The 57,671-nt window shown below is 71.0% G+C and carries 51 protein-coding genes and 1 pseudogene (1 of these 52 running past the window's edge); 36 read left to right on the top strand and 16 right to left on the bottom strand.

The window, feature by feature from the left end:
- Window positions 1–834, bottom strand: the 5' portion of a protein-coding gene (locus ABZU53_RS18045; protein WP_355066793.1) for an AMP-binding protein. The gene continues 795 nt to the left of window position 1, outside the view; 834 of the gene's 1,629 nt are visible here — the first part of the coding sequence; its start codon is at window positions 832–834; its stop codon lies off the left edge, out of view.
- Window positions 835–1,008: 174 nt separating this feature from the next.
- Here ABZU53_RS18045 and ABZU53_RS18040 point away from each other — a divergent pair, with 174 nt between their 5' ends.
- From ABZU53_RS18040 to ABZU53_RS18010, 7 genes are all read left to right on the top strand, one after another.
- Complete coding sequence (locus ABZU53_RS18040) at window positions 1,009–4,515, top strand: BTAD domain-containing putative transcriptional regulator (RefSeq protein WP_355066792.1); 3,507 nt, start codon at window positions 1,009–1,011, stop codon at window positions 4,513–4,515.
- A gap of 429 nt (window positions 4,516–4,944) precedes the next feature.
- Window positions 4,945–6,099 carry a glycosyltransferase family 39 protein gene (locus ABZU53_RS18035; protein WP_355066791.1) on the top strand — a complete coding sequence of 385 codons (1,155 nt, stop codon included), beginning with the start codon at window positions 4,945–4,947 and terminating at the stop codon, window positions 6,097–6,099.
- A 109-nt stretch (window positions 6,100–6,208) separates the two neighbouring features.
- Window positions 6,209–8,107, top strand: a complete 1,899-nt coding sequence (locus tag ABZU53_RS18030; RefSeq protein WP_355066790.1) for a glycosyltransferase family 2 protein — start codon at window positions 6,209–6,211, stop codon at window positions 8,105–8,107.
- Complete coding sequence (locus tag ABZU53_RS18025; RefSeq protein WP_355066789.1) at window positions 8,095–9,252, top strand: glycosyl hydrolase; 1,158 nt, start codon at window positions 8,095–8,097, stop codon at window positions 9,250–9,252. Before ABZU53_RS18030 ends, ABZU53_RS18025 begins: the two co-directional genes overlap by 13 nt.
- 112 nt (window positions 9,253–9,364) lie before the next feature.
- Window positions 9,365–10,813 (top strand): glycosyltransferase family 39 protein, encoded by a 1,449-nt coding sequence (locus ABZU53_RS18020; protein ID WP_355066788.1) that lies wholly within the window; start codon window positions 9,365–9,367, stop codon window positions 10,811–10,813.
- A 581-nt stretch (window positions 10,814–11,394) separates the two neighbouring features.
- Window positions 11,395–11,802, top strand: coding sequence for a hypothetical protein (locus ABZU53_RS18015; protein ID WP_354857575.1), 408 nt, complete (start codon window positions 11,395–11,397; stop codon window positions 11,800–11,802).
- 394 nt (window positions 11,803–12,196) lie between these two features.
- Window positions 12,197–14,044, top strand: coding sequence for a hypothetical protein (locus ABZU53_RS18010; protein WP_355066787.1), 1,848 nt, complete (start codon window positions 12,197–12,199; stop codon window positions 14,042–14,044).
- Window positions 14,045–14,202: 158 nt separating this feature from the next.
- Here ABZU53_RS18010 and ABZU53_RS18005 read toward each other — a convergent pair.
- Window positions 14,203–14,383 (bottom strand): annotated as a pseudogene (locus tag ABZU53_RS18005) (transposase); the annotation flags it as partial.
- 657 nt (window positions 14,384–15,040) lie between these two features.
- On the opposite strand from ABZU53_RS18005, the gene ABZU53_RS18000 reads away from it, so the two are divergent.
- The 3 genes from ABZU53_RS18000 to ABZU53_RS17990 all read left to right on the top strand — a co-directional run bounded on the left by ABZU53_RS18000 (window position 15,041) and on the right by ABZU53_RS17990 (window position 18,362).
- Window positions 15,041–17,350, top strand: a complete 2,310-nt coding sequence (locus tag ABZU53_RS18000) for a tetratricopeptide repeat protein (RefSeq protein ID WP_355066786.1) — start codon at window positions 15,041–15,043, stop codon at window positions 17,348–17,350.
- Window positions 17,351–17,900: 550 nt separating this feature from the next.
- On the top strand, window positions 17,901–18,203 hold the full coding sequence (locus ABZU53_RS17995; protein WP_355066785.1) for a hypothetical protein: 303 nt from the start codon (window positions 17,901–17,903) through the stop codon (window positions 18,201–18,203).
- 21 nt (window positions 18,204–18,224) lie between these two features.
- The gene (locus ABZU53_RS17990; protein ID WP_355066784.1) at window positions 18,225–18,362 is read left to right on the top strand and encodes a hypothetical protein; all 138 of its coding nucleotides are present in this window, start codon (window positions 18,225–18,227) and stop codon (window positions 18,360–18,362) included.
- On the opposite strand, the gene ABZU53_RS17985 is transcribed toward ABZU53_RS17990, so the two are convergent.
- Window positions 18,363–18,509: a hypothetical protein gene (locus tag ABZU53_RS17985; RefSeq protein WP_355066783.1), complete on the bottom strand. Its 147-nt coding sequence runs from the start codon at window positions 18,507–18,509 to the stop codon at window positions 18,363–18,365. It lies immediately after the preceding gene.
- Between the two features lie 173 nt (window positions 18,510–18,682).
- On the opposite strand from ABZU53_RS17985, the gene ABZU53_RS17980 reads away from it, so the two are divergent.
- From ABZU53_RS17980 to ABZU53_RS17945, 8 genes are all read left to right on the top strand, one after another.
- Entirely contained in the window at window positions 18,683–19,726 is a 1,044-nt protein-coding gene (locus tag ABZU53_RS17980) for an aromatic ring-hydroxylating dioxygenase subunit alpha (protein ID WP_354857564.1), read from the top strand.
- Entirely contained in the window at window positions 19,723–19,941 is a 219-nt protein-coding gene (locus tag ABZU53_RS17975; protein WP_354857562.1) for a hypothetical protein, read from the top strand. The genes ABZU53_RS17980 and ABZU53_RS17975 overlap by 4 nt, the downstream gene beginning before the upstream one ends.
- A complete protein-coding gene (locus tag ABZU53_RS17970) occupies window positions 19,938–20,891 on the top strand; it encodes a PDR/VanB family oxidoreductase (protein ID WP_355066782.1) in 954 nt (317 codons plus the stop codon). The genes ABZU53_RS17975 and ABZU53_RS17970 overlap by 4 nt, the downstream gene beginning before the upstream one ends.
- A 30-nt stretch (window positions 20,892–20,921) precedes the next feature.
- Window positions 20,922–21,683 carry an IclR family transcriptional regulator gene (locus ABZU53_RS17965; protein WP_355066781.1) on the top strand — a complete coding sequence of 254 codons (762 nt, stop codon included), beginning with the start codon at window positions 20,922–20,924 and terminating at the stop codon, window positions 21,681–21,683.
- A 100-nt stretch (window positions 21,684–21,783) separates the two neighbouring features.
- Window positions 21,784–22,710 carry an SDR family NAD(P)-dependent oxidoreductase gene (locus tag ABZU53_RS17960; RefSeq protein ID WP_355066780.1) on the top strand — a complete coding sequence of 309 codons (927 nt, stop codon included), beginning with the start codon at window positions 21,784–21,786 and terminating at the stop codon, window positions 22,708–22,710.
- 50 nt (window positions 22,711–22,760) lie between these two features.
- The gene (locus ABZU53_RS17955) at window positions 22,761–23,642 is read left to right on the top strand and encodes an amidohydrolase family protein (protein ID WP_355066779.1); all 882 of its coding nucleotides are present in this window, start codon (window positions 22,761–22,763) and stop codon (window positions 23,640–23,642) included.
- Window positions 23,643–23,659: 17 nt separating this feature from the next.
- Window positions 23,660–24,112 carry a MaoC family dehydratase gene (locus ABZU53_RS17950; RefSeq protein WP_355066778.1) on the top strand — a complete coding sequence of 151 codons (453 nt, stop codon included), beginning with the start codon at window positions 23,660–23,662 and terminating at the stop codon, window positions 24,110–24,112.
- Between the two features lie 56 nt (window positions 24,113–24,168).
- Entirely contained in the window at window positions 24,169–25,698 is a 1,530-nt protein-coding gene (locus tag ABZU53_RS17945) for a long-chain fatty acid--CoA ligase (RefSeq protein WP_355066777.1), read from the top strand.
- On the opposite strand, the gene ABZU53_RS17940 is transcribed toward ABZU53_RS17945, so the two are convergent.
- The 7 genes from ABZU53_RS17940 to ABZU53_RS17910 form a co-directional block, all read right to left on the bottom strand.
- On the bottom strand, window positions 25,622–26,506 hold the full coding sequence (locus ABZU53_RS17940; RefSeq protein WP_355066776.1) for a PaaX family transcriptional regulator C-terminal domain-containing protein: 885 nt from the start codon (window positions 26,504–26,506) through the stop codon (window positions 25,622–25,624). The genes ABZU53_RS17945 and ABZU53_RS17940 overlap by 77 nt on opposite strands.
- A gap of 39 nt (window positions 26,507–26,545) precedes the next feature.
- Window positions 26,546–27,358: an ABC transporter ATP-binding protein gene (locus tag ABZU53_RS17935; protein WP_355066775.1), complete on the bottom strand. Its 813-nt coding sequence runs from the start codon at window positions 27,356–27,358 to the stop codon at window positions 26,546–26,548.
- Window positions 27,351–28,175: an ABC transporter permease gene (locus ABZU53_RS17930; protein WP_355066774.1), complete on the bottom strand. Its 825-nt coding sequence runs from the start codon at window positions 28,173–28,175 to the stop codon at window positions 27,351–27,353. The genes ABZU53_RS17935 and ABZU53_RS17930 overlap by 8 nt, the downstream gene beginning before the upstream one ends.
- Window positions 28,172–28,972 carry an ABC transporter permease gene (locus ABZU53_RS17925; protein ID WP_355066773.1) on the bottom strand — a complete coding sequence of 267 codons (801 nt, stop codon included), beginning with the start codon at window positions 28,970–28,972 and terminating at the stop codon, window positions 28,172–28,174. Before ABZU53_RS17925 ends, ABZU53_RS17930 begins: the two co-directional genes overlap by 4 nt.
- A 72-nt stretch (window positions 28,973–29,044) precedes the next feature.
- Window positions 29,045–30,019 (bottom strand): ABC transporter substrate-binding protein, encoded by a 975-nt coding sequence (locus tag ABZU53_RS17920; protein ID WP_355066772.1) that lies wholly within the window; start codon window positions 30,017–30,019, stop codon window positions 29,045–29,047.
- A 208-nt stretch (window positions 30,020–30,227) separates the two neighbouring features.
- Window positions 30,228–31,409 carry a 4-hydroxybenzoate 3-monooxygenase gene (pobA, locus tag ABZU53_RS17915; RefSeq protein ID WP_355066771.1) on the bottom strand — a complete coding sequence of 394 codons (1,182 nt, stop codon included), beginning with the start codon at window positions 31,407–31,409 and terminating at the stop codon, window positions 30,228–30,230.
- An 18-nt stretch (window positions 31,410–31,427) separates the two neighbouring features.
- Window positions 31,428–32,888, bottom strand: a complete 1,461-nt coding sequence (locus tag ABZU53_RS17910) for a benzaldehyde dehydrogenase (protein WP_355066770.1) — start codon at window positions 32,886–32,888, stop codon at window positions 31,428–31,430.
- A gap of 295 nt (window positions 32,889–33,183) precedes the next feature.
- On the opposite strand from ABZU53_RS17910, the gene ABZU53_RS17905 reads away from it, so the two are divergent.
- From ABZU53_RS17905 to ABZU53_RS17870, 8 genes are read left to right on the top strand one after another with little or no spacing between them, the layout of a single operon-like run.
- The gene (locus ABZU53_RS17905; RefSeq protein WP_354857529.1) at window positions 33,184–34,002 is read left to right on the top strand and encodes a CoA transferase subunit A; all 819 of its coding nucleotides are present in this window, start codon (window positions 33,184–33,186) and stop codon (window positions 34,000–34,002) included.
- A 26-nt stretch (window positions 34,003–34,028) separates the two neighbouring features.
- On the top strand, window positions 34,029–34,799 hold the full coding sequence (locus ABZU53_RS17900) for a CoA-transferase (RefSeq protein ID WP_355066819.1): 771 nt from the start codon (window positions 34,029–34,031) through the stop codon (window positions 34,797–34,799).
- Window positions 34,796–35,545, top strand: a complete 750-nt coding sequence (gene pcaH, locus ABZU53_RS17895) for a protocatechuate 3,4-dioxygenase subunit beta (protein ID WP_354857525.1) — start codon at window positions 34,796–34,798, stop codon at window positions 35,543–35,545. The genes ABZU53_RS17900 and pcaH overlap by 4 nt, the downstream gene beginning before the upstream one ends.
- On the top strand, window positions 35,538–36,110 hold the full coding sequence (pcaG, locus tag ABZU53_RS17890) for a protocatechuate 3,4-dioxygenase subunit alpha (protein ID WP_355066769.1): 573 nt from the start codon (window positions 35,538–35,540) through the stop codon (window positions 36,108–36,110). The genes pcaH and pcaG overlap by 8 nt, the downstream gene beginning before the upstream one ends.
- Window positions 36,085–37,425 carry a 3-carboxy-cis,cis-muconate cycloisomerase gene (gene pcaB / locus ABZU53_RS17885; protein ID WP_354857520.1) on the top strand — a complete coding sequence of 447 codons (1,341 nt, stop codon included), beginning with the start codon at window positions 36,085–36,087 and terminating at the stop codon, window positions 37,423–37,425. Before pcaG ends, pcaB begins: the two co-directional genes overlap by 26 nt.
- Window positions 37,422–38,201: a 3-oxoadipate enol-lactonase gene (gene pcaD / locus ABZU53_RS17880; protein ID WP_355066768.1), complete on the top strand. Its 780-nt coding sequence runs from the start codon at window positions 37,422–37,424 to the stop codon at window positions 38,199–38,201. The genes pcaB and pcaD overlap by 4 nt, the downstream gene beginning before the upstream one ends.
- A complete protein-coding gene (pcaC, locus tag ABZU53_RS17875) occupies window positions 38,198–38,578 on the top strand; it encodes a 4-carboxymuconolactone decarboxylase (RefSeq protein ID WP_355066767.1) in 381 nt (126 codons plus the stop codon). Before pcaD ends, pcaC begins: the two co-directional genes overlap by 4 nt.
- On the top strand, window positions 38,575–39,402 hold the full coding sequence (locus ABZU53_RS17870) for an IclR family transcriptional regulator (protein ID WP_355066766.1): 828 nt from the start codon (window positions 38,575–38,577) through the stop codon (window positions 39,400–39,402). Before pcaC ends, ABZU53_RS17870 begins: the two co-directional genes overlap by 4 nt.
- Here ABZU53_RS17870 and ABZU53_RS17865 read toward each other — a convergent pair.
- The 6 genes from ABZU53_RS17865 to ABZU53_RS17840 all read right to left on the bottom strand — a co-directional run bounded on the left by ABZU53_RS17865 (window position 39,389) and on the right by ABZU53_RS17840 (window position 46,273).
- A complete protein-coding gene (locus ABZU53_RS17865) occupies window positions 39,389–40,033 on the bottom strand; it encodes a DUF2306 domain-containing protein (RefSeq protein WP_355066765.1) in 645 nt (214 codons plus the stop codon). The two genes, ABZU53_RS17870 and ABZU53_RS17865, sit on opposite strands and share 14 nt — an antisense overlap.
- 98 nt (window positions 40,034–40,131) lie before the next feature.
- On the bottom strand, window positions 40,132–40,794 hold the full coding sequence (locus tag ABZU53_RS17860) for a response regulator transcription factor (protein ID WP_354857511.1): 663 nt from the start codon (window positions 40,792–40,794) through the stop codon (window positions 40,132–40,134).
- On the bottom strand, window positions 40,791–41,930 hold the full coding sequence (locus ABZU53_RS17855) for a sensor histidine kinase (protein WP_355066764.1): 1,140 nt from the start codon (window positions 41,928–41,930) through the stop codon (window positions 40,791–40,793). The genes ABZU53_RS17860 and ABZU53_RS17855 overlap by 4 nt, the downstream gene beginning before the upstream one ends.
- A gap of 256 nt (window positions 41,931–42,186) precedes the next feature.
- Window positions 42,187–43,665 (bottom strand): mannitol dehydrogenase family protein, encoded by a 1,479-nt coding sequence (locus tag ABZU53_RS17850; RefSeq protein WP_355066763.1) that lies wholly within the window; start codon window positions 43,663–43,665, stop codon window positions 42,187–42,189.
- Window positions 43,662–45,074 carry a glucuronate isomerase gene (gene uxaC / locus ABZU53_RS17845; RefSeq protein WP_355066762.1) on the bottom strand — a complete coding sequence of 471 codons (1,413 nt, stop codon included), beginning with the start codon at window positions 45,072–45,074 and terminating at the stop codon, window positions 43,662–43,664. Before uxaC ends, ABZU53_RS17850 begins: the two co-directional genes overlap by 4 nt.
- Before the next feature lie 38 nt (window positions 45,075–45,112).
- Window positions 45,113–46,273 carry a Xaa-Pro peptidase family protein gene (locus tag ABZU53_RS17840; RefSeq protein ID WP_355066761.1) on the bottom strand — a complete coding sequence of 387 codons (1,161 nt, stop codon included), beginning with the start codon at window positions 46,271–46,273 and terminating at the stop codon, window positions 45,113–45,115.
- A gap of 605 nt (window positions 46,274–46,878) precedes the next feature.
- Here ABZU53_RS17840 and ABZU53_RS17835 point away from each other — a divergent pair.
- From ABZU53_RS17835 to ABZU53_RS17790, 10 genes are all read left to right on the top strand, one after another.
- Window positions 46,879–48,408 (top strand): sugar ABC transporter ATP-binding protein, encoded by a 1,530-nt coding sequence (locus tag ABZU53_RS17835; RefSeq protein ID WP_354857503.1) that lies wholly within the window; start codon window positions 46,879–46,881, stop codon window positions 48,406–48,408.
- On the top strand, window positions 48,405–49,469 hold the full coding sequence (locus tag ABZU53_RS17830) for an ABC transporter permease (protein WP_354857500.1): 1,065 nt from the start codon (window positions 48,405–48,407) through the stop codon (window positions 49,467–49,469). Before ABZU53_RS17835 ends, ABZU53_RS17830 begins: the two co-directional genes overlap by 4 nt.
- Window positions 49,470–49,482: 13 nt before the next feature.
- Window positions 49,483–50,514: an ABC transporter permease gene (locus tag ABZU53_RS17825; protein WP_354857498.1), complete on the top strand. Its 1,032-nt coding sequence runs from the start codon at window positions 49,483–49,485 to the stop codon at window positions 50,512–50,514.
- 40 nt (window positions 50,515–50,554) lie between these two features.
- Window positions 50,555–51,715, top strand: coding sequence for a sugar ABC transporter substrate-binding protein (locus ABZU53_RS17820; protein WP_355066760.1), 1,161 nt, complete (start codon window positions 50,555–50,557; stop codon window positions 51,713–51,715).
- 9 nt (window positions 51,716–51,724) lie between these two features.
- Window positions 51,725–52,768, top strand: a complete 1,044-nt coding sequence (locus tag ABZU53_RS17815; protein ID WP_354857496.1) for an NAD(P)-dependent alcohol dehydrogenase — start codon at window positions 51,725–51,727, stop codon at window positions 52,766–52,768.
- Window positions 52,769–52,845: 77 nt separating this feature from the next.
- A complete protein-coding gene (locus tag ABZU53_RS17810) occupies window positions 52,846–53,733 on the top strand; it encodes an SMP-30/gluconolactonase/LRE family protein (RefSeq protein ID WP_354857494.1) in 888 nt (295 codons plus the stop codon).
- A gap of 29 nt (window positions 53,734–53,762) precedes the next feature.
- Window positions 53,763–54,053 carry a putative quinol monooxygenase gene (locus ABZU53_RS17805; protein WP_354857492.1) on the top strand — a complete coding sequence of 97 codons (291 nt, stop codon included), beginning with the start codon at window positions 53,763–53,765 and terminating at the stop codon, window positions 54,051–54,053.
- 45 nt (window positions 54,054–54,098) lie between these two features.
- Window positions 54,099–55,103: a LacI family DNA-binding transcriptional regulator gene (locus ABZU53_RS17800; protein WP_354857490.1), complete on the top strand. Its 1,005-nt coding sequence runs from the start codon at window positions 54,099–54,101 to the stop codon at window positions 55,101–55,103.
- Window positions 55,104–55,312: 209 nt separating this feature from the next.
- On the top strand, window positions 55,313–56,542 hold the full coding sequence (gene manD, locus ABZU53_RS17795) for a D-mannonate dehydratase ManD (RefSeq protein WP_355066759.1): 1,230 nt from the start codon (window positions 55,313–55,315) through the stop codon (window positions 56,540–56,542).
- Window positions 56,532–57,095 carry a gluconokinase gene (locus ABZU53_RS17790; protein WP_354857485.1) on the top strand — a complete coding sequence of 188 codons (564 nt, stop codon included), beginning with the start codon at window positions 56,532–56,534 and terminating at the stop codon, window positions 57,093–57,095. Before manD ends, ABZU53_RS17790 begins: the two co-directional genes overlap by 11 nt.
- Window positions 57,096–57,671: the final 576 nt, after the last annotated feature.

Below are 57,671 nucleotides of genomic sequence, written 5' to 3'. Positions count from 1 at the left end.
CAGCGCGGTCGCCATCGGCGGCGACACGATACTGACCGTCACCCGGTATTCCTCCATCGTCCGAAGGAAGGCTTCGAGGTCGAAGCGCGCCAGGGTGACGACGGTCGCGCCGGCCGCCAGACTGCACGGCAGCACGACGTTGAACCCCATGACGTGGAAGAACGGCGCCGCGGCGAGCACCACGTCGTCCTCGCGGAAACCCATCACCGCCTGGCTCTGGCGAACGTTCGTCACCACGCTCGAGTGGGTCAGCTCCACTCCCTTGGGCAGGCCGGTGGTGCCGCTGGAGTACGGCAGGGCGGCGAGTCCGCGATCGGGGTCGTCCGCGAGCGTCGCCGGCGGGTGGTGGTGGGCGATCAGTTCACGGAACGACGTTGCGCCGACCGCGTCCCCGAAGACCAGCACCTCCTCGACGCCCGCCCGCTCGGCGGCGGCCACCGCGCGGTCCAGGAACGGCGGCACGGTGACCAGCATCCGCGCCCCGGCGTCGGCGAGCTGACCGGCCAGCTCCTCGACGGCGAGCATCGGGTTGGCCCCGGTGATGATCCCGCCGGCTGCCATCGTCCCGTAGGCGGCCAGGGCGAACTCCGGCGAATTGGGGCTGTAGAGGGCCAGCACGTCACCCGGGGCGAAGCCTCGGGCGACCAGGCCGGCCGCGACCCGCTCCACACCGGTGGCGAGTTGCCGGTAGCTGATCGTGCGGCCGGTTGCGCCGTCGATCAGGGCCGGTTTGTCGCCGAGACGGGCGGCATGCCGCAGTACCAGCGATGGCACGGTGGTCCCGCCGACCTGGACGTCCGGCAGATCGCTGCGGGACGGATGAACAACGGCCATGGCTACTCCTTCACCGTTGACGCCGGCACCAACCTGGGCAGGTTGCCGCTGGTGGGCCCGGGTTCCGACACTCATGAGCCGACCGTAGGGAGCTGCCGTGTGCAGACCGTTTCCCGACCGTTTTCGCAGCGTGGAAAGCGATAGAGTTCTTTTCGGACGACGACGGTGGTGGCTATGCGGAACCAACAGTTGCGTGTCCGGGTGCTCGGCGGGGCCGAGCTGACGATGGATGGGCGTCCCCTGGTGGAGCTGGCCTCCGCCAAGGCGACGGCGCTCCTGTTCTACCTGGCGGTCACCGGCACCGCGCACTCACGCTCGGCGCTGGCCGGGTTGCTCTGGAGCGACCTTCCGGAGCCGACGGCCCGGGCCAATCTGCGGCTGGTGCTGACCAAGCTGCGCCGGGTCGTCCCGGAGCAGGTGGCAGTGAGCAGGCAGACCATAGCGCTGGCGGACAGCCGGCAGGTGTGGGTCGACGTCGCGGAGGTGAGCCGGGTGGCCGCCGCCCACCAGGACGACGACGAGCTGCTGGAGGCCGTCCGGCTCTGCCGAGGCGAGTTCCTCGAGGGTTTCGGCGTCCCGGGAGCGCCGCTTTTCGATGATTGGCTGACCGAGCGGCGCGCCGCTGTTCGGGCGGACATGCTCGCGCTCATGGACCGTGCCGTGCAGCGGGCCAGAGACCGGCGGGATGCTGCCGGCGGGATTGAGGTGACCCGCCGGCTGCTGCAGCTGGAGCGCCTGCACGAGGAGGCGCACCGTGCGTTGATGTGGTTCCTGGCCGTGGGCGGTCAGCGTAGCGCCGCGCTCGCCCAGTACGAGACCTGCCGCTATCTCCTTCGGGAGGAGTTGGGTATCGAGCCGGCGGCGGACACGCTTGCCCTCCGTGACGAGATCGCCGTCACCCGTGGGTTCACCGCGCTGGGTGTTGACCCGCTCGCGTCCGCCGCTCGGCAGGACGTGGCCCTGGCGGCCGGGTCGCCGCCGACCGATCTGCCTCGCCCGCTCACCGCGCTGGTCGGTCGGGAAAGGGAGCTGGCGCGCCTGCATGAGCTTCTCGATGATCCCACGTGCCGGCTCGTGACCCTGGTGGGTCCCGGCGGGATCGGAAAGACCCGGCTGGCGGTAGAGGTCGCCGCGTATCGGCAGGGGCGTCGTCGTGACGGGACGGTGTTCGTGTCGTTCGTTGGCACCAGCCCGGCCCGGCCGGCCGAGGCCGCCGATCTGGTCGTCGCCGGTCTCGCCCGCGCGCTCGAGATCGACCTGGCTGTGCCCCGCGAACCGCTGGACCTGCTCGCCGAGCAGTTGGCCGGCCGCGAGCTGCTTCTCGTGCTCGACAATCTGGAGCATCTCCGCGACAGCGCGGGGGTGCTCGCCGAACTCCTGAGGCGAGCACCCGGCGCGCAGCTGTTGGTGACGTCCCGGCGGCCGCTGGGGCTGGGTGTGGAGTGGCTGGTCGAGGTGCCAGGTCTGCCGTACCCACCGCCGGGCGCCGACGCGGACGCCGCCGGCTACGAGGCGGTGCAGCTCTTCCAGGAGCGGGCCCGGCTGCTGCGTCCCAACTCCCTCGCCATCGACGGCACCGCGGGGGCCGGCCGCGTGTGCCGGCTGGTCGCCGGTGTGCCGCTGGCCATCGAGCTGGCCGCCCGCTGGGTGCGCTCCGCCACCCCGGCCGCCATCGCCGATCGGCTCGCCAGCGGGCTCGAACTGCTCGAGACCACCGCACCCGACGTGGAGCGGCGACACCGCAGCCTCCGCTCCGTGATCGACTGGTCGTGGCAGCTGCTGACCGAGGAGGAACGCCGGACCCTACGGCGGTTGTCGGTGCTGCGCCGTAGCTTCGACCTCGCGGCCGCCGGCGCCGTGGCGGGCGCCGGACTGCCGATGCTGGCCAGCCTCGTCGACCAGTCGCTGATCGCGGTCGGCGAGGACGGCCGCTACGAGATGCACGAGCTGCTCCGGCAGTACGCGGCCGAGAGCCTGGCCGCGGACCCCGCGGAGGAGGCGCGGACCCGGTGGCGCCACGCCGAGCACCACGTCGCACTGCTGCCCGCGCCGGGCGAGGCCCGCACCGAGGGCGGGCCGAGTCTGGAAACGGAGCAGGAGAACCTGCGGGCCGCCACCGAATGGCTCATCCTCGGCGCCGACCCGATCACACTCGACGCTCACCTGGTCCGGCTGTGGGCGGTGTACCAGCGCCTGGGCTGGTTCCGGGAGGCTCAGGCCTTCTTCCGCGCGGCCCTGGAACGTCACGTCGCGCCCCTGCATCGGGCCCGCTGGCACCGCATGCTCGGCGAGACGCACCAGCAGATCGGGGAGGCGAACGCCGCTCGGTACCACCTGGAGCGGGCACTGGACCTCCTGGTCGGCCGCGTCCCGACGTCGACGTCGGGACGACTGGGGATGATCGCGTCACAGGTGATCCGCCGGACGCTTCACGGCCTGCGGCCGGGTGGTGTCGTGGCCCGGGGTGCGGACCGGCGTGAGGCGGCCCGCGAACGCGCTGCCGCCTGCTTCACGATCGCCGAGGTCTACTGGGTACTCGATGAGCACCTTCCGGTCCTCGCCGCGTCGATCTCGTCGCTGAACGCTGCCGAACGCGCCGGGGACCTCGATCTGATCGTGCGGGCGCAGGCTGGTCTCGGGATGATGATCGGCACCGTGGGGTTGCACCGGCTCGCGGGCCGCCACCTTCGTGCCGCGAGCAGCGCCGTCGAGCGCACCAACGATCCGCTCACCGCCTGCTGGGTCGGCATTGTGGGCGGGCTGCACTGGACCGGGGTCGGCGACTGGGCCGCCGTCGACCTCGGCGCGAACCGGGTCCTGAAACTCCGGCGCCGGACACCGATGCACCGGTGGGCCGACGAGGTGCTCCTGATCAGCGCATTCAGGCGGTACCTCACCGCCCGCTACGCGCAGGCGGCCGCAGCGGCCGCCGAGGCGATGGCCGCCGGCCGAGAACGCCGCGATCCCGTCGTACACCTCTGGGGTCTACTCGTCCTGATCGAGACGGCCCTGCGCGCCAACCCCGACGACCCGGCGCTGGCAGGCTGGTCCGAAGAGGCCGCACAGCTTTTGCCGGCAGCGGCCAGGATCGACGCGGCCCGCCTCCACGCCGCCGTGGCTCGCCAACACCTTGCCAGCGGGCAGCCGTTGGACGCGTGGCAGGCGATCCGCACCGCCGACCACCTGATCGGCCCACATCCGTCGTTCGAGCAGTACGCCATCGAGGCGCACGCCGGCATTGCCGAGGTCTCTCTGGCGCTGCTCGAGCTGGCGGATCCGCATCGACGATCGGCGCGCGGAGCGGGCGAGCCTGACCCGGCCGAGCTGCGCGAAAGCACCGCAGTCGCCCTGCGCCGGTTACGCCGCTACGCCCGCACGTTTCCCATGGCCCGTCCGAGGGCGCTCATCTGCCTGGGCTGGTACCGATGGCTGGGCGGCCGGGCCGAGCCCGCCCGGCGGGCGTGGGTCCGGGCAGCCCGCGAAGCCGAGCGACGTCAGATGCCCTACGAGCTGGCACGCGCCCATTACGAACTCGGCCGTCACCTCGTCGCGGGACAGCGGTCAGCCCTCGGGCTCGACCGGGCTGAGCACCTTGAGCGAGCGATCGCCGAATTCGGCCTTGCCGGATGCCGAGCGGACCTGCGCCGAGTTCAGGCGCTCGCCCGGCGGACCGGCTCGTAGCCCGCATCGCAATACCACCGTTGACGTTCTCCGCCGGCACCGTGATCATCGCCGGGATCCTCGCCGGCGGTGACGCGGCTCCCCGCCATCGACGCCCCGCCCACTCTGCGGGTCGCCGCTGCGTTCACCGACTCGCCCAGGCGATCTGACCGCGGACCCGACCCGGGTTCAACACGTCCGCCGATCCGATTACGCAACGGCGCCACCTCAACGTCCGGGTGGTCACTGATTCGGGGCTTATGCCGCATCCGAGTTATCTGTCCGGTTCTGTTCCCTATGCTCCAGTTGACACCCGTACCCGATCCAGGAGTCCGGCCGGTCCTGCGCCGCGTGCTGCCCACGCCGCGCGTACGCCCGGCTCGCGTCGCCGTGGGGCGCGCCCCCGCCGCGGTGTGCACCGCCGGATCCGACAGAGATGCGTGAGACACGATGAAGGACGCGGACACAATAGTCCTGCCCCGGCTGGCGTCGACGGAGGTCGACGTCGAGGACCCCTGGGGTGAGGACCACGCGATGGTCACCCAGGCGACGACCGACACCGGCCGGTGGCGGGTCACCGCCTGGCTGGTGCCGGCACTGTTGACGGTCGCGCTCTGCCTCCTGCGGGCCGGCGTGGCCACTCCGCCGGGCGGCGGCACCCCGGGCCTCGCCGGTTCGCCGCTGCTGCGCTTGTGGGCGGAGGTGCTCGGCGCGTCCGGCCCGGCGATACGGGTGGTGTCGACGGTGGCCGTCACCGCCGCCGCGGCCCTCGTCGGGCTCCTGGCGGCCCGACTCTTCACGCCGCGGGTGGGCCTGCTGGCCGGCGTGATCTTCGCGCTGCTGCCGACGTCGACCCGGTACGCGCAGGAGATCCAGCCGTACGCGCTGACGGTGTTCGCCGCCGTGCTCGCCACGCTGCTGCTCGTGCGGGCGGTTGACCGGCCGACGGTCGGACGCTTCGCCGGCTACGGCGCCGCGGTGCTGCTGCTGGGCCTTTCGCACGGTCTCGCGCTGCTGTTGCTCGCCGGGCACGGCTGGTCGATGTTCGTCTTCCGACGCGGGGTGGTCGGCCGGTGGTCGGCGGTCGCGATCCTCGGCGCGCTCCCCGCGGCTGTCGCGCTGGGGCTTCCCAGTGGCGTGGTCGGCGGCGGGATCGCGCGGGGGTCGGAGCCCACTCTGGACGTGCTGGCCGCGACGCCCCGGAACCTCTTCGGCGTCACCGCCCTGGGGGTCGTGCTGGCCGGGTTGGCGCTGTTCAGCCTGCCGCTGCGACGCTCCGCCGCCCTCTACACCGCCTGGGCGGTGGTGCCGCCGCTGGGTCTGCTGCTGGTCGCGCAGGCGACGCCGGTCTGGATGCCGGAGGTGCTGCTCTTCACGCTGCCCGCGTGGGCCACCCTCGGCGCGGTCGCGCTGGCGCGGGTGCGCGCCCGGTGGTGCGCGGTCGCCCTGGTGGCGATCGCGGTGCTCGGCGCCCCGGCGCAGCTGGCCCGGTCCACGCCCGGGGGGCGCGAGCGGGCGACCGGCGATCTCACGAGGGTCGTTCACTTGTGGACGCGACCCGCCGACGGTGCGACGGCACGCGAGGCGCACCCCGCCGGTGGCTGAGGAGAGCGCGGCTCATGGTCATTTACGTAACTAGCCCGCTTTAAGCAAATTGTCCGAATAGCATCAGCTCCGGTCGAGTTCGAGTCGGGCAGAAATCCATGGGGGCAATGTGGTCATCGCCAGCGATAGCCGGCGGTCTCCCGTCGCCGGGCAGGGCATCGCCGTCGCTCCGGCCCTGACCTCGATCGGAGGGTCGTCGGAGCCGCCCGACCGTCGGCAGCGCAACGTCCGGGCGCGCCGCGCCTACGCGGCGTGCGGTACGACGGCCGGACCGCTGATCGCGCCGGGGCACGTGGCGGCGCCGGTCCAGTTCCGGCCGGCCCTGTCGCCCGCGTCCCGGCTGATCCTGACGCTCCTGGTTCTCGTCAACAGTGCGGCCGGGCTGCTGTTCGTCGGGTGGCTGCTGCTCCCGGCGCACGTGCCGGGGTCCGGCGTGACCGGGATCGGCAGCTGGCAGACGACGGCGGCCCGGCTCGGCTTCTGCGTGGTCGTCGGCGTGGAGTTGATCCGCCTCGCGCAGAACGTCGTGATCTGGGTCTTCGCGTTCCATGCCAAGGATCCGGTCCCCGTCGATCCGCCCGTCGGCCTGCGGGTGGCGCTGCTCACCACCATCGTGCCCAGCAAGGAGCCGCTCGACGTCGCCGAGCGGACCCTGCGGCGGATGCGGCAGATTGTCTACTGCGGCCAGGTCGACGTCTGGATCCTCGACGAGGGGGACGACCCCGAGGTGAAGGAGATGGCCGCGCGGCTCGGGGTGCGGCACTTCAGCCGCAAGGGCCGGCCCGAGTACAACCAGCCGAGCGGCGAGTTCCGGGCCAGGACGAAGTCGGGAAACCACAACGCCTGGCGGGCCGAGCACGAGCACGGCTACGACGTGGTCGCCAACGTCGACCCGGACCACGTGCCGTTGCCCGGCTTCCTGGAACGGACCCTCGGCTACTTCCGCGACCCGGACGTCGCCTTCGTGGTGACCCCGCAGGTCTACGGCAACATGCACCAGAACTGGGTCGCGCACGGCGCGTCGGTGCAGCAGTACCTCTACAACGGACTCATCGCGCGCGGCGGCAACGGGCTGGACGCGCCACTGCTCACCGGCACCGGCCACCTCTACCGACCGGCGGCCTGGCGCAGCGTCGGGGGCTACCAGGACTCCATCATCGAGGACCACCTCACCAGCATCCGGGTCCACGCCGCCGTCAATCCGCACACCGGCAACCGGTGGAAGGGCGTCTACACCCCGGACGTGGTGGCCATCGGGGAGGGCCCCACCTCGTGGGCCGACTACTTCAACCAGCAAAAGCGGTGGGCGGCCGGCATCTGCGAGATCCTGGTCCGCCCCGAGCTGCGCGCACCGCGCGAGCTGGGCACACGGCGCCGCTGGCAGTACCGGCTGCTCCAGTTCTACTACCCGAGCGTCGCCGTCGGCCTCCTGCTGGGCAACCTCGCCACCGCCCTGTACCTGCTCACCGGCGTCGGCACGGCCCAGCTCGACGTGACCGTGTGGTCGGTGCTCTGGGCCGGCACCATCGGCACCTGGTTCGCGCTCTGGCTCTGGCTGCGCCGCTTCAACATCGCCCCGCACGAACGGGAGGAGATCGGTGTGGTCGGCATGGCGCTGGCCCTCTTCACCGGTCCCGTCTACGTGGCCGCCGCGGTCGGCGCGCTGCTGCGGCGCAAGCTCGCGTTCGTGGTGACGGCCAAGGGCAAGCTGCGCACCACCGAGTCGCTCGGCACCTTCCGGCTGCACTTCGGCTGGGCGGCCATCGCCGCTGCCGTGCTCGGCGCGAGCTTCCTGCTGGACCACGGCCTGACTCTGCTGTGGGTCTGGCCGGTGCTGACCCTCGTGACCGGCCTGGGCCCGCCGCTGATCGCCATCGTCTCCGGTGTGACGCGCCGTGGGCGACACCGCGACGACGCGGCCCGCGCCGCCGCGCGTACCCGTAGCGAGGACCGCCACCCGCCGAGGACGCGGGTGCCGGCGGAACGGAGTGTGCCATGGCGAGGCTGACCCTGCCGCGGAGCATGCTGGCGCTGATCACCGCGCTGCTGCTCACGTACGCCTTCGTGATCGCGCCGCGCACGGCGTCGGGAGCCCGGGGGGAGGCCGCGGCGACGGCCGCACCGAGCGCCCCGGCGACGGCCGCACCGAGCGCCCCGGCGACGCCCGCACCGCCGCCGCGCCCGGAGCCGGTGCTCTTTCCGCCGGCCGGGAAGACGTTCATCGGCGTCATGACGAACGAGGGTCCGTACGACTTCACGCCGGTGAATGCGTTCGCCGCCGCCGCGAAGCGTCAGCCGCAGGCGATGCTCTTCGGCGCGGGATGGGCGTCGGCGGCCTTCGACCGGGTGCTCTTCGACCGGATCCGCGACCGGGGCATGCTGCCGATGCTGGCGTGGGAACCGTGGGACTACCGGCTGGACGAGACCTCCCGCAAGAAGGGCTTCAGCGCCCGCAAGATCGACAGGATCCGCTCGGACCAGCCCCGGTACCGGCTGGCCCAGATCACGCGGGGGAGCTTCGACCCGTACCTGCGGTCGTGGGCGCAGGGCATCAAGGCCCTCGGGTACCCGGTGGCCATCCGGTTCGCCCACGAGATGAACGGCGACTGGTACCCGTGGTGCGAGACGGCCAACGGCAACCGGCCGGGTGACTACGTCAAGGCCTGGCGGCACGTCCACGCCGTGTTCGAGGCCGCCGGGGTGCAGAACGTCATCTGGACGTGGAGCCCGAACGTCAGGTGGGACGACTCCACCCCGAAACTCGCCACGCTCTATCCGGGCGACGACTACGTCGACTGGATCGGGCTCTCCGGCTACTACGGCACCGGGGCGCTCTCGACGTACCGGTCCTTCGACGCGATCTTCAGCCCGACGATCCGGGAGATCCGCGGCTTCACCCACAAGCCGCTGGTCGTCACCGAGACCGGCGCCTCCGACGGCAAGGGGCGCAAGGCCGAGTGGATCCGGCAGGCCTTCGAGCTACTGTCCGGCCACCGGGACATCATCGGCCTGATCTGGTTCGAGGCGCGCAAGGAGGTCGACTGGCGGATCGTCAGCTCGCCCGCCGTCGCCAAGGCCTTCGCCCGGGCCGTCGCCGCCCCCCGGTACGACGTCGGCTGGTCGCCGGCGATGGTGCCGCGTACCCGGGTCTAGGAATAGGCCGTCCGCCGCCGTGAGCGTGTCCCAGCCCGTCAGGTCGGACCGGCACCCCGCCGCGCCCGGCCGCGCGGCGCCGGCCGCGTCGGCGCGCCGGGCGGGCGCGCCGGTGTCGCGTACCCGCGTCGCCCTGCCCGTCAGTCTCGTCGCGTTCGCGGTCGCGGCCCTCGGCAGCGGCGGCCGCGAGATCTGGTTCGACGAGTCGGTCAGCTGGCTGACCACCACCCTCGCGTGGCCGGATCTGCGGCATCTGCTCGGCAACATGGACCTCACCCACGCCCTCTACTACCTGGCCCTGCGCGGGTGGACCGCGCTGGCCGGGGACTCCACCCTCGCCCTGCGGTTCCCGTCCATCGTCGGCACGGCGGTGGCCGCCGGCGCGCTCACCCTGCTCGGCGCGAAGCTGTACGACGGCACCGTCGGGGTCACCGCCGGCCTGCTCTTCGTCGCGATCCCGTCGGTGTCCCGGTACGGGCAGGAGGCCCGCTCGTACGCCTGGGTCGTCGCCCTCACCGTGCTGGCTACGCTCGCCCTGGTCGGGGCGCTGGACCGGCCCTCGTGGCCGCGGTGGGTCCGCTACGGCGGCTGCCTGCTGGCGTTGACCTGCCTGCACGCCGTCGCGGCGACGGTGCTGGCAGCCCACGCGCTGCTGGTCGGCTCGGCGGTCCGCCGCGGCGGTGCCCGGCGGGCCCGGCGGGCCTGGGCGCTCACCGTGCTGGTGGTCGCCGTGGCCGCGGCGCCCCTGCTGTACGCGGCGTCCCGGCAGGCCGACCAGGTCTCCTGGATCACCCGCGACCAGGCGGCGCTCGCCCGCTTCCCCCGGGAGCTGTTCGGCTCCCTCCCGGTCGCCGTGACGTTCGTCGGGACCGGCCTGGCCGGCGCCGCCGTGCTCTGGCGCCGGCGGCGCGCACTGCTCCTTCCGCTGCTGGTCTGGGCCGTGGCGCCGGCGGTGTGCTGCTACCTGAGCCACCCGCTGGTGCACCTCTTCCTGGCCCGGTTCGTGTTGTTCACGCTGCCCGCCTGGGCGCTGCTGGCGGCGGTCGGGATCGCCGCGCCGGTCGCCGCGCTGCGGCGCGCGCTGCCGGCGGGCGGGCCTGCGGCGGTGCTCGTCGCGGCCGTGCTGGCCGTCGCCGGGGTGGGCCTGCCGGGCCAGGTGGAGGCCCGACGCAGCCCGGTGCCGGGGGAGGCGGACTACCGCGCCGCCGCCGCCGTGATCGACCGGCGGTACGAGCCCGGTGACGGCATCGCCTACTCCGGTTGGCGCGGGTGGAGCGCCCCACTGCCGATGGCGTACCAGTTGCGCACGGCGCCGCGGGACGTTTTCCTCGCCGTGCCGCCCGGCCGGTCCGGCGGGTTCTGGGCGATCGACTGCGTCGATCCCGCTCCCTGCCTTGGCGACGTCCGGCGGATCTGGCTGGTCGTCGGCGGGGCGGGCGACCCGTACGAGGGCATCCCGCCCGCCCGGGCCGAGCTGCTCCGCCGCGAGTTCGCCGTCACCGGCACCGACCGGTTCGTCGGGGTGGCCTTGGTGCTGCTGGTCCGCCGTCCCGGTCCGTGACCACTGGGGCTACCTGTCCGGTTGTGGGTGTGACCCGTGGACGCCAAGCCCGTCGCGGTGACCGTGCAGGCCGACAAGCCGGACACGGGCCAGCTGATCCCGCACGGTGTGCAGGGCGCCCAGTCGCGCATCTTCGCGATGAAGGCGCTCGCGGCGCGTCCTGTTTCACCGTGGAGGCGAAGCGGGTCGGTCACATCGACGTGCCGCTCTGGGCCGTCCGTGCTCTGTGAGGCCATGACTAAATTCAGCCTCATTTGCCGTATTGACCTTGGGATTGACAAGCATCCTCACGAGCCGCGTATTCGGTCTTACAGCCCTCGGTCCTGGTTGCAGGCCGGGCGGTGGAAGATGAGGCTCCGACGTGGCGATCTCCCTGCCCTGCCTGAAGCTCACATTGCATCACGACCGCGACGCTCGTGGCTTGTTGGAGCGGCCGGGTCTCACCTGGACCCCGGCCGCCTGAGGAGAGAGGCAACGCTGTGCGAGCAATCCCGCTGTTCGTCGTGGCGCTGGTGCTCTGCGGGTGTACTGCACCAGTCCCGCCCGCCGCCGGCCCGGCCTCGCCGGCTGGGTCGGCGCCGGTGCCGTCTTCGCCGGCCGCGTCGCCGCCGGTGCCGGCCTTCCAGCAGAGCCTGCCCGGCAGCGCCCGACGCGAGTGCGTCGCGGTGCCCGGCGACGCCATGCTGGTGCGCTCGGGCGACTTCATCGCCGGGGACTTCGTGGAGTACCGCCGGCAATGGCACCCTGACCTCGGCCCCGACCTGGGCAAGCTGTTCTGGCTGCCGGCCCGCCCCCAGCTCAACGCCGCGCTCACCGTGACCGCGACCTCCGGCGGTCGCACCGAGACCTACAGCGCCGGCTCGCTGGCGACCAACGACGCCGGGCAGGCGATGTACCCCAGCGGCATCCCGTTGCCGGCCGCCGGAACGTGGAAGCTCGTCGCGCAGGCCGGCGACGGGTGGGGGTGCTTCGAGCTGACACTGCCCTGACCGGCGTTCGGCGCGCGCCCGAGCCTCCACTTCACCCAACCCTGGACGTACACCACCAACGCCGACGTCGACGTGATCTGCTTCGACAACGCCGGCGCGGTCACCCCGCACCGGTTCCTGGCCACCTTCACCTCCCGGCTCTGAGGCCGGGCCGCGTCGGCCGTGGCCGTCCTCACCTCGCCGCCACCGCGGCGAGGACGCCGGGGGCGGTGATCGACGCCGACGAGCCGACCGGCCACCCGCGACCCCGGCACGGTCCACATGCGCACCGATGTGGGCCGCACCAGGTAGGTCGCGCACCTGGTCGAACTGGGATGACCGCTGGCACGGTCGTCCGACATGGAATATCGCATTTCGGTCACAATCGGCCTAAAAGGTGCGTACGGTGCCGGACATGGTCTCTCGCACCTGGCGCAACCTGTTGGTCGCAGCTCTCGGGATGGGCGTGCTCGCCGGTGCCGGTCAGCTCGGCATCGCGTTCAGCTTCGGCATCGTCCAGCTCACCGGCGTCTCCACCGGAGCCACCGTCAACCAGTGGCCCGCCCAGCTCGCCTGGGTGGGCTGGTTCGCGGCACACGCCGCAGTAGCCGGCACCGTCGTCACCGCACGCCTGGCCCGCCGATACGGGGTGCTGGAAAGCACCGGCAGATTGGTGGCCATCGCCGCCGCTGCCGCGATGGGCGCCACCGTCATCGCGCCGCTCTGCGTCCGGCCGGCCCAGGCCGCCGATCGTTTCTCTGTGGACCCGATCTGGGCCCTCGGCATCTGCGCGATCGTCGGCGCGCTGGTCGGCGCGGGTGCCGCGATCGCCGTACTGCTGAAGCCGCCGCTGGGCTGGAACATGGCGGCGGTGGGCGGCGTGGTCTGGCTGCTGGCGCTCATCTCGGTCGTCCCGGCGCTCGCAACCGCCGGGCCGTTGCCCGCCGTACGGATCGGCGTGCTGGAGCAGGCCGGGCTCGACGCCGACGCGGCACACCGCCAGGCTCTCTTGACGCTGCCAGCGGTGGCCCTGCTCGTCGGCGCGGCGACCGGCGGGCTGGCCCGTTGGCGCAGGCATCCGCCTCTGGTCAACGGCGCGACCGGCGCGACCGGCGCGGTGCTGATCGCGTTCGCCTACCTGACCGCCGGTCCCGGCGGCGCCGTCGACCGGTACCAGATCACGCCGTATTACGGCGCGCTGCTCGCCGTCGCCGCCGGCGTGCTCGGTTCGGCCGCCGCCGCGTTGTTCCGCTGGCCGTTCCTGTCGCGCACCTCCGAAGAGCGGGTCGTCGAGCCGACCGACATCCTCCGACCGTTGTCCGACCCCGCCGTGCCGCGGGCCATGACGCCCGGCGCGGCCGACGAGCCGGAGCCCGTCGACCTGGCCGGCACGGGGAGGTTCGTCGGCGTGATGGCAGCGACGCACGCGACCGCGGCCGAACCGCTGGGCTACGGTGCGCCGGCCGACTCCGCGACGCGGACCGCCGCACCGACCGATACCGCCGCACCGGCCGCATCTGGCGACCTCGCCACACAGGCCGACTTCGCCACACAGTCCGACTTCGCCACGCCGGAGACATCGCAACCGGCGCCCGCGACGGCGGCCCACCTTCCCGCAGGACCCGGCGGGGACGGCTCTGGAACGGCGGGGGCCGACAACACCGAACCCGACGGGGCAACCGCCGCCCCGGGGACCGGCCGGATGTACCAGCCGCCGAAGATCGACCGGACTCGAGTTCAGGCAGTTCGGCCAGTCGTTCCGGCCCGGCGGGTGCCGTCCTCGACCGAGCCCGGTCCGGGTGCCGAGGCAACCCACTCGGCCGGCACGCAAGAGGGCGTCGAACCGGCTCTCCCACCTCGGCACCGGCCGCCCCTGCCCAACCTGGACCAGGCCGCGAACTGGGATGCCCTCGCGAACGCCCGGCGCGCCGGTATCCGGCCCACGGCCGATGCCGCGCAGGCCGGCCCCGTAGGGGCCGTTCCGGTCGCCGCAATCCCTGCGCCGGCCGCCCCGGCACCCGTTGTCAAGGCGCAACGGACCAGCGAGCGGGCTGGCGGCCGGCTGGGCCTGTTCCGGCGCAACAGATCCCGGGCCGACGCGGACGGCGCGGGCACCCGGCCGGACCGCGAGCCGCTGCCGAGGCAGGACGCGGAGTTCGTCGACTGGGTGAGCGGGCTGGGCAGGTCGGTGGTGGACAGCGAGCCGGCTCGGGAGAGTCCTCACGGGTCACTCCGCTCCGCCGGCCGCCACCACGGCGACTGACCGGCTAGGGCGTGTCCTGCCGATCATGGATCGGCAGTCCGCGTCATGACATGCTTCAGCCGTGTACCGGACCGAGGATCAACGGCGCTTTCAGCGTCTGGTCGAGGCGCTATCGGGACGGGCGGATCCCCAGGCTGAGGCCGAGATGGGCGCACCCCTGAATCCCCGGCTTGGTCGGCGATCAACACGTCGGGGCGTTTACGGGGCCGTCCGGGTCCAGGTTCGTGACCCGGATCGCGTCCAGTAGCGCCAGCAACTGCGGGTTGTCGCCGGCCTGGCCGAGGTGAGCAGGATCGACAGCGGCCGGCCGCGTCCGTCGACGGCGAGGTGGATCTTCGTACGCCAGCAGCGGCGCGATCACCGCCCACGCCTCGACAGCCAGTTCACCACGACGCACCACCGGCACATCGTCAACGATCAACCGCTACAAGATCGGCAGGACACGCCCCAGGCGGCTGGGCTGGCCGCCCGCCGAGTTCAGGCTGTCAGACGGTTCCGGTACGCGGTGGCTGAGGTGGGAAGCCTTTCGCGATGATCAGTCGATCAGCCTGCGCCGAGCTATTGCAGTTCCGTGATTTGCCCTGGGCAGGGTGCGACAGCCGCGGCACCAACGTACTCATCCGGGATCGCCGCCCCGCCGCCATGGCCGGAACATGTCGCCCACCGCACGAAGGATCGCCGCCTTCTCGCGGGGTGGGACGCCTTTCGTCACGATCAGTGCGACCACCGTCTTGGCAAGCACCGGTAGACCCACAGCGGCGGTCGCGACCCAAGGGCTGTACGTCACAAGTCGCTCAAGGTCCACTGGTCCCACCCCGCCGCTTCCCAGTCGCAGTTCCACCGGTTCTGACCACACCTTCGCGCTCACTCGGCGTGGTGGCGCTCTGCGGGACAGGCCGGGACATAATCGAGGTGGATCGCCTGGTAGGACAGGCTGCCATCGGAACGCCACAGAGAAACCGCAGACACCGCTGGGACGGATGCGAGGTTTACGGAGTGGACCGGGAACTGGCGGACGTGTCGACACCGGCCGCGCTCGGCGCGGCGCTGCAGTCGCTCAGGGAGACGGCTGGCCTCACGACGCGGGAGATGGACTCGAAGACGCGCCTCAGCGATGTGCGATTGACCCGTACGAAGATCAGCAAGGTTGAAGGAGGTGAGCTGCCGCGCCTGGACTGGCTCCGCGCGTACGTCAATCTCTGTGGAGTCGGCACTGGTACGCGTCGATACCGCGCCTGGGAGAACGCGTGGACGACGGCACACCAGCACGCCACGGCGGGAACGGTGACGCCTGACCCGGACGGCACGGTGCCACCCAGGCAGCTACCTATGGACACCAGCCCTTTCGTGGGCCGAACGGCCGAGCTCGACCAGCTCACCGCCCTGCACAGGAGGGCGGGCAACGGGGTAGCTGTCATATCCGCCGTGCACGGCACTGCGGGCATCGGTAAGACCACTCTCGCACTGAGGTGGGCGCACCAGAACGCAAGACGGTTCACCGAGGGACACCTGTACCTCAACCTGCGTGGTTTCAGCGCCGACCATCCGGTCGCGCCTGCCCATGCCGTCCGTGAGCTGCTGGACGGGCTCGGCGTGCCGGCCGAGAGAATACCGGCCAGGTTCGATGCTCAACTGAGCCTGTACCGCAGTGTGCTGTCCGGCAGACGCCTGCTGCTTGTGCTGGACAACGCCGCAACCGCCGAGCAGGTCCGTCCACTGCTGCCGGGCAGCTCATCGTGCTTCACCATCGTCACCAGCCGAAGCCAGCTCACCGGGCTCGTCGCCCGCGACAAGGCCGTCCCGCTCAAGCTGGACGTCCTCTCCCGGAAGCAGGCCAGGGAACTGCTCGATGATCGGATCGGCCGCGGGCGGCTGGACGAGTATCCAGAAGCGACGGACACGCTGCTGACCATGTGCGGCGGATTGCCGCTGGCGCTCGTCATCGCGGCGGCGAGGATCATGCTCGCGCCGGACCAACCACTGGACCGACTCGTCGCGGAGGCGACGGGCGGCGAACCCGTACTGCGCAACTTCGAGGTCGACGACTCGGAGTCGGACCTGCCCACCGTCTTCTCCTGGTCCTACCGAACCCTCGACCCGGACGCCGCGCGGCTGTTCCGGTACCTGGGTCTGGTACCCGGTCCCGACTTTACCGTCGCTGCCGCTGCCAGCCTGGTCGGCGCCGAAGCTGGCCTCACCGCCCGGTTGATGAGGAACCTGGCAGATCAACACCTGATTGAGGAGTACTGCCCGGGTCGTTACCGGCTCCACGATCTACTGCGCGCCTACGCGAACGATCTGAGCGAGGAGCACGAGACCAGCTCCGGACGAGCCGCCGCCCACACCCGAGTAATCGACTACTACCTACAGGCCGCCCTACATGGTGACCGGCTGCTGGATCCCCTTCGGGAGACCTTCCCGACGCCTTCTGCGGAACATGGAATCCAGCCGCCCAGTTTCGACTCGGCCGAGGGCGCGGCAGAGTGGTTCGAGCAGGAGCACGAGAGCCTGTCGGCGGCGGCTCGACTCGCAGCCGCACGCGGCCGGCACCGACCGGCGTTCCTCCTACCGTGGAGCATGACGACCTTCCTCCACCGCCGCGGATACTGGCGCGAGTACGCCGACCTCTACCGCCTCGCTGTCGAGGCCGCCGAGCCGATGGGCGACCCGCGTGCGCACGGTGTCGCACTGCGCAACCTCGCCAACGCGCTGACACAGCTCGGCGAATACGACCACGCCATGGCCCGCCATCGACTAGCGGTTGACTGCTTCCGGAAAGTCGGTGACATCCAAGGCCTTGCCCGGACCGAACGCGCCATGGGATACGCCAGCGAACAGCTGCGCGACTTCCCCGCAGCCGAGCAGCACGCCAGCACCGCCCTGGGTCTCTACCGGCAGATAGGCGACCGCACGGGCGAGGCGCAGGCGCTCAATGCGTTGGGTTGGTACCGAGCACTGCAGGGCGACTACGACAGCTCGCTCACGCACTGCTCACAAGCCTTGGCTCTGTTCGACGAGGTCGACGACCTCACGTACCGGGCCCATACGCTGGACAGCATCGGGTACAGCCTCCAACACCTGAAGCGGTACGCCGACGCGGCATACCACTACCAGGAGGCCATCGCCGTGTACAGGACCCTTGGTGACCGGTACTACGAGGCGGAGACCCTGCACCATCTCGGCGACAGCGAGGCTGCCGCAGGGAACGCGAGCGCTGCGCAAGCGGCGTGGCAGGACGCACTCACCCTTCTCGTTGCCATCGGGCATCCGAAGGCCGAGCAGGTACGCGCGAAGCTCGCACGCTGAACTCGGCCAATCTGCTGGCAATACGGCCGCACGCCCAGCAGCGGCTCGTGCCGGATCGATCGACCCGCACCGGCGCCTCGCCAGGTTGACTCCGCTCGGTCGGCCGTACGACCTGCGGAACACCGCCGCGGCTCGACGCCGCCGCGCCAGCAACCGAGGGAGCCGAGCGGCGGTAACTTACGCCTGCTCCCTGTTCCATCCCCGGCACTCCCCGGATCCGGCTGCCCTCAGCTCCACCGCCCTGCTGCGACAGGGTCAGCGGTGACCGGACAGCGACACGCGTCACCGCCTCGTCCAGGATGACCCGCCACCCAGCGGGTCTAGGGTGTGGCCCGCGGCCACCGCACGATCTTCGGTCGTCCGCACAAACCATCGATGGTCAACGCGGTGGCCGCCCGCATGCCCGCGCTTCTCTTCGCAGTGATTGACCGGCGCGGGCCTGTGCCTGGTCGCGCAGGCCCCTGCCGGGGCCCGATAGGAAGCGGCAATCGCGGTGATCTGTGCCGGCTACGGCGGCCGGTCCGGATGCGACAACGGAGAGAGGTGTGCCATGCGGTTCAGCGGCCGTTTGCTGGTGGCCCTGACTCTGGGGGGCGTCACGCTCGTGTCAGCGTGCGGCGGCCCGCCGCCGGAGAAGCGGTCGACCGAGGAGCTGCTCACCATCGGGCAGGCCCGTCTCGACGAGATTGCCATTCCGGCAGGCTGGCAACTCCGGGGCGGCAAGTCGGCGGACAGATCGCGGGGCAAGTTCCACTGGGACCGTGACTACCAGGTCAATACCAGTCCGGACGCGGCGGTTCGCGAACTGGACAAGCAGATCGCGGCTGCCCAGTGGAGGCGTAGGCCCAAGTAATCCTGCCTGAACAGTTCGGGAGTGGCGTGCTGGATGTACGACCGGGGCGGCCTGACCATCACGCAGACAGCGCTCGCCAGCACCACCTGCCCGGCGGGCCACCCGGTCTGTGCCGAGGTGAGCATCTCCATGCGGCAGAACTACAAAGAGCCGATCTGATCAGATCCAGCCATGGCGGACCGCCTCGGCACCCGCCTGGAAACGGCTGCTCACCCCGCGCTGGTCGGTAAGCTCGGCCACCACCCGACGCACGGTGCGCGCGCCCACACCCGGGACGCGCTTGCTGGTGGCCACCCGCCAGAACATCGAGCAGAACAGGTGACGGCCCGGTGTGGCTGCCGTGCGGTCGGCACGGCAGCCACCCCGTCAGGTGCGAATGCCCCGGCCTTTCATCCAGTGAAAGCTCCGGTTCCCCAGCGGGGACACCGCACGGGACGATCCGGCTCCATCGACGTCCGTCGGCATGGAGGTCCGATCGCATGGCATTCGCGCGTAACCAGTGGTACGTGGCCGCCTACGGCAGCGAGGTGGGGCGGAACCTGCTCGCCCGAACGGTGCTCGGTGAGCCGCTGGTGCTGTACCGCACCGGTGCCGGGCAGGCGGTGGCGCTCGCCGACCGGTGCGTACACCGACGCTTCCCGCTCTCCGAGAGCCGGCTCGACGGCGACACGATCGTCTGCGGCTACCACGGCTTCACCTACGATCCGACCGGCGCCTGCGTCTTCGTACCGGGTCAACAGCGCATCCCGCGCACCGCGCGGGTGGTCTCGTTCCCGGTGGTGGAACAGGACTCGCTCATCTGGGTCTGGATCGGCGACCTGGACCGGGCCGACCCGGCTGCGATTCCCCGCGCACCGTGGCTGGCCGACCCGCGCTACGCGGTGGTGCGGGGCATGGCGCCACTGAACGCGCGGTACGGCCTGCTGGTGGACAACCTCCTGGACCTGTCCCACGAGACCTATCTGCACGGCGGTTACATCGGCACCCCGGAGGTGGCGAACACCCCGATCACCACCGAGGTGGACGAGGACCGGGGGATCGTCTACGTCAGTCGGCACATGGACGACGCCGAGTGCCCGCCGTTCTACGCGCGCTCCACAGGCATCCAGGGCCGGATCACCCGGTGGCAGGACATCGAGTACCACCCGCCCTGCCTCTACCTGCTGCACAGCCGGATCGCGCCGCAGGGTGTCTACCCGCCCGCCGAGGGCGAGGACCGCGAAGCGTTCCACGCCGAGATCGTGTACGCCATCACCCCGTCGACGGAACACACCACCTATGACTTCTGGGCGGTGGCGCGCGACTTCGCGATCGACGACGAGTCGGTCAGCGAGTACCTCCACCACAGCAATCACACAGTCGTCATGCAGGACGTGACCGCGCTCAACATCCTGGAGCAGGTGATCGCCACCGAGCCGGACAGGTACCAGGAGCTGAGCATCAACATCGACACCGGTGGCCTGGCCGCCCGGCGGCTGCTGGCGCGGATGGTCGGGTCGGGGACGGTGGGAGCGGCGCGGTGAGGTCCCGGGAAGGCTCCCTCACCGGGGGCCGGGTCTACCGGATCCACTGGGTGCCGGGCACCGACAGCCTGCGCGGAGTCTGCCACTGCGGGGCCGAGCGCCGCACTGAGGAACCAGTCGAGTTGTGGGAGTGGCTGCTCGGCCACCCGCAGGGTCACCAGGGTGTGGCTGAGCCGGTGCCCGGACCGCCGAGGCGGCTGGCGATGCGCGAGTGACTGTGGACGTGCTGACCGGTGTCGAGCTGGTGGTCGTCGGCCGCGATCAGGTGGCGGCCGAGGTGGTGGCGATCCGCCTCTGTCGCGCCGACGGCGGTGACCTGCCCGAGTGGGCGCCGGGCGCGCACATCGACCTGGAGTTGGGCGCCGGGCTGGCCCGTCAGTACTCCCTCTGCGGTGACCCCGCGGAGCGGGCCGTCCTGCGGATCGCGGTGCAGCGCGAACCGAACGGGCGCGGCGGCTCCCGGCTGGCGCACGAGCGGCTCACCGTCGGCGCGACCGTCCGGGTGAGCGGACCGCGCAACACCTTCCCGCTGGTCGCGGCGCGGCGCTACCTCTTCATTGCCGGCGGCATCGGTATCACCCCCATCGCACCGATGGTCGCCGCGGCCGACGCCGCAGGCGCCGACTGGCGGCTGGTGTACGGCGGACGCAGCCGGGCCACCATGGCCTTCGCCACCACCCTGCGGGAGAAGTACGGCGACCGGGTGAGCCTGCACCCGCAGGACGAGACCGGGCTGCTCGACCTGGCCGGGTTGTTGGGCCGGCCCGGCACCGGGCTCGTCTACTGCTGCGGCCCGGAACCACTGATCACCGCGGTCGAGGAGCACTGCCGCGGCTGGCCACCCGGCTGCCTGCACGTCGAGCGTTTCACCGCCCGGGGCGACACCGGCGTGCCGGAGACGACGATCGAGGTCGAACTCGCGCTCTCCGGGCGGACGGTGACAGTGCCGCCGGGCACACCGATCCTGCAGGCGGTGGAGGAGGCCGGGGTGCAGGTCCTCTCGTCCTGCCGGGAGGGCACCTGTGGCACCTGCGAGACGCCGGTGCTCGCCGGTGTGCCCGAGCATCGCGACAGCCTGCTCACCGCCGAGGAACGGGCCGCCGGGGACACCATGATGATCTGTGTCTCCCGGGCCCGTACGCCCCGACTCGTGCTGGAGCTGTGAGCGCCCGACGTGGGCGGGGATGATGACGGGGTGCGCGCAGAACCGGGACGGTCGGTGACGAGCAAGGTGCTGGCGTTGCTCGACGCGTTCAGCCCGGCGACCCCGGCGTTGACCCTGACCGAGTTGGCGCGTCGCACCGGGATGCCACTGCCCACCGTGTACCGGCGGGCCGCGGAGCTGGTCGCGTGGGGGGCACTGGAACGCGGCGACGACGGGCGGTACCGGATCGGTCTGCGGCTGTGGGAGGTGGGCTCGCTCGCCCCGAGGGGCCTGGGGCTGCGGGAGCTGGCCCTGCCGGTGATGGAGGACCTGTACGAGGTGACTCACGAGAACGTCCAGCTCGCCGTCCGGCAGGATCTCGAACTCGTCTTCATCGAACGGATCGCCGGGCGACACGCGGTACCCGTGCTCACCCGGGTGGGGGGTCGCTTCGCGCTGCACGCGACAGGCGTCGGGCTGGTCCTGCTCGCCCACGCGCCCGCCGAGGTCCAGGAGCAGGTGCTGGCCGCCCCGCTGGAGCGGTACACCGATCTGACCATCACCGACCCGAAGCGGCTGCGTCGCTGCCTCGCCGAGGTGCGCCGGGTCGGGTACGCGGTCAGCGACCGTCAGGTCACCATGGACGCCCTCTCGGTGGCCGCGCCGATCCGCGTACCGGAGGGTGTGGTGGCGGCGATCTCGCTGGTGGTCGCCCATGACCGGGCGGACCCGGTGGCGTTGGCGCCACTGGTGCAGGCCGCCGGTCGGGTGGTCTCCCGGGCGCTGAGCAACTCGACCCGTCCGGCCGTCTGATGTAGACAGACTGCAAATCGTTGACGCCCGGTCAAATTCTGCATTACGTTGCCGGTGCGCGTGTTACCCGGAGGTCCGGCACCGACGAGAGGGAGCACTCATGTCTCTGCAGGGCAAAGTCGCCATCGTCACCGGGTCCGGGCGGGGTCTCGGCCTCGCCTACGCGCAGGAGTTGGCGCGGCGGGGCGCCGCGGTCGTGGTCAACGACGTCGACGCCGAGGCCACCGCCGACGCCGTGGCGACGATCGAGGCGTCCGGCGGTCGGGCCGTCGCGGTGGTCGCACCGGTCGGCCCGACCGAGACCGCGAAGGAACTCGTCAGCACGGCGGTGGAGCACTTCGGACGGCTGGACATCCTCGTCACCAACGCCGGCGTGCTGCGCGACAGCGTGCTGTGGAAGATGAGCGACGACGACTTCGACACCGTCATCAACGTGCACCTGCGCGGCACGTTCACCACAGTCCGTGAGGCGGTGCAGCACATGCGGCAGGCCGGTGAGGGCGGGCGGATCATCTGCGTCGGGTCACCCACCGGGCAGCGGGGCACCTTCGGCCAGACCAACTACGCGGCCGCCAAGGCGGGCATCGTCGGCATGGTCCGGACCTGGGCGCTGGAGCTGAAGCGGGCCGGCATCACCGCCAACACCGTCGTTCCGGTCGCCGCGACCGCGATGACCGCCACCGTTCCCTACTTCGCGGCGGCGGTGCGGGCCGAGGCGAACGGCGAGCCGATGCCCGCGTTCTTCCGACACGAGCTGGGATTCGGCACGGCGGACGACGTGGCCGGGCTGGTTGCGTTCCTCGGTTCCGACGCGGCGGCCTCGGTGACCGGGCAGGTGATCGGTGTCGGCGGGGACCGCCTGCAGATCTGGACTCACCCGGAGGCGGCGCTGACCGCGCACCGCGAGGGCGGCTGGACGTACGACGCGCTGGTGGAGGCCTGGCCGACGAGGTTCGCCGGTGCCGCGCAGAGTGTCGGCGAACGCTTCCCGAAACTCCCTGAGGAGTTCGAGCCCGCGCCGTCCTGACCGGCCCGAGCAGACCTGCCCGCACCGACCCGCCGGACGAAGGTTGGCCCATGTACCAGCCCGCGATCGACCTCGATGACGTCACGGCGATCGACATGCACGTGCACATCGAGGTCGACGACCACGGTCACACCTCACTGCCCGAACCGCTCGTGGCAGCGGCGTCGGCGTACTTCAAGACCGACGGCCCACGGCCCGCTGTCGACGCGGTGGCGCGGTACTACCGCGAGCGGCACATGGCGGCTGTCGTCTTCACCGTGGACGCGCGTACCCAACTGAAGCACCAGCCACTGTCGAGTGTCGAGATCGCCCGCGCGGCGGCCGAGCACGCCGACGTGCTCATCCCGTTCGGTTCGGTGGACCCGCGCACCGGGGGAGCGGCAGTCGAACTCGCCGACCGGTTGATCCGGGAGGAGGGCGTCCGTGGCTTCAAGTTCCACCCCACTGTGCAGGGCTTCGATCCCAGCCACGACGAGTACGCGCCGCTGTGGGGCCTGCTGGAGCGGGCCGGCGTCCCGGCGCTCTTCCACACCGGGCAGACCGGCATCGGCGCGGGTACGCCGGGCGGCTACGGTCTGCGCCTCGGCCGGTCGAACCCGATCCTGCTCGATCCGATCGCGGCCGACTTCCCCGACCTCCAGATCATCATGGCCCACCCGTCGGTGCCCTGGCAGGACGAGGCGTTGTCGGTGGCCACGCACAAGCACAACACCTGGATCGACCTGTCCGGCTGGAGCCCGAAGTACTTCCCGGCCGAGCTGGTGCGCTACGCGAATTCGCTGCTGAAGCGCCGGGTGCTCTTCGGCACCGACTACCCGATGCTCACCCCGGACCGGTGGCTTCGCGACGTGCAGTCGACCGATCTCAAGCCGGACGTGCTCCCGGGCATCCTGAAGGACAACGCGGCCCGACTGCTGGGCCTGGCCCGGTGACGACGAGAGGAAATGCCATGACGACGACCATCACCTACGAGCGGCTCGGCGACCTCGCCGGCACCGACCTCGGCCACACCGGGTACCGCACTGTCACCCAGGACCAGGTGGACCTGTTCGCGGACGCCACGGACGACCACCAGTGGATCCACGTCGACCCGGAGCGGGCGAAGACTGGCCCGTTCGGCGCGCCGATCGCGCACGGCTTCCTCACCCTCTCCCTGGCGGTTCCCTTCTGGACCGAGCTGCTCGAGGTCAAGGGCGTGACCACGAAGGTGAACTACGGCCTCGACAAGGTGCGCTTCCCCGCGCCGGTCGTGGTTGGGGCTCGGGTGCGCATGCGGGCCACAGTCGTCGAGGTCGTCGAGGTCCGCGGCGGCTACCAGCTCGCCGTCGACCAGACGATCGAGATCGAGGGCGGGACCAAGCCGGCGGTCGTCGCGCGCGGGCTGTACCGCTTCTACGCCTGAGCCCGGGGGCATCCGTCGAGCCGGGCGAGCACACCACCTCCACCCCCAGGAGATTGATGATGCACCAGCACGGAATTGGCGCCTGGCTGGCCAAGCGCCGGCTCAAGTCCCCGGACCAGATCGCGATCATCCACGGCGACCGGTCGCCCATGACGTACCGCCAGTTCGCCGACGCCACGGACCGGATCTCCGCGGTGCTGCGGGAGCGGGGCGTCGGCAACGGCGACTCCGTCGCCTACCTGGGTGAGAACAGCCCCGAACTCCTTCAGGTGATGTTCGGGGCGGCGCAGGTCGGGGCGGTCTTCGTGCCGGTCAACACCCGGCTCGCCGCACCCGAGATCGGCTACGTCCTCGCCGACTGTGCCGCGCGGGTGCTGATCCACGACCCGGACTTCGCGGTGCCGGTGGCCTCCGCCGCGGCGACCGCCCGGACCCCGTACGTCATCGTCAACGGCGAGGGCACCGCGGACCGGCCCGGGCTGGCCCACCTGGCCCGGGCCGCCGTCACCCCGTTCACCGACCACGCCGACACCGCCCACGAGGACCCGGCGGCGATCGTCTACACCTCGGGCACGACCGGTCGGGCCAAGGGCGCGGTGCTGACCCACGGCAACCTCACCTGGGTGGCGCTCAACTGTGTGGTCGACTACGACGTCGTCTCCGCCGACGTCGCCCTCATGATCTCGCCGCTGTTCCACGTCGCCTCGCTCGGGATGGGCGCCCTGCCCGTCATCCTCAAGGGCGCCACGATGGTCATCGAGAGGGGCTTCGAGCCGGGCCGCGCGCTCGCCCAGATCGAGCGGCACGGGGTCACCATGCTCAGCGGTGTGCCGACCACCTACCAGCTGCTGGCCGACCACCCCGCCTGGGCGTCGACCGACCTGTCGACGTTGACGAAGCTCACCTGCGGAGGGTCGGCGGTGCCGGCCCGCATCCTCAACGCGTACGAGGCGCGGGGCCTGTCGTTCTCCCAGGGTTACGGAATGACCGAGGCCGCGCCGGGCGCCACCGCGCTGCCGCCCACGATGACCCGCGTCAAGCAGGGCAGTGTCGGTCTGCCGCACTTCTTCACCGACGTGCGGATCACCGATGCGGCCGGTGCGGTGCTGCCCGCCGGCGCTGTCGGTGAGATCGAGGTGGCCGGTCCCAACGTCTTCCCCGGCTACCACGGGCTGCCGGAGGCGACCGCCGAGGCGTTCACGGCCGATGGGTGGTTCCGCTCCGGCGACCTCGGCCACCTGGACGCCGACGGTTACCTCTACATCTCCGGCCGCCTCAAGGACATGATCATTTCGGGGGGCGAGAACATCTACCCGCTCGAACTCGAGCAGCTGCTCACCGAGGTCGACGGGGTGACCTCGGCCGCGGTCATCGGCGTACCGGACGAGCGTTGGGGGGAGGTGCCATGGGCGATTGTGACCGTCCGGGACGGGGCGTCCGTGGACACCGCCACCGTCCGGGCCCGCCTGGAGGGCAGGATCGCGCGCTACAAGCTCCCGAAGAACGTCATCATCGTGGACGAGCTGCCGCGGACGGCGTCGGGGAAGGTGCGGAAGGCCGATCTGCGGACCCGATTCGGCGCCTAGTCGCGGGCCGGGCCGCGACGAGTTCGGCGAACTCCGCAGCGGACGCCTCGGCCAGCTTGTCGTGCACCCGGCGGTAGGTCCGCACCGATCTCGCGGCGGGCCATTCCGCGTCCATGAACTCGGCCGGCAGCCTCGGGTCGGCGCGCAGCAGCGCGAGCCAGTCCGCCACGAGCATGGTTCGTACGGTGAGGGCGCTCGGCGCCATCGCCAGCGACGGGTCGTCCCACACCTCGATGAAGGCGAGGTGCGCACGTCGGATCGCCTCGATGTCCCAGGCCGCGCGCACGCTCTCGCCGATCGGGAAGCCGGCGAGTTCACGGGCGTGGAAGGCGACCACCGTGTTGGGCGCGAGGTCCTGCCGCAGCCGCTCCAACGACCCGGCGAGGTCGACCTCGCCGGGCGCGAGCCAGAGCCCGTCCCGGAGCGGCGCGAAGCCCTCCCAGGTGAGGGTGGAACGCAGCCGGTGCCGCAGCATCCGCTGGCCCTCCGGGATCGAGAAGGTGACCAGGGTCCACCCGCTGCCCTGTGGGTCGAACGGCCGCGGGCCGCGAACGCGGTCTGTCGCCTCGCGCAACACCGCGGCCCCGTGCTCGGTCAGTGAGAACAGCGTCTCCCGGCCGCTCCGGCTGCGGGCGAGGATGCCGCTGTGCACGAGACGGTCGAGGGTCGCGCGGGTGGCCGGCGCGGCGACGTCCGCGCCTTCCAGCACGTTGATCAGAGCGCTCGCCCGGATGGGTCCCGTGGCGGCGTCGACGACGTGCTCGCCGAAGAAGGCGAGCAACAACTGCTTCGGCTGACGACTACCCACAGCCCTTCCCTTCGGCGAACTCGTTGGCCTGGCCGCCGATCACCGCGCGGATCGCGGGGCCACAGCCTGCCCGCGCTTGGCCCGCTGGATCTGGTCGTAGACGTGCGTCCGCAGTTCCGTGAAACGGGGCAGAGCGCGGGTCGTGATCTGATCGCGCTCCGGCGGCAGGTCGATCGCGAGGTCCTCCTGGACCCAGGTCGGCGACGTGGACAATACTAGAACCCGCTGACCGAGATACACCGACTCGTCGATGTCGTGGGTGACGAAGACAACCGAGATGGTGCGGCTGGCGTGCAGCTCACGCACCAGGTCCTCCAGGTCGGCCCGGGTCTGCGCGTCAACGGCCGCGAACGGCTCGTCCATGATCAGGACATCGGGCTGGTAGGCGATCGCCCGCGCGATCGCCACCCGCTGTTGCATCCCCCCGGAGAGCTGCCACGGGTGGCTTCGCGCGGCGTGCGCGAGGCCCACCGCCTCAAGAGCGTCGACGACCAGCTTGTTCCGGGCCGCGCGGGTGAGCTTCTTGTGCCGCAGTGGCAGCTCGACGTTCCCGCGCACCGTCAGCCAGGGGTAGAGGCTGCGGCCGTACTCCTGAAACACGACGGCCATGGCCGGGCTGGGCCCGGTCACCGGCGAGCCGTCCATCTCGACCACGCCGCTGGTGGGCCGCAGCAGGCCGGCGAGGCACTTCAGCAGGGTGGTCTTGCCACATCCGGACGGCCCGACGATGCAGACGAGCTCACCGGCGTCCATCGTGAAGCTGATGTCCCCGATCGCCTCGACGGTGCCCGTCGCCGACTCGTAGACCTTCCGCAGGTGCTCCACCCGCAGCAGGGTGCTCCGATCAGGCACGGTTGACCTCCCTGATTCCGTGGTACCAGCGCAGAACACGCCGTTCGACGAGACCGAAAGCTACGGCGAGGAAGACGCCGACGAGACCGAGGAGGAGGATGCCACTCCACATCTCGGCGATCAGGTAGTTGCGCTGGAAGTAGGCGATCCGGTAGCCGAGGCCGGAGGAGGAGGCGAACATCTCGGAGATGACCATCAGGATCAGCGCGACCGAGAGGGCCTGCCGAACCCCAGCCATGATCCGTGGGCTGGCGGCCGGGAGAACGAGGAACCAGAGCCGCTCCCACCAAGTGACCTGGAACGATTCCGCGGTCTCCGTCATGACGCTGTCCGTCCCCCGGACACCCTCGATCGTGTTCAGCAGGATCGGCCAGACCGCGCCGGAGGCGATCACGACCACCTTCATGGTGTCGGTGATCCCGAGCAGGAGCATCACCACCGGGATCAGCACCGGTGGCGGGATGGCCCGGAGGAACTCCAGCAGCGGTTCGAGGAGTTCGCGCAACCAGCGGGTCAGCCCGATGACGGTGCCGGCGGCAATGCCGAGCACAATGGACGCGACGACACCGAGGCCGAGGCGGGCGAGGCTGGGCAGTACGTCCTCGACGAACGCCGGGCCGACCCAGGTCTCCCGGAAGGCTTCGGCGATCGTCAACGGGTCGGGGAAGAACCGACTCGTCGTCCTCGTCGCCACCAGACCCCAGAGCACCAGCAGCAGCGTCGGCAGCCCCAGCGGGTAGAGCAGGCTCGTCGCGATCCGGGATCCGACCGTCCGGCTGCGTGCCGTGGTGGCGATCCGCCCGGTGTACGCGATCACAACGGCTCCTCTCCTCGTACCGACTGGTGCCACGACAGCACCTGACGCTCGATGAACCGGAAGACGATGTTCACCATGAGCCCGAGCAGGCCGGTGACCACGACCAGCGCGTACAGGCCGGCGGCGTCTCCGGCGGACCGGGACAGCTCGATCATGCGCCCGAGGCCGGGGTTACCGATCACCATCTCCGCGGTGATGGCGAGGATGAGCGCCACCGCGGCGGCGAGGCGCAGGCCCGTCATGAGGTACGGCAGGGTGGTCGGCAGGACGAGGTGCGACAACTGCTCCCGCCGGGTCAGACCGAAACTGCGGGCGGTGTCGCGAGCCACCGCGTCGACGTCGGCGACGCCGTAGATCACCTGCACGAACACCTGCCAGAACGACGCGTAGATGATGATGACGAGGGCGGCCTGCCGCTGGATGCCGAACATCAGCACGGCGAGCGGGATGAGGGCGACCGACGGGATCGGTCGCAGGAACTCGACAACCGTGTGGGTCGCGCGCCGCAGGAACGGCACCAACCCGACGACCGTGCCGAGGACGAGGGCGGCGACCGTCGCCACCGTCAGGCCGATCGCCCAGGACGTCATGGTGCTGCCCAGCCGCCGCCAGAACGCGAGGTCGACGAGCTGCTCGAACAGCCGCGCCAGCACGTCCGTCACGTACGGCAGGTACAGCGGGTTGATCAGGCCCAGCATCGGGATCAGCTGCCAGACGACGAGGAACCCGGTCAGGCCGACGACGCCCAGCAGCGCCTTGCGTAACGCGCGCAGGCGTCGGGTGGGGAACACGCGCATGTCACTCCCGTCGTCAGGCGGGCGGCGAGGCCCTCCCCGGTCCGAGGGTCGGGGAGGGCGGGATCGCGCCGGCTACTGCTGCTGGATGAGACGGTCGAAGTTGGGTTGCTTGTCGAGAACCTTGTACTTCTGCGCGAGTTCGGCGAGCGTCTGCAGGCTCGACCGGTCGACCTCCCAACCGAAGGCCGGCAGCCGCACCGACTCGGCCACCGGCGGGGGCAGCTGCAGGTTGTCCTTGATGGCCTGCCGCAGCGCCGCTTCGTTGGCGGGGTCCTTGGCCCACTCCAGCGTCTTCTTCATCGCCGCGGTGAAATCCTCGACCAGCTTGGCGTCCTTCTCGGTGCGTTCCTTTGTGGTGATGGTGGTGAGCGTGGTCAGGCCGGGCACCACCGCCTGGTAGGGCGCGACGACGAAGGTGTCGCCGCGGGCCTTCAGCTGGGTGACGAAGGGCTCCGGCACCCAGGCGGCGTCGATGTTGCCGGATTCGAGCTGGGCCGGGGCGTCCGGGAAGGCGACCTCGACGAACTTGATCTTCGTCGGGTCGCCGCCGTCCTTCTCGACCGCCGCCATGATCGTCACGTCGCCGGCCGCGCCCAGGCTGTTGACCGAGACCCGCTTGCCAGCGAGGTCGGCCGGCCGCTTGATGCCGGACTTCGCGGAGGCGACCACGGCGTTGATGTCGTCGCCGTCGGCGTACGAGGAGGCGTAGTTGCCGATGATGACGACGCCGAGGTCCCGCAGGTCGGCCCGGAACGGGCCGAAGGGCTGGCCGATCGCGAAGTCGATGTCGCCGTTCATGAGCGCCGGAATGGCCTGCGCGCCGCCCTGGGCGGGCAGCACCTCGACCTGGAGCCCGCGTTCGGCGAAGATGCCCGCCTTGACGCCGCCCCAGAGCGCGGCGGTCTCGGTGATGGGCAGCGCCGCGACGCGGACCTTGCGCAGGCCCCCCGAGGTCTGGTCGGACGGGTTGGACGCGTCGGAGTCGGTACATCCGGTGAGGGCGATCGCGGTAGCGGCGATCAGCCCGAGAGCCATGACCTTCTTCATTGACGAGGCCCTTCCTGGGCGGGGGTGGTGGGTGCGTCGGAAGTCGGCGGATGCCTCGGATCTGCAGGTGAACTACCGCTGCGTGGGGGCGCACGCCGCTGTGTTGGCCATGGTCAGTCACCCCGCCATTGAAAGTCAATAATTTCTGACGCCCGTCATGAATAAGTTGAACAACGCTCTGCTGTGGAGGCGTCGCACCGGCTCGCGCTCAGACCTCGGGCAGGCCCACGTAGTTCTCGGACAGGCTCCTGGCGTACGCCTCGGAGGTGGCGACGTACCTCAGCGTGGCGGTCTGCAGCTTCGTCTCGTACGGGTCGTCGCGCTCCAGCCGGTGCAGCATCGAGGTCATCCACCAGGAGAAGTGCTGGGCCCGCCAGACCCGGCGTAGCGCCGTGGCCGAGTAGGCGTCCAGCAGATCGGTGCGGCCCTCGCCGTACCACGCGGCGAACGCGTCCCCGAGCAGCGCGACGTCGGCGAGGGCGAGGTTCATGCCCTTCGCGCCGGTGGGTGGGACGATGTGCACGGCGTCCCCGGCCAGGAACAACCGCTCCCAGCGCATCGGCTCGACCACGAAGCTGCGCATCGGGGTGATGGACTTCTCCAGGATCGGCCCCTCGTTGAGCGACCATCCCGGCACCGTCTCCAACCGGGCCCGCAGCTCCGTCCAGATCCGCTCGTCCGGCCACGCTGCGATGTCCTCGTCCGGCGCGACCTGTAGATACAGCCGGGAGATCTCGGGGGAGCGCATGCTGTAGAGGGCGAAACCCCGTTCGTGGTTGGCGTAGATGAGTTCGTCCACCGCCGGCGCCGCGGCGGCGAGGACGCCCAACCAGGCAAAGGGGTACGCCCGCTCATAGGTGGTCAGCACCCCCTCGGGCACCGCAGCGCGGCTCACCCCGTGGAACCCGTCGCAGCCGGCCACGAAATCGCAGTGCAGCTCCTCGTCCCGCCCGTCCCGCCGAAAGTGGACGACCGGTGAGTCCGAGTCGAGACCGTCCAGGCGTACCGCGTCGGCCTCGAAGAGAATCGAGCCACCGGCCGCGAGTCGGGCGGCGATCAGGTCCTTGACCACCTCCTGCTGCCCGTAGACGGTGATCGCCCGCCCGGTCAGATCCGCCATCGGCACCCGGTGTGACTCCCCGGCGAAGCGCAGCTCAATGCCCTCGTGGCGCAGCCCCTCCCGTCGCAGCCGTTCACCGACGCCGCTGCGGCAGAGCAGGTCGACCGAGCCCTGTTCGAGGACCCCGGCCCGGAGCCGGTGCTCGACGTGGTCGCGGCTGCGGCTCTCCAGCACCACGGACTCGATCCCGCGCAGGTGCAGCAGGTGCGACAGCATGAGCCCGGCCGGCCCGGCGCCGACGATGCCGACCTGGGTACGCATTCCCGGCATGCTCCTCTCCTCCCGCTGTCAGAACGGGTACCGCGGAATGGCGCCCTGCACGGTGAGCCACTGGGTCTCGGTGAACGCCTCGACGTTCGCCGCGGGCCCACCGAACCGGGATCCGGTGCCGGACGCCCCCACCCCACCGAACGGCGCCACCGCCTCGTCGCTCACTGTCTGATCGTTGATGTGCACGATCCCGCTGGGGATCCGGTCGGCGAGGGCCATCGCCCTCATCACGTCACGGCTGAGGATCCCCAGCGACAGGCCGTACTCGGTCTGCCGGGCCAACTGCACGGCCTCGTCCTGGTCGGCGAAGGTGATCACCGGCGCAACCGGGCCGAAGACCTCCTGGGCGTACGCCGGGGTCGCGGGGGTGACGTCGGTGAGCACCGTCGGCCGATAGAACAGCCCCTCGTACGTGCCCCCGGCCGCCAGTCGGGCGCCCGCGTCGATGCTCGCCGTGACCAGTGCGTGGACCTTGTCGCGCTGACGCTCGTCGATGATCGGCCCGAGCGCCACCTGCTCCTTCGCCGGGTCGCCGACCGGCAGATGGTTCGCCTTCTCCGCCAGACGCTCGACGTACCGCTCGGACAGACTCTCGTGCACCAGGTGCCGGCCGGTGGTCATGCAGATCTGGCCCTGGTGCAGGAACGACCCCCAGGCGCCGGCGGAGACCGCGAGGTCCAGATCGGCGTCGTCGAGCACGATCAGCGCCGAGTTGCCGCCGAGTTCGAGATGTGCGCGTTTGAGGTGGCGTGCCGCCGCCTCGCCGACCTTGCGGCCGGCGGCGGTCGACCCGGTGAAGCTGATCACCCGTACGTTTGGGTCGGCCACCAGCGCCTCCCCGACCTCGACCCCGCCGGGAAGGACGTGCAGCAGCCCGTCGGGCAGGCCGGCCTCCTCGAAGACCCGGGCGATCGAGACACCGCCGCAGACCGCGGTGCGCGGATCGGGCTTGAGCACCACGGCGTTGCCCAGGGCCAGCGCCGGGGCGACGGAACGGGTGGCCAGGATGAGCGGGAAGTTGAACGGGGCGATGACCCCGACGACGCCGACGGGCAACCGGCGAGCCAGGCTGAGCCGCGGTTGCGCGCTCGGGATGATCTCGCCGAGCGGGTGCGAGGCCAGCGCCGCCGCCTCGTAGCACTCCTGCGCCGCGGTGTCGGTCTCGACGCCGGCCTTGGGTGGGATGGACCCGGACTCTCGCACGATCCAGTCGCCGATCTCGGCGGCGTGCTGCTCGAACAGCTGCCCGGCCCGGCGCAGCACAGCGGCCCGTTCGGCGTAGCCGGTGGCGGCCCAGGCGCGCTGGGCGGCGGCGGCGCGAGCGCAGGCGCGCGTCACGTCCTCGGCGTTCGCCAGGCCGACCTGGCCGATTTCCTCGCCGGTGGCGGGGGATCGCACGGGTGCCGTGCCGCCGGCCGGTTCCACCCAGCCGTCGCTGTGCAGGGTGCCCTGCCAGGTCGTGACGTCCAGCAGTGTCATGGCGGTCCTCCTCGGAGCGTGGGGCCGGTGGGCCGGCCCGGGGTGACCGGGCGGACTTCCGCTCACGAAGGGCCCGGAGTTGTTCGCTTACCGAACGGCCGTTCTCTCCATGAACGTTGGCACGTGGTCCGGCTCGCGTCAACGCATCGCCGGGCGTGATTGCCGGGCACTGTGGACGGCGGTCCCGCCTGTCGTTGACGGATGTCGTTCCCCGTCGTACGTTCGAGATGAGTACGGCAGTCCGCATAGCGAACGGCTGGCGGCAGCACGGTTCGGGCAGGAGGCGGGGAGGCCCATGGCGAAGCTCGTCTCGCTGACCGACGGCGTGGCGCACCTGGTCCGCGACGGCGACGTGGTGGCCCTGGAAGGGTTCACGCACCTCATTCCGTTCGCCGCCGGCCACGAGATCATCCGCCAGGGACGGCAGGATCTGACCCTCGTGCGGATGACCCCCGACGTCATCTACGACCAGCTCATCGGGGCGGGCTGCGCCCGTCGCCTGGTCTTCTCCTGGGGTGGCAACCCGGGCGTCGGGTCGCTGCACCGCTTCCGGGACGCCGTGCAGCACGCCTGGCCACGCCCACTCGACCTGGAGGAGCACAGTCACGCGGGCATGGCCAACCGGTACGTCGCCGGGGCGTCCGGGCTGCCGTTCGCCGTCCTGCGCGGCTACACCGGCACCGACCTGCCTCAGCACACCACCAACATCCGGCCCATCACCTGCCCGTTCACCGGCGAGACGCTGACCGCCGTCCCCGCCCTGCGTCCGGACGTGACTGTGGTGCACGCCCAGCGCGCCGACCGCAACGGCAACGTGCAGATGTGGGGCATCACCGGCGTGCAGAAGGAGGCGGTGCTCGCCGCCCACCGGTCACTGGTCACCGTCGAGGAGATCGTGGACGAGTTGGAACCCGTACCCGGGCAGGTGATCCTGCCCGGCTGGGCGGTCACCGCGGTGGCCGAGGTGCCCGGCGGCGCGCACCCCTCCTACGCCCACGGCTACTCGGTGCGGGACAACGACTTCTACCGGGACTGGGACGCCGTCAGCCGGCACCGCGACACCTTCCGGGCCTGGCTGGACGAGCACGTGCACAAGGCCGGCGCGGCGGCATGAGTCAGCCCGGCGAGCGGGGGGACGCGATGGCGGACTGGACCGCGGACGAGATGATGACCGTCGCCGCCGCACGGCAACTACGCGACGGCGCCGCCTGCTTCGTCGGGATCGGGCTGCCCAGCACCGCGGCGAACCTCGCCCGGGCGACCCACGCCCCGAACCTGGTGCTCATCTACGAATCCGGGTGCCTCGGCGCGAAGCCGGACCGGCTTCCGCTCTCCATCGGAGACGGGATCCTCGCCGACACCGCTGACGCGGTCGTCTCGGTGCCCGAGGTGTTCAACTACTGGCTCCAGCCCGGCCGGATCGACGTGGGCTTCCTCGGCGCCGCGCAGCTCGACCGCTACGGCAACATCAACACCACTGTCGTCGGCGGCGACTACGACGCCCCGACGGTCCGGCTACCCGGCGCCGGTGGTGCCCCGGAGATCGCCGCCTCCTGCGGCGAGGTCGTGGTGATCGTCCGACAGGACCTCCGGACGTTCACCGAACGGGTCGACTTCGTCACCTCGGTCGGGTACGGGACGGGCCCGGGCGACCGGGAGCGACTCGGTCTGCGGGGCGGAGGCCCCCGAGTGGTGATCACCGACCTCGGCGTCCTCGCACCCGACCCGGTCACCTGCGAACTCACACTGACCCACCTGCACCCCGGCGTGACCCGGGAGCAGGCGCGGGCGGCCACCGGCTGGGACCTCGCCGTCGCCGAGGGACTGGCCACCGGTGCGCCGCCGACGGCACGGGAACTCGCGGTGCTGCGGGCGCTGGAGGCGATGAAGTCCGACGGGAGACGACAATGACCACTCAGGACACCGAGGCCGACAGTGGTCTGGTGCTACCGCGGTACCGGCGCGACGATGTCGACGCCCACCCACCCCTGCTCAGCCCCGGCTACAAGTCGACAGTGGCGCGGGCGCCGAGACACCCACTGGTCTATCTGCCGCAGCGGCTGACCGAGATCACCGGGCCGTTGCTGGGGGAGGGGCGGCTCGGTGCGCTCGACCACGACCTGACCCGCCAGCACGACGGCGAGCCGCAGGGACAGCGGATCATCGTGCACGGGCGGGTCCGCGACGGTGACGGCCGACCGGTACCCCACACGCTTGTCGAGATCTGGCAGGCCAACGCCGCCGGTCGGTACCGCGACGCACGGGACACCTGGCCGGCGCCACTCGACCCCCACTTCGAGGGGGTGGGCCGGGCGCTCACCGACGACCAGGGGCGCTACCGGTTCATCACCGTGCAACCCGGCGCCTACCCCTGGCGTAACCACGACAACGCCTGGCGGCCGGCGCACATCCACTTCTCCCTCTTCGGTCGCGCGTTCACCCAGCGGCTGGTGACGCAGATGTACTTCCCGGGCGACCCGCTCTTCTTCCAGGACCCGATCTTCAACTCGGTCCGCGACCCGAAGGCCCGGGAACGGATGATCGCCCGGTACGACCACGCCAGCACCGCACCGGAGTGGGCGCTGGCGTACGAATTCGACATCGTGCTGCGCGGCCGGGAGAGCACTCCTTTCGAGGACGAGGACGACGATGAGTGAGCAGTTGGGCGTCATGCCCGCGCAGACCGTCGGGCCGTACCTGCACATCGGTCTGCACTGGCCCGACGGCCCGTACGTCGTACCCGAGGGCACGCCGGGCGCGTTCTGGATCAGCGGTCGGATCGTCGACGGCACCGGGACGCCCGTGGTCGACGCGATGGTGGAGAGCTGGCAGGCCGACCCGGAGGGCCGGTTCGACCATCCGGACGACCCTCGGGGAGCCCGGCCGTCCGCGCTCGCGGGTTTTCGCGGATTCGGGCGAAGCGAGACCGACGGGCTGGGGTGGTACCGGCTGCTGACCGTCAAGCCGGGTGCGCTGCCCGAGCCGGACGGCGGCACCGAAGCACCCCACCTGACCCTGTCGGTCTTCGGGCGTGGGCTGCTGCACCGCCTCGTCACCCGGCTCTACTTCCCCGACGAGTCGACGGCGAACGCCGCCGACCCCGTGCTGCGCAGCGTCGACGCCGACCGCCGTGACACCCTGCTGGCCAGTCCCGCCCCGGACGGGTTCCGGTTCGACATCCACCTTCAGGGCGACCGTGAGACCGTCTTCTTCGCCCTCTGACGGTCTGCTCGGCGGCCTCTCCGGCGCCCCGGACGTCGACGCGGAACTCAGCGACCCGGCAGTGCTCCAGGCGATGCTCGACGTGGAGGCCGCGCTCGCCCGGGCCGCAGCGGACGCCGGCATCGTGCCCGTACCGGCGGCCGAGGCGATCGCCGAGCAGTGCCGCGCCGAGCGGTACGACCCGGCGGCGCTCGGCCGGGCCGCCGACGCCACCGGCAACCCGGTCGTCCCGCTCGTGGGCGAGCTGACCGCGGCCGTGCCGGAGCACGCCCGGGCCTGGGTGCATTCCGGAGCGACCAGCCAGGATGTGCTGGACACCGCGCTGGTCCTGGTGGCGGTGCGGGCGCTCGGGCCGCTGCTGGCTCAGCTCGACGTGGCAGTGGACGCCGCCGCCCGGCTGGCCGACGCGCACCGGGACACCGTGATGGTCGCCCGGACACTCGGGCAGCAGGCGGCACCCAGCACGTTCGGACTCAAGGCCGCGGGCTGGTTGACCGGTCTGGTCCAGGCGCGGGACCGACTGCGTCAGGCCCGCGCCGCACAGCCCGCGCAACTCGGTGGCGCGGTCGGCACCCTGGCCGCGTTCGGCCCGGCCGGTGCCGAGGTCACCGAGCGGTTCGCGGCGCACCTGGGCCTCCCGCCGAGCCCGCTGCCCTGGCACACCCGCCGTCAACCCTGGCTCGATCTGGCCGCCGCCCTCGGTGGGCTCCTGGTGGCCGCCGGCAAGATCGCGCTCGACGTCGGGTTGCTCGCCCAGAACGAGGTGGGTGAGGTCGCCGAGGGCGGCACCGGACGAGGTGGCTCCTCGGCCATGCCGCACAAGCGCAACCCGGTGGACTCGATCCTCGTCACGGCCGCGGCGCGACGCGGTCCGGGTCTCGTCGCCACCCTGTTCGCCACGGCGGTGCAGGAGCACGAGCGGGCCGCGGGCGGCTGGCACGCCGAGTGGGAGCCGCTGCTCGATCTGCTGCACGTGACCGGTGGCGCCACCGCCCGGTGCGCCCGGATGCTGACCGGGCTCCAGGTCCGCCCGGAGCGGATGCGGGAGAACCTCGACGCGACCGACGGCCTCCTGCTCGCCGAGGCGGTTGCCGCGCGCCTGGCACCCGCAGTCGGCCGCCGCGTCGCCCACGACCTGGTGACCCGCGCCGCCGCCGAACCCTCGTTCCGCGCCGCGCTGCTCGCCGACCCCGAGGTCCGCGCCCACCTGTCCGATACGGAGCTGGCCGAGGCGCTCGACCCGTACCGCTGGCTCGGCTCGGCCGGCCGGTTCGTCGACAGTGCCCTGGCCGCCGTCCGGGGAGCGGGCGGATGACCACCCGGTTGCACCTCACCGTCGACGGCCCGGCCGCCGCGCCGGTGCTGCTGCTGGGCAGCTCCCTCGGCACCGCCGCCGCCATGTGGGAACCGCAGGTGCCGGCGCTCGCCCAACGGTTCCGGGTCATCCGGTACGACCACCTGGGCCACGGCCGCTCGGCGGTGCCGCCCGGACCGTACACGCTGGACCTGCTGGGCCGGGAGTTGCTGCGGACGCTTGACGACCTCGACGTGCCGTGGGTCCACTACGCGGGGTTGTCCCTCGGAGGCATGGTGGGCATGTGGCTCGCCACGTACGCGCCCGATCGGGTGCGGCGGCTGGCGCTGCTCTGCACGTCGGCGTCGCTCGGCCCACCCGAGCAGTGGCGGGAACGAGCCGCGACGGTACGGGCCGAGGGCCTGCCGGCGATCGCCGACGCGGTGGTGGCCCGCTGGTTCACCCCGGCCTTCGCCGCCGCGCGGCCGGAGGTGATCGCCACCCACCGCGCCCTGCTCACCGCGACGTCGCCGGCCGGATACGCCGCCTGCTGCGAGGCGATAGCCGCGATGGACCTCCGACCCGACCTCGGCCGGGTCGCCGCGCCGACGCTTGTCATCGCCGGAGCGGACGACCCGGCCACCCCGGTGGAGCACGCCCGCGACATCGTCGGTCGCATTCCACGGGCCCGGCTGGCGGTGGTCGACCCGGCGGCGCACCTGGCCAACGTCGAGCAACCCGAGCAGGTGTGCCGACTCCTGTTGGAACACTTCCACGAGGGACGTGGTGACGGATGAACGACCGCGAGCGGCACGAGGCCGGCATGACGGTACGTCGACAGGTGCTGGGTGACGCGCACGTGGACCGGGCGATCGCCGGCACTGACGAGTTCACCGCCGACTTCCAGGACTTCATCACCCGCTACGCCTGGGGGGAGGTGTGGAGCCGGCCGGGCCTCGACCGACGGACCCGTAGCTGCGTCACCCTCGCCGTGCTCGCCACCCTGCACGACGACGAGGAGTTGGCGATGCATGTCCGGGCCGCGCTGCGCAACGGGCTCAGCCCCGAGGAGGTGGCGGAGGTCCTGCTCCAGGTCGGCGTCTACGCTGGTGTACCGGCGGCGAACCGGGCGTTCAAGGTGGCCCGGGAGACCCTGCGGCAGGAGGCCGGGTGAGCGTGAGCGAGGAGGCGACGAGGTCGCCGGAGTTCGTTCAGTCGCTGGAGCGCGGCCTCGCGGTGATCCGGGCGTTCGACGGCGAACATCCGCAGCTCACGCTCAGCGAGGTGGCCAGACGGACCGGGCTGACCCGGGCCGCGGCACGCCGGTTCCTGCTCACCCTGGTCGAGCTGGGCTACGTGCACACCGACGGCCGGCTCTTCTCGCTGCGGGCCCGGATCCTCGAACTCGGCTACGCGTACCTGTCCAGCCTGAGCCTGCCCGAGGTCGCGCAACGGCACATGGAGGCGCTGGTCGCGCAGGTGCGTGAGTCCTGCTCGGTGTCGGTGCTCGACGGCGACGAGGTGGTCTACGTCGCCCGCGTGCCCACCAAGCGGATCATGACGGTGGGGATCAGCGTCGGCACCCGGTTCCCCGCGTACGCCACCTCGATGGGCCGGGTGCTGCTCGCCGCGCAACCGGTCGAGTGGCTGGACGACTACCTCGCCGCCGCGCAGCTGCGGCCGCTGACCCGGCGCACCGTCACCGACCCGGTCAAGCTGCGCGCCGTCCTGACGAAGATCGCCGCCCAGGGGTACGCCATCGTGGACCAGGAGTTGGAGGAGGGGCTGCGTTCGGTGGCCGCGCCGATCCACGGCGAGAACGGGTCGGTGATCGCCGCGGTGAACGTCTCCGCGCACGCCAGCCGGGGGTCCTTCGAGATGATCCGTCGAGAGCTGCTCCCGCCGCTGCTGGCCGCCGCGAAGCGGATCGAGGAGGACATCCGGGGCGGCCTGAGCCGGACACCGACGGCCGACGCGCGCGGGCTCAGCTCAGCTTGAGGGCCGGCGCGGTGACGACCCGGGCCGGACGGCGCAGGTACCACTCGGCCACCGCAAGGTTGATCACCCAACCGGCGACCACCAGGCCGGCCCGCAGGTTCCCGTCGGGCTGTTCGCCGGTCGCGAGCAGGTACGGCGCGTGGGTGAACGCCTGGGTGCCGGCACCGAGGCCGATCGCGTAGCCACGCACCATCCACCTGCGGTGCCGGGCGATGTCGCGGCGGAGCACGGCGGCGAGACCGGCCAGGATCGAGCTCGCCATGGCCGAGCCGAAGACGAGCCGCATACCGGCGAGCACGTCGTTGTCATGGGCCGGCAGGTCGTACGCGACGGCCATCCACAGCCCGGTGAACGCGACAGTCAGTCCACAGGGGACGAGCACCCGTCCGGCCCGGCGGTGCCAGCCGTGCCGGCGCAGACGGGGTACGAACTGGAACGCGCCGAGGATCGTGTACACCACCGCGCCGACGATGTGCAGCACCACCGGCAGCGGATCGGCGACGAAGCGCGCGTTCGCCGGGGTGACCCCCGGTCCGCTGCCCAGCTCGGTGAGCCGCCCCGCGCCGGCGAGCATCGGTATCAGGCCCAGCAGGATCAACGCGGCCGGTAGCCGCCACTCGCGCATCGTCATGCCGTCGATGGTGGACGCCGCACCCGCCCCCGCTCATCGGCAGATGGGCCGCGACCGGGTCGGCCCATGGTCGGGTGCCGTCGTCGTACTTCCGCCGGTCAGAAGCGCCTCCGGCCGCGGTTGGTCTCGTACGCCCACATCGCCACCTCGACCCGGTTACGCACACCCAGCTTGGTCATCAGGCTGGTGACGTGCGACTTGACAGTGCTCAACGTGATGTACAGCTCGTCGGCGATCTCCTGGTTGGTGCGTCCTCGCGCGACGGCGACCAGCACCTGTTCCTCCCGGTCGGTGAGGGCCTCGACGGGCTGCTGGCGCGGCGCGGCCGGATCCGCGTCGGCGAACGCCTTCAGCAGCCGCGTGGTGACGCTCGGCGCGATCAACGCGTCCCCGTTGGCGGCGGCGTGCACGGCCTGGCTGAGCAGGTCAGGACCGGCCTCCTTGAGCAGGAAGCCGCGGGCGCCGGCCCGCAGCGCGGCGTACACGTACTCGTCGAGGTCGAAGGTCGTGATGACGACCACCGCGAGCGGCTCCGGGACCGTCGGCCCGGCGAGCGCCCGGGTGGCCTCGATGCCGTCCATGCCCGGCATCCGGATGTCGAACAGACACACGTCGGGGCGGAGCCGCCGGGCCAGCTCGACCGCCTGCCGGCCGTCGCCAGCCCCACCGACGACCTCGATGCCGGGCTGCGTGTTCAGGATGATGGTGAGGCCGGTGCGGACGATCTCCTGGTCGTCCGCCACCAGCACGCGAACCGTCACGCGCCGACCCCCTCGCGCGGAAGCACGGCCGTGACGGTCCACCCACGGTCGGGGTTGGGGCCGGCCTCGCAGGTGCCGCCGAGCAGGTCGGCGCGCTCCATCATGCCCACCAGGCCGAAGCCGGGCGAGCCGGTCGGGCGGGCGGCACCGGCCTCGCCGTCGTCGCTGACCCGCAGCCGCACTGACGTGTCGTCGGCCGCGACGCTGACCTCGATGCGGGTGGCGTGGCGCGCGTGGCGACGGGCGTTGGTGACCGACTCCTGGGCCAGCCGGTACAGCGCGGAGCCGACCGTGGGTGGCAGGTCGCCGAGGTCGCCGCGCAGATCCACGTCGACGGTCGGCCCGGTGCGGAACTGGCCGGCGAGCCGTTCGATGTCGGCGACCTGCGGGTTGGGCCCCAGGTCGGCGGGCTGATCGCGGCGCAGGACGCGGACCATGGCGCGCATCTCGGCAAGCGCACGGGACGCCTCGGCCTCGATGGTGTGCAGCGCCTCGACTGCGGCACCCGGCTGGCTCGCCGAGGCGGCGATGCCGGCCTGGGCGCGGATCGCCATCGCGGACACGTGGTGGGCCACCGTGTCGTGCAGGTCCCGGGCGAGCCGTTCCCGCTCCAACAGCTTCACCTGATCGAGCTCGCGCAGTCGGGCGGCGGCGCGGAAGCGGATCGCGGCACCCAGCGTGGCGGCGGCGAACATCACCGCGAAGCCGGCGACCAGTTCGCCGCCGTCGATCGAGCCGACCAGGCCGGCGGCGATCACCTTGGCCACCACGAAGAACGAACCGAGCACGGCGTCCCGGCCGGAGCCCCAGCGGAACAGCGCGTAGGTCAGCAGGACCAGGAAGCTCGCCGTGAACAGCTGGCAGGGATCACCGGGCAGCACGTACGGGGCGACCGTCGTGCAGCCGAACGCGATCACCACCATCGGCAGCGGCCTGGTCCGCCGCCACAGGATCGCGGGCAGCAGCGCGAGCGCGACGACGACGCAGCCCACCCGCCACGGCAGATCGGGCCGGAGGATTCCTTCCACCACGATCGCCGGAGCGAGGACCACGATCAACGCCCAGTCGCGCCAGACCCGGGTCGGGGTGGGGGAGACACGCGGCTCGGCCAACACCGCGTGCAGGCGAGAGTGCATGGGTTTCATCGTACGAACGGTGGTGCGACTCCAGATCGTCCCAAAGTACGACCGGGTGGGCGCCGTTGTTGGTCGACGGTTCGATTACGGGAGCTGGAGTTTGGCGCGGACGGCCGCGGCGTCCGGGTGGTCGAGGGCCGTGAGGATGTCCAGTGCCGCTGCCAGTCGGCCCGGCCGGAGGTGGGGTCGCCGAGCGCGTGCCGGGTGTCGCCGAGCCGGCTGAGGGTGTCCGTACCGCTGCTGCGGTAGGCCCGGGCTACGCCAGCAGCCCTGCCGCCGCCGAGACGCCACGCAACCGGAGGGTGTCGAGTGCCGTCGCGACATCGTCGAGGAAATCGTCCTGCAGGACGGCGGGCAGGGGAGCGACGCCCTGCGACCCGTACACGCGCTCGACGAGAGCCCGTGGCTCGCGACCGGCATCGAGCGCTTCGTCGATGCGGGCCGCGTTGGGGTCGTCGAGGACCGTGCCGGGCTGCTCGGCGTAGTGCAGCCACGTCGCCAGCGTGAGCGCCGAGACACGGGCGTCGGCCCCGCCGGCCACGAGATCGCTCGCGGTGGAGCCGACGCGGGTCGGCAGCTTGAGGGAGCCGTCGGCGGCCACCTTGCCGAGCCGGTACGCGATACCGTCGTTGGCGAACCGGCTGACGACGTCGTCGCGGTACGTGGCGAGATCCAGCCCCTCCGGCAGCTCACACAGCGACCGGCCCGCCTCGTCGAGCCAGGCGTCGAGCAGCTGGCGGATCCAGGCCACCCGCATGACCTCGGAGACGGTCTCCCGGCCGTCGAGCAGCCCGACGTAGCTGACCAGGGAGTGGCCGCCGTTGAGAAGCCGCAGCTTGACGTCGCTCCACGGCTGGATGTCCTTGACCAGCCGCACCTCGTCAGCCGGCCACTGCGGGTGGCCGGCGGCGAAGTCGTCCTCGATCACCCACAGGCCGTACCTCTCCGCGGTCACCAGCGCGTCGTCGCGGTAGCCGAGGCGCTGCGTAAGGACGTGCGCGTCGGCCTCCGTCGTACCCGGCACGATGCGGTCGACAAGCGTGTTCGGGAACCGCACGTGCCGCGACATCCACGACGCGACCTCGGCGGCGCGGTGGGAGCTCCAGCGCTCCAGGAACTGCAGGCACAGGTCGTGCAGCAGCTCGCCGCCCCTCGGTACGTTGTCGCAGCACAGCACGGTGACCCCGGGGTCGCCGCGGTCGGCGCGCCGGGCGAAGCCGCCCACCAGCTGGCCGACGACGCTGCGGTGCGGCCGCGGGTCGGCGAGGTCCTGGGCCACCAACGGTGAGTCGGTGATCAGCGTCCGCGACGAAAGCGCCGCCGCGTACCCCTTCTCCGTCACGGTGGCCGAGATGATGCGTGTGGTCGGCGCCGACAGGGTGGCCAGCAGGGCCTCCGGCTGCGACGCGGCGTGCAGCACCGACGTCACGGATCCCACGACCCGCGCGTCGAGCTGCTCGCCGCCGTTCCGGGTGACCACGGTGAACAGGCAGTCCTGCGGTCGCATCCGGTCCACGACGTCCGTGCTGCGCTGGGTCACCCCGGCGATGCCCCAGCCGGCGTCGGCGACGTCGGTCGCGGCGTCGGTCATCGCGGCCTGGTGCGCGCGGTGGAACGCCCCGATGCCCAGGTGCACGATTCCGGTGGTCAGGCCGGCCGGGTCGTACGCCGGGCGGGCCGCGGTGGTCACGCCGGGCAGCGTCCGTCGGGACAGCCGCGGCAGTGCGGCGTTCACGTCCGGTCCGGGAGGTAGACCTCGCGCGCCTGGTCACGCGTCCAGAGCCGGGCGATCTCGTGTGCCTCGTCGAGATCGAGGCGGTGCTGCGCCACCAGTTCAGCGAGGAAGCCGCAGTCCATCCGCCGGGCCATGTCGTGGCGGGCCGGGATGGAGGTGAAGCAGCGCGCGTCGTCGTTGAAGCCGGCGCCGTTGTAGAAGCCGGCCGTCTCGGTGACGAGATCGCGGTGCCGGCGCATGCCGCCCGGGCTGTCGAAGAACCACCACGGTGCGCCGATGCGCAGCGCCGGGTAGTGCGCCGCCATCGGCGCCAGCTCGCGAGCCAGCGTGGTCTCGTCGAGGGTGAAGACCACGAGGGTGAAGTTCGCGACGTTGCCGTAGGCGTTCAGCAGCTCCTCGAGGCCGTGCACGAAGTTCACCGGGTGCGGGATGTCGGCGCCGATGTCCGGCCCGTGGTCGCGGAACATGGCGCGGTCGTGGTTGCGTGTCGACCCGGGATGCAGCTGCATCACCAGGCCGTCGTCCACACTCATCCGAGCCAGCTCCATGAGCATGTGCGACCGGAACAGCTCGGCCTCGTCCTGGCTCACCGGACCCCGCAGACGTCGGCGGTACAGGTCGCGCACGACGCGGTCGGCGGCGCGGGCGGCGTGCGGGTGCACCGGGCCGTGGTCGGTCGCCGTCGCCCCGAGACGGATGAAATCCTGCCGCCGGATGCGCAGGGCCTCCAGGTAGCCGTCGAAGGTCGACGTGTCGGTGTCGGCGACCTCGGCGAGCTGCTGCACCGACCGCACCCAGTCCGGCTTTTCCAGGTCGACCACAGCGTCCGGCCGGAAGGTCGGCACGACCGGGCCGTGCCAGTCGCCGTTCTGCAACTTCTCGTGGGCCGTCAGCGGCTGGTGCGGCGCGTCGGTGGTGGCGAGGAACTCCACCCCGAAGCGGCGGAACAGAGCCCGCGGCCGGAACTCAGGCGTGGCCAGCAGGGCGCTGAGATCATCGAACAGCCGGTCGGCGGTGTCCGGGCCGAGGGGAGTGTCCAGGCCGAACACCTCGACCAACTGCTGCTCGATCCACACCCGGGTGGGCGTACCGCGGAACAGGTGCCAGTTGGCGGCGAAGACGCGCCACGCCTCGCGCGGCGAGGCGGCCGTGACGCCGGCGGGCCCGGCCAGGCCGAGCTGCGCCGGGGACAGCCCCTGCGACATCAGGATTCGCTGAACGTAGTGGTCCGACTCCACGAACAGCTGGTACGGGTCCTGGAAGGGGCGGTCCTCCGCCAGCACCCACGGGTCGATGTGCGTGTGCGGACAGAACAGGGGCAGCGCGCGGACCGCCTCGTACAGCTCGCGGGCGATCGCCCGTGCACCCTCGCCCGCCGGCAGCAGGCGATCCGGATGGAGCCCGGTCATCACAGTCCTTTCTCGACACCCTCAGCGACTCGGTCGACTCACCAGAAGTTGCGCATGGGGAAGTTGTCCAGCGGTTCCACGCCGTCCTGGGTGACCCGCACGATCCGCTCGGTCCGCAGCCCACCGACCTCGGGAACGTTGATCGTCGCCTTGAGCGTGAAGACCATGTCCTCCTCGAGCACGGTCTCGTTGCCCGGGCCGATCCACGGCAGCTCCTCCTCCGGGTCCATGCCCGTGCCGTGGCCAGTGCCGCGGCCCATGGCCTCGCTGGAGTACGGGGCGTACCCGCGCTCGACCAGTACGGCCTGCATGACCTTGTTGAGCTCGTCGGCGGTGATGCCGGCCCGGGCGGTCTCCAGCCCCACCTCGACGGCGTCGGCGGCGGTGTCGATGATGTCGCGCTGCTGCCGGGTCACGGACCCGTAGGCGAAGCCACGGCCGCCGTCGGCCACGTAGTTGCCGTACCGGGCGCCGATGTCGGTCATCACCATCTCACCGGGGCGCACGACGCGGTTGGTGGGCAGGGCCAGGCTGAACGCGGCCCGCGGACCCGACTGCACCATCGACAGGTACGCGGGGCCGTCGGCGCCAGCCTCGATCATCGCGATGTCGGCCACCCGCGCCATGTCGCGTTCGGACATCGGGCCGTTGTTCTCGAGTGCGGTCCGGATGGCGTCCATGGCGAGGTCGGTGATGCGGGCGGCCTCGCGGAGCTGGCCGAGCTCCCACGCCGACTTGCGCGCCTTCTCCAGGGCCACCGCCGAGGTGGGTACCAGTGGCGCGCCGCCGAGCGCCGCCGTGCAGCGCTCGTGCAGGTGCGCCGGGATCAGGCCGTGGCCGGCCAGGCCGACCGGCCCGGCGCCCTGGGCCGCCAGCAGGTCCGTGAAGGTCTGCTCGAGCGACCCGAAGGTCTCCACCCGGAACGTCGACACCTCACGCGCGTAGTCCAGCGTCCCGTCCCCCACGAGCAGCACCGGCTCACCGTCGAGCGGCAGCACGAGCAGCGCCAGGGCGATGTCGTGCACCCCGTCGACGGGGCGGAAGTCGGTGAAGTAACGGACGTTGGCCGACCGCCAGCAGTCGCCATAGGACAGGACCGCGCCGAGCCCCTCGGCGGCCGCCCGCCGGCGCACGCGGGCGATGCGGCGCTCGATCTCCTCCAGCGGGATGGCGGTGGGCGGGGCGGGAACGGCGGTCATGAGCGGGGCTCCTTCGGCATTCCGGTGGACGTGGCGTCGCGCCCTGCCGGCACCGGCGGTGCGCGGACGGCGGGCTGTGTGCAGTGGCGGTACGCGGCCGGCGAGACCCGAGCGCGATGGTGGACGCCTCGGCACTGCCGACCCGTGAGATCAGTGGAGATAACGTTTACCAAGCCGGCGTCGCTGTCAAGCCCCGAACCTTCTTCGCCGTTGCGTGTCGTGCCTCGTCCCGGCTCCCGGAAACGCCATGTCTTCGCACAAAACACCAGCTCAGAGCCTCATATGACGGTCTGGCCGGACGCCGTCAGGAAGCCCGGTGCGGGTCCTGCCACCGGGTGGCAGAGTCGCTCAGGCGGCTGAGAAATCGATTCCTGAAGTGATTGACACGACAGTCGTACACGTCTAACGTCTCGCGGCACGACACCCCGTGCGAGACAACGAGACCGGCCGTCACCACGGTCCGATCCCGGGGTCAGAGCGCGCGCCGGCAGTTCGGCGCGTCCCAATTCCTTCGGCAAAGGCGAAATGTCATGTCGGACAGTTCCACGGCTCCTCGCCGGTCACCCAGTGACGACGACGGCGCCCTCGTTCAGGTGCGCGACGCCGTGAAACGTTATCCCGGGGTCGTGGCGCTCGCCGGGGTCAGCGTGACGCTGCGTCGCGGCGAAATCCACGCACTGTTGGGTGAGAACGGCGCCGGCAAGTCGACACTCATCAGGTTGCTGTCGGGCATCACCACGCCCGACTCCGGCGAGATCCTCCTCGACGGTGCGCCGGTGGCCCTGCGCAAGCCGCGCGACGCCCAGCAACTCGGGATCACCACGATCCACCAGGAGCTGTCGCTGGCCCCGGACCTGACGGTGCTCGAGAACATCTTCCTCGGCCGCGAGCTGCGCAGCCGCCGATTCGGCCTGCGCCTTCTCGACGAGCGCGCGATGCTGGGCAAGGTCCGCGACCTGGCGGTCGAGTTCGGACTGACGCCGGACGACCTCGACTGCCGGGTCGCCTCGCTGGGAGCTCTCAAGCAGCACGTCGTGGAGATCCTCAAGGCGCTTGCCTTCGACTCGCGCCTGGTCATCCTCGACGAGCCCACCTCGGGCCTCGCCGACCACGAGCGGGAGAGCCTGTTCGGCCACATGCGTGCCCTGCGCGACCGCGGCATCGCCGTGCTGTGGGTGACGCACCGGCTCGACGAGCTCTACGGCCTGGCCGACACCATCACGGTGCTGCGCGATGGCACCCACGTGGCGACCCTCGACGACGTGAGCGCGGCGACGCCCGACGAGCTGGTGCGACTCATGGTCGGCAACAAAGCGGAGACGGTCGGCGCGCTGGCCACCGGCAGCGTCGCGAGGGACACCCGGTGGCAGGGGGACCGCAGCGAGGTTCTCCGCCTGACCGGAATCACCCGGCTGCCACTGACCGACATCGACCTGACGCTGCGGCGTGGGGAGGTACTCGGCATCGCCGGTATCGCCGGGGCAGGCCGCACCGAGCTGGCGCGGGTCATCCTCGGCGCGGACCGCCTCGACTCCGGCGAGATCGCGGTCAACGGGCTGGTGACCCGGATCCGTAACCCGCGCCAGGCGTACCGCCTCGGCATCGCGCTCGTACCCGAGGACCGCAAGACGACGGCGATCCTGCCCGACTTCACGATCTCGAAGAACATCACCATCGCCGATCTGCGGCGCGTCGCGCGCGCCGGCGTGGTGCTCGACCGCCGTCGCGAGAACGCCGTCGCGACCGGCTTCGTCAAGGACCTCGGCGTGCGTACGCCGGGCGTCCACCAGAAGATCCGCAATCTCAGCGGCGGCAACCAACAGAAGGTCATCGTCGCCCGCTGCCTGTTCACCCAGCCGTCCGTGCTGATCTTCGACGAGCCCACGCAGGGCATCGACGTGGCGGCGAAAGCAGAGGTCTACCGGCTGATCCACGACTTCGTCGACAACGGGGGCGCCGCCATCGTCATCTCGTCGGAGTTGCCCGAGCTGCTTCGGGTCAGCGACCGGATCGCCGTGATGCGCGAAGGCAGGCTCGTCGGCGAGGTGGAGTGCGGCGGCGACAGCACCACCGAGATGGACGACCGTAGAGCGGAGAAGATCATGGCTCTCGCAGTGCGCGGCGGTGTCGCATGAACCTGGCTCGGCGCGTCGCCCGGCTGCTCGCCGTCGACGGCGCAGCAGTGGTGCTCGCATTCATCATCATGGTGGCCTTCTTCTCGGTGAAGTCCGACGTCTTCCTGACCGGGGAGAACCTGCGCAACCTCCTCGTCGAGGCGGTGTTCGTCGTCCTCATCACGGCCGGCATGACCTATGTGCTGCTCGTCGGCGGGATCGACCTGTCGGTCGGCGCCACACTGGGACTGTCCGGCGGCGTCACGTACTTCAGCCTCCTGCACGGCGTTCCCGTCGTGCTGGCCGTGGCGATCGGCATCCTGTTCGGCGCCTTCGTCGGCGCCGTCAACGGCCTGATCATCAGCGGCCTCGGCGTCAACGCCTTCATCGTCACGCTGGCGATGATGAGCATCGAGTTCGGCGTGCTCGCGGTCCTCACCGCCAAGGTGACGCTGGCCGGAGCCAACTCCTCGACGTTCTCCTCGATCGCCGGGGAAAGCGTTCTCGGGATCCCGATCCCGGTCGTGATCTGCGCGGTCATCGTGCTCGCCTTCGAATTGATGCTCATCAAGACGCCGTTCGGCCGCGGGGTCTACGCGGCCGGCATGAGCCCACGGGCCGCGCACCTGGCCGGTGTGTCGGTCAACCGGGTGCGGTTCCTGGTGTACGTGCTGTCGGGCGCGGCCGCCGGCCTGGCTGGCGTGGTCCAGGCGTCCCGGCTGAACTCCGTGCAGGCCGGCCTCGGATCGGGGTACGAGCTGACGACCATCGCCGCCGCCGTCCTGGGCGGTATCAGCCTCGCCGGTGGCCGGGGCACGGTCTGGCGGGGCGTCATCGGCGCGCTGTTCCTGGCGACGCTCAGCCGCGGGCTGCAGCTGCTCGGTGTCGACCCGCTGTGGTTCACGATCGTCACCGGCGCCAGCATCATCCTCGCGATCGCGTTCGACCGTGGCGTCCAGCGCGTCGCCGCCGGCTGGCTGACGCTCAAGTCGCCGGCCGCCACCCCGCCGGAGCGGCGCGACGACGACGGGATCGCCGGCACCCGGTCACCGAGTCCCTCCGCCCTCTCTTCCGTCGATTGAGATGACTCCTGCCATGAGTACATCCGGGTCCATCCCGTCGGTCCGGCGTCTCGCCTCCGCCGCACTGGCGAAGCCGAGCACCGGTGTCATCGTCCTGTTGCTCGGCATCTGCGTCTTCATGGCGTTCACCGAGCCGGTGTTCCTGACGTTCAACAACTGGTCCAACGTGTTCAACCAGTCGGTCTACGTGCTGATCCTGGCGATCGGCATGACCGTCGTGCTCATCACCGGTGGCATCGACCTCTCGGTCGGCGCGGTGCTGGGCCTGTCCGCCGGGGTGATGGCCGACCAGATCAACACCGGGCGGCCGTTCATCGCGGCGTTCATCCTGGCCCTCGCCGCCGGCGCGGTCCTCGGGCTGTTCAACGGCGTGCTCATCACCCGGATCGGCCTGCCGGACTTCGTCGCCACGCTGGCCACCATGGGCATCGCCAGCGGCCTGCTGTACCTGTGGACCAGCGGCTTCCCGTTCACCGACTACATGCTGGACGTGTACTACACGCTCGCCGGGCGTGAACGGTACCTGGGCTTCGTCACCGTCCCCCTGATGCTGTCGCTGCTGATGGTCGCGGTAGTCGCCTTCGTCATGCGGCGTACCTCGTTCGGCCGGCACGCCTACGCCGTCGGCAGCAATGCCGACGCGGCCCGGTTGTCGGGCATCAACGTCAACCGCGTACGCGTCACCGCGTACGTCATCAGCGGCGTGCTCGCGGCGCTGGCCGGTGTGCTCCTGGCCGGGCGCACCACCACTGTCGCCCCCAACATGGGCCTCGGCTACGAGGTCCAGGCCATCGCGGCGGCCGTCATCGGCGGGGCCGCGCTGTCCGGCGGACGTGGCCGGGTGGGTGGTGCCGTCCTCGGCGCGCTCGTCCTCACGGTCGCCAACAACGTGATCAACATTGCCGGCGTCAGTGCCGAATGGCAGCAGATCGTGCTCGGTTCGATCCTGTTGCTGGCCGTCACTCTCGACCGGGTCGGCACCCTCGGCTACGAGCGATCCCTGGCCCGCGCCCGCCGGCAGGCGGTCGTCGCCGCGGACGCCTGACGTCGCTTCCCCAACCCACCACCTTTCTCGGAGGCCTGCAATGAGTGACGCCCGCAACGACAACCTGCCGTCCCTACCGTCGCGTCGAAATTTCCTCAGAGGTGTCAGCCTGATCGGCGGTGCCGCGGTCGGCGGCAGCCTGCTCGCCGCGTGCTCGAGCAAGGAGGTCGACAACAGCCCGACCGGCGGCGGAGGCGGCAACGGGGGCAGCCCGATCAGCCAGAAGTACGACGACGCGGTTCGGAAGATCGTCAACGGTCGCACGATCCAGATCGGCTATACGGTCCCGGTGCTGTCCGAGTACTTCAACGAGATCCAGGGCGCCGCCTGGCGCAAGATGGCCGAGTACGAGGAGCGGTTCGGCGTCAAGTGGAAGTGGGAGCGGTCGGCGCCCACCGCCAACTACAAGTCGGTCGAGCAGCACGTGGGCATCGTGCAGAACTGGGCCACCCGTAAGTTCGACGCCATCTTCATCTGCACCTCGGCCAACTTCGCCACCATGCAGGGCGTCTACCAGCGGGCCGCCGAGCAGGGCACGATGGTGATCGAGTACAACATGCCGATCGAGCTCTACCCGGCTGACCAGCTGCGGACCGCCGCGACGGTGGGTTACCACAACGAGACCCAGTCGGGTTACCTCGCCGGCAAGTACATCGGTGACAAGCTGAACGGCAAGGGCCGGGTACTGGCGCTGTTCGGCCCCGCGGGGTCCGACTACAGCAAGATGCGCGGCGACGGCCTGAAGCGGGCGTTCGCCGAGTACCCCGACGTGAAGCTGGTCGCCCAGGCCGACGGCGGCTATGTGCGGGACAAGGGCTTCGCGGTCGCGCAGGACCTGCTGGCCGCCAACAAGGACATCAACGCGATCTACGGCGAGAACGAGGACATGGCGCTGGGCGCCTCGCAGGCCATCGACCAGGCCGGCCTCAAGCACTGGGACGGCAAGGAGGGCATCCTCACGATCGGCGCAGACGGCCTGGTGTCGGGCTGCGAGAAGATCCGTGAGGGCAAGCTGACCGCGTCGGTCGACGTGGGCCCGGTCGACAACGGACTGCGCCTGGTCGAGACGATGTTCAACCGCGTCGTGCTCGGCAAGAACATCGACAAGGTGACCTACGTCGGCACGCAGATCATCGACAAGAGCAACGTCGACGCGCCGCAGGCCTACCTCCAGTGGGCGCTGGACGCCAAGAAGTACTAAGGAGAACCAGTGAAGGCCGCACGACTGCACGCCTACCACCAGCCGTTGGTCATCGAGGAGGTCCCCGACCCCGAGATCACGGGCCCCTTCGACATCATCGTGCGTACCGGCGCCGCCGGCCTGTGCCGGACCGACCTGCACATCCAGTGGGGCGAGTTCGAGAAGGAGCACGCCGACGCGGGGCTGGACCTGCCCTACATCCCCGGCCACGAGAGCGCCGGCTGGATCGAGGCGGTGGGGGAGGGCGTCAAGCACCTCGCCGTCGGCGACGCGGTGATCCTGCACCCCTTCGTCACCTGCGGCGTCTGCGCCGGCTGCCGGGCCGGCGACGACATGCGCTGTGAGAACGCCGTGTTCCCCGGCCTCTACACCGACGGCGGGTTCGCGCAGAAGATCAAGACCGGCGCGCGCGCCGCGCTCAAGATCGCTGACAACCTGCACCCGGTGGACGTGGCCCCGGTCGCGTGCGGTGGCGTCACCGCCTACCACGCGGTGAAGCGCGCCGCGAAGCTGCTCGTGCCGGGTACCCAGGTCGTGGTGATCGGCGCGGGCGGCCTCGGGCACGTGGGCATCCAGTGCCTCACCGCGATGACCCCCGCCGAGATCATCGTCGTGGACAAGAACGCGGCGGCGCTCGAACTCGCCAAGAGTTGGGGGGCCGAGCACACGGTGCTCGTCGACGGCGATCAGGTGGAGGCGGTCAAGGCGCTGACCAAGGGGCGCGGCGCCGACGTCGTGATCGACTACGTCGCGGAGCGCGGTGCCGAGAAGTGGGGCGTGGACATGCTTCGCTCCTTCGGCACGTACTTCGTCGTCGGTTACGGCGGTGAGCTGCAGGTCGATACCAAGCGGATCATCAACAACGAGCTCAACTTCGTCGGCAACCTGATCGGCAACTTCAACGAGCTCGGCGAGTTGCTCGCGCTGATGGCCCAGGGCAAGGTCACGCTGCACACCAAGACCTACCCGCTCGAGCAGATCAACGAGGCGATGGCCGATCTCGAGGGCGGCCGTCTGCAGGGCCGCGGAATCATCGTCCCGAACGAGTCCTGACGTCCCGTGCGACGCGCCCCCTCCGCCGGGAGCGGGGCGCGCCGTGACTGTAAGACCGGCACAGAACGGAGTCGATGATGACCGCTGTCCAGGGTACGGCCGGCCGGCCGGCGCAACTGGTCACGGACGAGCCGCTGAGGCAGCTCACGACCGGTTACCTCTTCACCGAGGGCCCCTCCTGGCACCCGCACGAACAGTCCCTGACGTTCACCGACATCCCGGCCGGCCGCATCTTGCGGCTCGACGCCGCCGGGGACGTCACGGTGGTGCGCGACCCCAGCAACAAGGCCAACGGCACCGCGTACGACCGGCAGGGCCGGCTGGTGGTGTGCGAGCACGCGACCAGCCGACTGGTACGACGCGAGCTCGACGGTTCGTGGACCACCCTGGCCGACCGCTACGACGGCAGGGAGCTCAACAGCCCCAACGACGTCATCGTGGCGAGCGACGGCACCATCTACTTCACCGACCCGCCGTACGGGCGGACCAGCGAGTTCGTCGGGGTGCTGCGCGAGGTTCCGCTCGACGTGTGCGGTGTCTACCGGCTCGTTCCCGACACCGGCGAGCTGACTCTGCTGATCGACGATCTCGACGGCCCGAACGGATTGTGTCTGTCGCTCGACGAGAGCGTGCTCTACGTCAACGACACCGAGCACGGGAACATCCGCCGGTTCCGGCTGCAGGACGGGCGGGGGACCGGCGGAGAGGTGTTCGCCGTCACCAGCGGCCCCGGTGACCCGGTGGTCGACGGTCTCAAGATCGACTCGACGGGCAACGTCTACTGCACCGGCCCCGGCGGCATCCACGTCTACTCGCCGGACGGCGCCCACGTCGGCGTCATCGAGGTGCCCGAGGTCGTCGGCAACTTCGTGTGGGGCGGCGAGGACCTGTGCACCCTCTACATCTGCGCGAGCACCAGCGTCTACAGCGTCCGCACGACAGTGGCCGGTCTCGCCGCGTTCTGACGTTCCTAAACCGACAGGAGAACAAGCTGATGGAACGGTTCGTGTTCGCCCGGGTCGAGGCCAAACCCGGGTCCGTCGACATCCTGCGCGACGCGGCGGTGGCGCTCGTCGAGCCCTGCCGGGCCGAAGAGGGCAACCTCGCGTACAACGTCTTCCAAGGCGCCGACAACCCGCGTGAGATCTGGTTCCACGCGCACTGGCGCGACCAGCGTTGCCTGGACAATCATGGCAGTACTGAGCACGTGGCAGCGTGGTTGAATATCGTCAAGGAGTACGCTGTCGCACCAGTCGACGTACACGTTGCCGTCAAGCAGGCGTAGGGCGAGACGAGAAGGCCAGCGTGGTACGGGGGCCGGTGAGTCGAGATGCGGGAAATAACCATCAAGGACGTCGCCAAGGCGGCGCGCGTCTCCACCGCGACCGTGTCGCGGGTCGTCAACGGGAACACCAGCGTCGACCGGCAGCTCGCCGACCGGGTCGAGAAGGCCATTGAGGAGCTCGGATACCGGCCCAGTGTCCACGCGCGCCGGCTGGTGGCCGGCCGCACGTGGCTCGTCGGGGCCCTCGTGCCGGACCTGTCGAACCCGTTCTTCCCGATCGTGCTCCGGGGGCTCACCTCGGCCGCCGAGGAGGCTGGCTACAGCGTGGTCGTCGCGGAGTCGGGCGAACACGTCGAGCGTGAGATGAAGCTCGCGCTCGGCCTGCTCGCCCAGACCGACGCGCTCGTGCTGTGCTCGCCGCGGATGGACATCGAGCAACTGCACGAGCTGGCGGTGCAGTCGTCGCCGACGGTCTGCGTGAACCGGGCACAGAGCGGCCTCGGGATGCCCTGCGTGACAGTCGACGAGTACGAGGCGGCGCTGTCGCTGGCCGGGCATCTCGCCGGGCTCGGGCACCGGCGTATCGGGTACCTGCAGGGCCCGCCGGGGTCGTGGTCGGACTCGGTCCGGTGGCGCGCGCTGCGGGCCGCCTCGTCGTTCGGGCTCGACGTCGTGCCGTTCCCGTGCGGCCCCGACCTCGAGGCCGGCTACGCCGTCGCCCGGCAGCTCGCCGACAGCGACGTGACCGCGGTGGTGGCGTTCAACGACTACGTCGCCCTCGGCGTGCTGTCGGGCCTGCAGGAACTCGGCGTCAAGGTGCCCGAGGAGCTCTCGATCGCGGGCTTCGACGACATCCCGTTCTCGGCCTACGCCACCCCGCCGATCACGTCGGTCCGGCGCCCCGTCGTCGAGTTGGGCCGGCAGGCGTGGCGTGCGCTCGAAGCGCGGATGCAGGGCCTGCCGGTGAGCGACCCGCCGGTGCTGTCGAGCGAGGTGGTCGTGCGTGCCTCCACCGCAGCCCCTGGCCGCAGGCCCGCTGACGCGCCGTAGCCGCTCGACCTGTTCACCGTTTTGCCTGACCGCCGCGGTGGCGGTCCGGTCCGATCCGTGACCGGGTCGCCGGGGCAGCGCGTCGCCGGCCGGAGCGCCCGCTGCCGGCGTCCGGCCCGGGGCGCAACGAACGTTTTCTCCCGGTGGCTTGCGAGCCGGGAAGCACCATCCTGACGAACCGCCCGAGCATCACCTCAGAAAGGCACCCTGTGAAGATCGTCGCAGCAGACGTCATCGTCTCCAGCCCTGATCGCAACTTCGTGACGCTGAAGATCACCACGGACGAGGGCATCACCGGCCTGGGCGATGGCACGCTCAACGGGCGGGAACTCGCCGTCGCCTCCTACCTGGCCGACCACGTCGTCCCGCTGTTGCTCAACCAGGATGCGCACCGCATCGAGGACACCTGGCAGTTTCTGTACCGCTCGGCGTACTGGCGCCGTGGACCCGTCACCATGGCGGCCATCGCCGCCGTGGACGTGGCGCTGTGGGACATCAAGGCAAAGGCGGCCGGGATGCCCCTCTACCAGCTGCTCGGCGGCGCGTCCCGCACCGGCATCAGGGCGTACGGCCACGCCTCCGGCCGTGACCTGCCGGAGCTGTTCGACTCGATCCGCCGGCATCTCGAGCTCGGCTACAGGTCGATCCGCGTGCAGACCTCGGTTCCGGGTATCAACGCGGTCTACGGCGTCGCCGCGCAGTCCGGTGCGGACAACAAGCGGTACGACTACGAGCCGGCACAGCGCATCCCGCTGCCGGCCGAGGAGGACTGGGACACCCGCGCCTACCTGCGCCACCTTCCCGGCGTCTTCGAGGCGGTCCGCAACGAGTTCGGCCCCGAGCTGCCGCTGCTGCACGACGGCCACCACCGGATGACCCCCATCCAGGCCGCCAAGCTCGGCAAGGTGCTGGAGCCCTACGACCTTTTCTGGCTCGAGGACTGCACCCCGGCCGAGAACCAGGAGGCGCTGCGGCTCGTCCGTCAGCACACCACCACGCCGCTCGCCATCGGCGAGGTCTTCAACACGGTGTGGGACTACCAGACGCTCATCCGGGAGCAGCTGATCGACTACGTCCGATCCGCGGTCACGCACACCGGCGGCATCACCGCCATGCGCAAGCTGCTCGATTTCGCCGCGCAGTACCAGATCAAGTCCGGCATCCACGGGCCGACCGACATCTCCCCGGTCGGTATGGCTGCCGCCCTGCACCTCGACCTGGCGATCCACAACTTTGGAATCCAGGAGTACATGCAGCACGGCCCGCTGACCAACGAGGTTTTCCGGCAGTCCTTCACGTTCACCGACGGCTACCTCCACCCGGGCGATCAGCCGGGGCTCGGTGTCGAGCTCGACGAGGCCGCGGCCGCCAAGTTCCCCTACGTGCCGGCCTACCTTCCGTTCAACCGGCTCAAGGACGGCACCGTCCATGACTGGTGACGGCGCCGTCGCCGGTCGGCGGGTACCGGCTCCCACCCGACACGTAGTCGTGATGGGTGTGTCGGGCTGCGGCAAGAGCACTGTGGCCCGGGGCATCAGCATCGCCGCGGGCCTGCGGCTGGCCGAGGCGGACGAGTTCCACTCCGAGGCCAGCGTGGCCAAGATGCGGTCCGGCGTCCCGTTGCAGGACGCCGACCGCTGGCCCTGGCTGCGTGCGCTGGCCGCCTGGATGGCCGCCCGGTCCGCTGAGGGAGTCTCGACCGTACTGGCCTGTTCGGCGCTGGAACGGTCCTATCGGGACGTGCTCCGGCAGGGGCCACCGGAGCTGGACTTCGTGCACCTGGACGGGCCCACCGAGGTGATCCGGGAGCGGTTGTCGCAGCGGATCGGGCACTACATGCCGGCCTCCCTGCTGGATTCCCAGCTCGCGACCCTCGAACGGCCCCAGCCGGACGAGCCCTGCCTGGTGCTCGACGTCTCCCTGCCGCCGGACCAGCTCGTCGCGGCGGCCGTGAGCGGGCTCGGCCTGCGCGTTCCAGAGACGTCGCGCTGAGCGGTGCAAACGGCCAAGCGGCGCCGACCCGGACCCGGGTCGGCGCCGCTCGACCGTGTGGTACGCCGGGCTCTCACCAGGGCGGATGACATTTCGGCAGGCGCAACGTCGGCCCTCCTGGAACCGTCCTTCGCTGGGCCAGCCACCCTGATGGCCGGCGGCCAGAAAATCTAGGCTGGAACGACTAGACATCTTCTGCATGGTGGCATACTGTTCTTCGAGTCGAGAGGAAAGATCCGTCAGGACGCGGACGGGCCGTTCGGCCGTGAGGTCACGACGGACGGCGAGGAGAGGAACAGGCTTCATCGTTCCCTCCCGAGAAGAAGTAGGAGCACGTCACTCGGCGTGATACGAGCCGGGGTGCAGGTGGGGCCAAGGCTCTTCTAGGGCTCCAGCTGATGTTCGCCGTACGTGTGGGGGCCGTGAAGTCGCGTGGGCTCCAGCACCGGCGGATCGTACGTCAGCCAGGGAAAGAGGTAGTAGAGGAAAGGGAGGGCCGTACACCGTTGGATCGCCCGCCGTCGGCCGTCATGTCAGGCCGGGCGGACACCGCAGTTTCCATCGAACGAGAGGTGG

The sequence above is a fragment of the Micromonospora sp. NPDC005194 genome, assembly GCF_040608335.1.
Lineage (GTDB): Bacteria > Actinomycetota > Actinomycetes > Mycobacteriales > Micromonosporaceae > Micromonospora.
This window is presented reverse-complemented; position numbering and strand designations above follow the sequence as displayed.

Bases quoted from the DNA above. Each gene is read 5' to 3' on its own strand.
- ABZU53_RS17830 (WP_354857500.1), top strand. From the start codon at position 48,405: ATGAACCTGGCTCGGCGCGTCGCCCGGCTGCTCGCCGTCGACGGCGCA.
- ABZU53_RS17995 (WP_355066785.1), top strand. From the start codon at position 17,901: ATGCGGTTCAGCGGCCGTTTGCTGGTGGCCCTGACTCTGGGGGGCGTC.
- ABZU53_RS17800 (WP_354857490.1), top strand. From the start codon at position 54,099: ATGCGGGAAATAACCATCAAGGACGTCGCCAAGGCGGCGCGCGTCTCC.
- ABZU53_RS17955 (WP_355066779.1), top strand. From the start codon at position 22,761: ATGTACCAGCCCGCGATCGACCTCGATGACGTCACGGCGATCGACATG.
- ABZU53_RS17790 (WP_354857485.1), top strand. From the start codon at position 56,532: ATGACTGGTGACGGCGCCGTCGCCGGTCGGCGGGTACCGGCTCCCACC.
- ABZU53_RS17960 (WP_355066780.1), top strand. From the start codon at position 21,784: ATGTCTCTGCAGGGCAAAGTCGCCATCGTCACCGGGTCCGGGCGGGGT.
- ABZU53_RS18040 (WP_355066792.1), top strand. From the start codon at position 1,009: ATGCGGAACCAACAGTTGCGTGTCCGGGTGCTCGGCGGGGCCGAGCTG.
- ABZU53_RS17805 (WP_354857492.1), top strand. From the start codon at position 53,763: ATGGAACGGTTCGTGTTCGCCCGGGTCGAGGCCAAACCCGGGTCCGTC.
- ABZU53_RS17950 (WP_355066778.1), top strand. From the start codon at position 23,660: ATGACGACGACCATCACCTACGAGCGGCTCGGCGACCTCGCCGGCACC.
- ABZU53_RS17810 (WP_354857494.1), top strand. From the start codon at position 52,846: ATGACCGCTGTCCAGGGTACGGCCGGCCGGCCGGCGCAACTGGTCACG.
- ABZU53_RS17900 (WP_355066819.1), top strand. From the start codon at position 34,029: ATGGCGGACTGGACCGCGGACGAGATGATGACCGTCGCCGCCGCACGG.
- ABZU53_RS17855 (WP_355066764.1), bottom strand. From the start codon at position 41,930: ATGCACTCTCGCCTGCACGCGGTGTTGGCCGAGCCGCGTGTCTCCCCC.
- ABZU53_RS17925 (WP_355066773.1), bottom strand. From the start codon at position 28,972: ATGCGCGTGTTCCCCACCCGACGCCTGCGCGCGTTACGCAAGGCGCTG.
- uxaC (WP_355066762.1), bottom strand. From the start codon at position 45,074: ATGACCGGGCTCCATCCGGATCGCCTGCTGCCGGCGGGCGAGGGTGCA.
- ABZU53_RS17825 (WP_354857498.1), top strand. From the start codon at position 49,483: ATGAGTACATCCGGGTCCATCCCGTCGGTCCGGCGTCTCGCCTCCGCC.
- ABZU53_RS18010 (WP_355066787.1), top strand. From the start codon at position 12,197: ATGGTCTCTCGCACCTGGCGCAACCTGTTGGTCGCAGCTCTCGGGATG.
- ABZU53_RS17905 (WP_354857529.1), top strand. From the start codon at position 33,184: ATGGCGAAGCTCGTCTCGCTGACCGACGGCGTGGCGCACCTGGTCCGC.
- pcaG (WP_355066769.1), top strand. From the start codon at position 35,538: ATGAGTGAGCAGTTGGGCGTCATGCCCGCGCAGACCGTCGGGCCGTAC.
- pcaD (WP_355066768.1), top strand. From the start codon at position 37,422: ATGACCACCCGGTTGCACCTCACCGTCGACGGCCCGGCCGCCGCGCCG.
- ABZU53_RS17910 (WP_355066770.1), bottom strand. From the start codon at position 32,888: ATGACACTGCTGGACGTCACGACCTGGCAGGGCACCCTGCACAGCGAC.
- pobA (WP_355066771.1), bottom strand. From the start codon at position 31,409: ATGCCGGGAATGCGTACCCAGGTCGGCATCGTCGGCGCCGGGCCGGCC.
- ABZU53_RS17920 (WP_355066772.1), bottom strand. From the start codon at position 30,019: ATGAAGAAGGTCATGGCTCTCGGGCTGATCGCCGCTACCGCGATCGCC.
- ABZU53_RS17865 (WP_355066765.1), bottom strand. From the start codon at position 40,033: ATGACGATGCGCGAGTGGCGGCTACCGGCCGCGTTGATCCTGCTGGGC.
- ABZU53_RS17820 (WP_355066760.1), top strand. From the start codon at position 50,555: ATGAGTGACGCCCGCAACGACAACCTGCCGTCCCTACCGTCGCGTCGA.
- ABZU53_RS17985 (WP_355066783.1), bottom strand. From the start codon at position 18,509: ATGTTCTGGCGGGTGGCCACCAGCAAGCGCGTCCCGGGTGTGGGCGCG.
- ABZU53_RS18025 (WP_355066789.1), top strand. From the start codon at position 8,095: ATGGCGAGGCTGACCCTGCCGCGGAGCATGCTGGCGCTGATCACCGCG.
- ABZU53_RS18035 (WP_355066791.1), top strand. From the start codon at position 4,945: ATGAAGGACGCGGACACAATAGTCCTGCCCCGGCTGGCGTCGACGGAG.
- ABZU53_RS17980 (WP_354857564.1), top strand. From the start codon at position 18,683: ATGGCATTCGCGCGTAACCAGTGGTACGTGGCCGCCTACGGCAGCGAG.
- pcaH (WP_354857525.1), top strand. From the start codon at position 34,796: ATGACCACTCAGGACACCGAGGCCGACAGTGGTCTGGTGCTACCGCGG.
- ABZU53_RS17945 (WP_355066777.1), top strand. From the start codon at position 24,169: ATGATGCACCAGCACGGAATTGGCGCCTGGCTGGCCAAGCGCCGGCTC.
- ABZU53_RS17840 (WP_355066761.1), bottom strand. From the start codon at position 46,273: ATGACCGCCGTTCCCGCCCCGCCCACCGCCATCCCGCTGGAGGAGATC.
- pcaC (WP_355066767.1), top strand. From the start codon at position 38,198: ATGAACGACCGCGAGCGGCACGAGGCCGGCATGACGGTACGTCGACAG.